Raw genomic sequence first — 56,702 nt, forward strand, 5'->3', positions numbered from 1 at the left:
GGTCAGGTCGATCAGGCGCATGCCGCATTCGGTGGCCAGTTTGCGTGCCGCTTGCCGAGCGAGCACCACGTCCTGTTCGATGTTGATCGGTTGAGTGCCGCTGCTGCGCACGGTCATGAATGGCGTACTCGTTCCTGCAGCAGTTTCATTCCGCGCTCGACGTTCAGCGCAGTGCTGACGCCGGGCAGCGTCAGGCCGAGTTCGACCAGGGTGATCGCCACGGCCGGTTGCATGCCCACCAGCATGGTCTCGGCGTCCATGATTTTCGACAGGCCGGAAATGGTCGCGATCATCCGGCCGATGAACGAATCGACCATGTCCAGTGCGGAAATGTCGATCAACACCCCGCGGGCCGACGTCTTGCTGATGCGCTCGGACAGATCGTCCTGCAGGGTCAGGGCCAGTTGGTCATGCATGTCGACCTGGATCGTGACCAGCAGAAAGTCGCCCATCTGTAGAATCGGGATACGTTCCATCGGCTCAGACCGTCTTGCCAAGGCTGACGCCCAGGCGGGTCAAGGCCAGTTTCAGTGCGTCGGCCAGGTTGGCCTTGGTGACCACGCCTTGCAGGTCGAGGCCCAGGTGCACGATGGTCTGGGCGATTTGCGGACGCACGCCGCTGATGATGCAGTCGGCGCCCATCAGGCGAATGGCGGTCACGGTCTTGAGCAGGTGCTGGGCGACCAGCGTATCAACGGTCGGCACACCGGTGATGTCGATGATGGCGATTTCCGAACCGGTGTCGACGATACGCTGCAACAGCGACTCCATCACCACCTGGGTGCGTTGCGAATCGAGGGTGCCGATCATCGGCAGCGCCAGTACGCCGTCCCACAGCTTGACGACCGGGGTGGACAGCTCCAGCAGTTCCTCCTGCTGACGCTTGATCACCGCCTCGCGGGATTTCTGGAAGGTGCGGATGGTGTGCATCCCGAACGCATCGAACAGTTCGGAGATTTCCCACAGTTGCTCGGCCAGCAGCGCCGGTTGCTCACGGTAATGAGCTTGCAGCAAGGCAAACAGCGGCCCCTTGAGGGCGAAAATGAAACTGGCGGTCTGTTGCGAATCCTGCCCGAGTTGGGCACGACTTTGGGAGAGCTTTTCGAGGAACTGGCGCGTGGACTCCCAGCCCGGGGTATTGATGTTGGTGCCGTTGTTGTTTTGCAGGCCATTGATCACCAGTTGCAGGAACTCACTGGTTTGTTGCTGCAGGTCCTGGCTTTTGAGGTTGCGGGTCGCGCCACTGGTTTCCAGTCCGTTGATCCATTCGCCCAGCACCTGCGCCTGTTTGTCTTTCATCGCCTCGAACGTGGTGTTCTGCAGTGCTGCCATGTGTGAGTTGCTCCTGAACGTAGGGGAAACCGGTGACTGAGAACGACCGGCGCGAATGAATGACCTTGGCCATCAGAAATAGTTTGGGTAGTTGTTTCGGGAATTTACAGGGGCTTAGTCCTTGATGCTCGTAATTTTTTTAACTTTGCCTGGATGTCACTTATAGCCGTGCAGATTGCGTGAATGAGTGTTGCTTTTTCGCCCGAACCGGCAGGTGCCGGCGCCGTCCACGTTAGCCCGGCCGACAAGCTAGGCCTGCGCAGGGGCGCCCAGGGTCTTGATCAGAAAGCTGCGCAGTCCATCCACCGCGATCGATCCTTGCGAGGCCCGGCTGCGATAGACCGCCACGCTCATGGATTCCAGCGCGCCCAGGCCATGTTCCTGGCCCAGCACCTGAAGGTTGGCCGGGGTGCAGCAGCGGGTCAGCACCGCCACCGCGACCCCGCTTTCCACCGCGGCGATCTGCCCGGCCAGGCTCGAACTGTTGTAGACGACCTTGTAGCGACGCCCATGGCGGACCAGGGTTTCCACAGCGGTGCGGCGGGCCAGGCTTTCTTCGTCGTAGACCGCGATCGGCAGCGGATCCCGACGCCAGAGCTCGAACTGCGGCGAGCCGACCCAGACCATGGGTTCATGGAACAGAAAGGCGCCGCGACGCGGACTGTCGCGCGAGACCAGGGCCAGGTCCAGTTCACCGCTGGCCACCCGGGGAATCAGTGCGGTGGATTGCTCACAGGTCAACTCGATGTCGACGCTGGCGTAGCGCGCCGAGAACCGTTTCAAGACCGGCGTGAGGTAAGGCGCGGCGTAATCCTCCGCCACGCCGAGGCGGATCCGTCCGCTCAGCTGTTCGCCCCAGAAGGCCCCCAGCGTTTCTGCGTGCAAGGCCAGCATGCGCCGGGCGTAGCCGAGCAGTGCTTCGCCGTCACTGGTGAGCTGGAAGTGTCGCGGGCCGCGGCTCAGGACCTGGCGACCCAAGGCCGACTCGAGTTTCTTGAGCTGCATGCTGACGGCCGACTGCGACTTGTTGATCTCAAGGGCGGCGCTCGACAGCGAGCCGGTATCGACGGCGGCGACGAAGCACTTGAGCCAATCGATCTGAAGATCCCTGGGTGTCATGGTGGAAAACCCTGCATTCGATAATCGAATACCTGAGTGCCACAATATGCGCTTTTCGTCCAGGCCTTCTCGCGTCAACATCGGCGCCTGTCATCGTGCACCGGAGCCCCCATGTCCCTCGACGCCTGGCTGTTCTACCTGCTGACCTGCTGTGGCATCGCCCTGGTGCCCGGCCCCAATGCCCTGTTGGTGCTGACCCACGGGGCGATCCATGGCCACCGCAAGACACTGTTCACCATCACCGGCGGCGTCCTCGGTTTCGTCATCGTGATCGCCTTGTGCGTCCTCGGCCTGGGCGCCTTGTTGCAAGCGTCGCTGCATTGGTTGACCGCGCTGAAGATCATCGGAGGGCTCTACCTGATCTGGCTGGGGCTGAGCCTGTGGCGTTCGGAGGCGATGACCCTGGCGGTCAACGACGTGAGCGGCTCGGCCGACTGGTCGCTGTTTCGCCAGGGGCTGCTGTCGGCGATTTCCAACCCCAAGGCCTTGCTGTTGTTCACCGCATTCATCACGCCGTTCATCGACGCCCAGCGCAATCTGATCCTGCAGGCGACGGTCATGGCGCTGACCTACGCATTCGTCGAATTCGCCGTGGAGTTCGGCGTGGCGAGCGCGGCGAACCGGGTCCGGCCGTGGCTGGCGCGGATGGGCCGGCGTTTCAACCGCATCTGCGGCGGTTTTTTCGTGGCGTTTGGGGCGTTGTTGCCGATCCGCTAGGCAGGTGCCTTCGTGGGGGGCGGCGTGAGCGACGGACGCCTGCCGCAGCCGCCATTGTGCAACGCAATGGCGGCGCATGTTCCGTGGCGGGCTCCCCCCACGAGGCTCAAGCTTGGGCCTTGCATGCCGATCAACTTCCCAGTTCGCCCTCGCCTTCAGGCAAGATAGGCCCTTTCAGATTCAGGGAAGATCCCCATGTCCGCTTCGCTCGACCTCGCCGCCACCCAGATCCGTCAGGCAGTACGCGCCGCCACCGAAGGCCTGGTCGGCCGTGAGCAACTGGCCGAGTTGATCGTGCTGGCGGCGGTTGCCCAGGAGCACATCCTGGTCGTGGGCCCGCCCGGCACGGCGAAAAGCGCGGTGGTGCGTCGGGTCGCCCAGTCCATGGGCGGGCGTTATTTCGAATACCTGCTGGGACGCTTCACCGAGCCTTCGGAGCTGTTTGGCACGGTGGACCTGAAGAAACTGCGCGAAGGCACGGTGGAAACCGACACCAGCGGCATGCTGCCCGAAGCCGACATCGTGTTCCTGGATGAAGTGTTCCTGGGCTCGACGGCCATTCTCAACACCCTGCTCGGCGTGCTCAATGAGCGACGGTTCCGCCGAGGCCACACCCAGGTCCAGTGCCCCTTGCGCGTCTGCGTCGCTGCGGCGAACGGCCTGCCCGACGACGAATCGCTGGCGGCCTTCGGCGACCGATTCCTGCTGCACCTGTTCGTGGATGCCGTCCCCGACAACCAGCTCGAAGCGATGCTGGCCGGCGGCTGGCAGTCCGAACAACGCCCGGTCCCGCAACTGCTGGGGCTGACGCCGCTCGACACGCTGGGCCAGGCGCTCAAGGACGTCGACCTGTCCCGGGTGCGCCCAGCGCTGGCCCAGGCTATTCGCCGGTTGCGCGAGGCCGGAATCCAACTGTCCGACCGCCGTATCGTCAAATCCCAGCGCCTGATCGCCGCCGCCGCGTTGCTGCGGGGCCACCGCGAAGCCAGCGAAGCCGACCTCTGGCCGCTGCTCTATGTGCTGCCGACCCGCGAGACCCAGCAGCACGGTCGCGAGGTGCTGAAAGACCTTTTGGCCCAGTGCAACAACAGCCATCTGTTCAGTGCCGTCGAAGAAGCGACGCTGCAACCGATGGCTCGCCTGCATCGCCTGCTGGAAACGGCCGAGGATTACCTGGGGCGCAGCGAGCCGCCGGCCAGCCCCTTGCTGGAAGCGCTGCTGCGTGAGATCGACGCCAACTTCAACAGCCAGACCATCCCCCAGCGGCTGCATGAGGTGCGCGGAAAAGTGGCTCACCTGCTAAGCGCCCAGGCATGACGAACAGGGTCCCACCGGCCCTCGACTGGCATTGGCGAGCGCGGCGTGAGGCCGGTCAACCCCAGGCGGCCGTGGCCTGGGGTGATGTCGCAGCGCGTCTGCACGCACGCCTGCTGCGCATGCCCGAGGATCAAACCGCTCGCCTGCAAGCCACGGCCAACCGGGACGTGCTGATCGTCACCGGCCATGTGGATGACCTGCCGTGGGTCGAGGGTGTCGACTACGCCTGTAGCGAGCCCGCCGCTCCCGGCCTCTGGCTGCCCACCAGTTGGGAACCCGATATGCCGGTGGACCTGATGGGCCAGGCGCTGCTCGACAGATTCGCCCGCGCGCCGTTGCTGTTGTGGCACGCGCCCAGGGCGGTGCTGCCCCTGGACCGCTGCCTGCCCGTCACGGCCCGGCATCTGCAACGTATTCAGGATGAGTGGGCAGGTCACTGATGCAATTACCCAAATCCCTGCAACCCTGGCGGGACTGGCTGCAATGGTTTGCCCCCGAACAACTGCCGGTGCTGACCGACCTGTTCACCCGTCTCAACCCGTTGTTGGGTCCGTTACGCGGCATGCAGCCGGGCGGCGACCCCGAACCCGACGGCCTGGGCGACCTGCAACGCCGCGGCCCCTATGAACGACTGCTGACCAGCGAATGGTTGCTGGCCGATGAGTTGCCCGACGAGTTTCTACGCAGGGCGGTGGTGGGCGAGCATCTGTTTTTGGCGCCGCGCTACCGCACGCATTACGCCACCCGCATGATTGTCGTGCTCTTTGACGCCGGCCCCTTGCAACTGGGCGGCCCGCGACTGGTGCACCTGGCCCTGCTGATCCTGCTTGCCCGCCGTGCCAGCGAAGCCGGGGCCGAATTGCGCTGGGGCATTTTGCAGGACGCGCCTCGACTGAACGAATTCAAGGGCGCCGCGCATTTGAAGCAGTTGCTCAGCGCCCGTACCTATCAGACCGTCAGTGACGAGCACTGGCGCACCTGGTGCGCCTGGCTGTCGGAACAGGCGTACGACAGCGGCGAACGCTGGCTCGTCGGTCAGCGCCTGCCGCCCACCGATAGCCGTTCGTGCACCCACCGGGTGCAGATTCAAGACAGCCTCGATGGCCGCAGCCTGATGTTCTCGCTACAGGCCGCAACCACCCGGCAAATCGCCCTGCCCTTTCCCGACAAACGCCAGGCCCTGCAACTGATCAAAGGCGAGTTCGACACCGCTCGACAGTTGGCGCGCACGCCGGTCAAGACCCCCATTGCCCGGGTGGTCCTGACCCTGGCGCCGATCATCGCCAGCAGCGGCTCCCATGTCGCTCTGAAAATGCTCGACGAGCCCGGGCTCATGGTGATCAAGCTCCCGGCGCCACGGCAGAAAAAACCGCTCGAGGTTCGCAAGACTCTCTGGAACAGCCGTGGCACGCCGCTGGCGATCACATTCCCAGGGCGCATGCCCGGTGCGATCCTGAGCTTCGACGAGCAGTTGGTCTTCTGGAACATGGACTTCGTCAAGGCGGCCGCCCGGCCTGAACGTAATCAACTGCAGATCCCCGTGGGCACGGCCACGCTGCTGCCCATGGTCTGGTTGCACAACGGCACCCACGGCGCAGTTTTCCTGCTCGACAACAAGGGACACCTGGCCTTCTGGGTGACCGACAACGGCAAGCTGCCGCCGCAGCGCGCGTCGGGGATGACGCATTCGATGGCCGATAACGTGGTGGGCATGGCGCAGGTCAGTCGCGACATGCTGGTCTATCTGCGCCAGGAAGCCGGTCGGCTGTATGTCCATCGGCTCAATGCCTGGCTCAGCCAGCCCGCGAGCGATCTGGTGGGCACGGCGAACGACGTCGCTCAGGTATTGTTCCCGGCCAGTGCATGCTGGAACCGGGCCTTTCACGGCTGTGCCTGGATGCGCCTGGTCGACGGCCACCAGCAGTGGCAGCTGGTCGCCCCCAACCTTCAGGCCGAGCAGGTCGACCTGGCGCCTGGCTGGAAAGGCCTGGGATTGCTGATCGGTGACGACGAAGTCTTTTCCATGGTCCTGCTCAGCCCTCACCAGCAAACGGTCGCCCTGTACTGCCAGGGTGAGCAGCAGGCGCTGTTCACCACCCAGGACCCCATTACCAGGATTACCTTCTGCCCGATGAGCGGGCTGGTCGCTGCACTGACCAAGGCTCGCGAGTTGGTGGTGTATGCGGTCCGAGAGGAACGCAGGGTCCTGCAGGTCATGTGCAATCCGCCGCAGCCATATTCGGAGCTAAGCACCTATGTCCGGTCCTGATATCGTCATGATCCGCCGGCCGGTGCTGAGCGGCTATCAACCGATCGAGGCATTGTGGTTTCCCGCCGAGCGCTTCAGTGAGCATGAACGGGCTCGGCTGATCCTGTCCCACTGGCAAACCGACGCCAAGGCCTATCGCTTTGCCGACGGCGACCTGCTGCGTTTTCCCAAGGCTTGTGCACGGCTGTGCGAGGGGCTGGCCGGCTGGCCGTTGATTCGCCAGGGGCGAACGCTGTGCTCGGCGCGGCTGAGCAACGAGGAAATGCAGCACCTGGCACCCGCCGATGTCTGGCTGGTACGCGGCACCCAGGTCAGTGCGCTGCACCTGCGCGAGGCCACGGCATTGGCCCCCGGCCAATGGATCGACGTCAGTCAGTACGCCCTGCTCGCCACTTATGACTGCCGCGATGCATTGCCAGAACCCCACGCCGAGCCGCTGGTTGTGCAAACCGATATCCGGGAGATCCTCGGCGATTCACTGGCGCCGGTCAGCCCCGAGCGCGAGGGGGTGATGCGGGCCCTGTTGGAGCGCCAGCGTCAGGCTGCCGTCGACAAGGCAACGGCAGCCCACCGCCCGCCCGCCTCCGCGTCTCACTCGCAGGGCCGAGGCCCGTTGAAAGATGGCCTGCCAGGCTTCATTGGGGTGGCCGTGGGCACCGGTATCTTCGCCATCAATGCCCTCAACGGTACGCGGTCCCCGACCACCGCGCCGCCTGCTGAAACCGTCAAGCCACCGCGAGCGGTGGATCCTTCCGGGTTCGACCTGGACAATGCCCTGGCGTGGGCGCTGATCGGGACTGTGTTTTTCGTACTCTTCATGTTGGCATTGATGGCCGGGCGTGCCTGGGTGCGGCGCGACGGCGTGAGGACGACGACTGGAAAAGCCACCCATGTCGCCGATGCCGCCCGCCCCGTGCAGCCGAGCGTGCCACCGCGGGCCTCGGGCCGGCCGCGAGGCCCGGCCAGGTGGCGACGCTGGTTGACCCAACTGACTCGTCACTCGCGACTGTCAGCGCTGTATGGCAAACGACAGGCCGCCTACATGCAACGCATGCTGGACATGTTCGAGAACGGCAACCTGGAAGAAGCCTTGCGCCATGCCATTCCGCTGGGCGGCGGCCAGGGCGATGCCGGCCAGGCATTCGGCACCCCCACCCGGCGCCAGGACCTGACGCTCAGCCAGCACTCAGCGCCCGGCACCCGCTTGCTGTTCGAGGCCGATCTGGAAAGCCACCTCAAGCAGGTCTACCGGCAGTCCTTCGAGCGACTGGATCGCGAGGGGCGGATCGAGGAAGCCGTGTTCGTGCTGGCCGAACTGTTGAGGGCGCGACAGGAAGCGCTCGATTACCTGGAAAAGCACCAACGCCATCAACAGGCCGCCGACCTGGCCCTGGCCTGGGACATGTCCGCCTCGACCATCGTGCGCCTGCTATGTCTGGCCGGGGATTGGCAGCGAGCGCTACAAGTCGCCCGGCGCGACAATGCGTTCGCCGATGCCGTTATCCTGCTCGAAAAGAAATGGCCCGAAGCCGCTGCGCGCCTGCGCCTGGAATGGGCGCTGGCCCTGACTGAAAAAGGCCTGTGGCTGCAGGCGGTGGACGTCATCTGGAGCCTGCCGGCAGAGCGCGAACGCGCCGCACAATGGTTGCTCGCCGCCGAGGCCGCAGGCGGCAGCCTGGCCATTGGCGCCTTGGTCAAACGCGCAATCCTGCTCCCCGACACGCTCACGGCCTATGAAACCTGGGTCGAGACACTGCGCAGCGATCCGGCGCGGGTCATGGAGCGTGCCACCCTGGCCCAGGCGCTGCTGGCGCACAAGGCCTACAGCCCCGCGCTGGCCTGGCTGGCAGCCGCGACCGTGCGGGCAATCATTTGTGACCAGGCCGGGCCACAGGCCCACCTGACCCAGAACCAGCTCCAGGCGCTGGTTAAAATGAGCAAGGACAAATTGCTCCAGGCAGACCTGCCCGGCAACGGCCTGCCTCGAAACAAACGCCTCAACCAAGGCCTTGAGCGGGTCAGCGACCCGTTGTCATTCACCGCGCCAGACAGGGGCGTTCGGGCGATCTGCGATGCCGTGCCGTTGACGGATGGACGCTACCTGCTGGCGCTGGGCGAAGCCGGTGCGTCGGTCGTCGAAGCCAACGGCAAGTGCGCCTTCCACTTCCCGGTGCCGACCCAGGTCATTGTGCTGGGCCACAGCCGCCAGGTCGCGCTGGCGCTGGCACGGCGCGGCGACGTCTGGCGCATCTGCAAGCTGGACCTGGTCAATCGCAGCGCCAGCGACTTGGGCGTGCTGATGCTGGACGCCTTCGCCAGGACGTTCGACGGCACGGCCTGGACCGTTGGCCGCGGCACGCAGTTGCGCGTCGTGGACGTGGGTCGCCGACTCGAAACCCTGTGGCACGTCGGTGACCTGCCTGGGCAGATCACGTCGATTCGGGATGACGAGCACAATGAATCGGTCTTCCTGCAGACCCCGCAGCAAGCGCTGCTCTGGCACTACCGCTTGCCCGAGCGCCGATTGCTGCGCCGTGAACCGCTGCCCGTCCGGCGTCGGGCGCACAGCTGGCAAGTGTTCGACGCGGTGGGCCGAACCGTCGAATTGTGGATCGAAGACGGCGTCGACGACGATCCCGCGCTGATGGTGTACGAGGGCGTCACGAGCAAGCGCTATCGCCTGCCCGGCTTCAATACGGAGTCCGCCGACCCGTTGCACGTCTACCCCTTCGCGCAGTGGCTGGTGATAGGTTTCAGGGTCGGCGAGGATGAGGCCCGCTGGCACTTCATACACCGCAGCAGCGACCGGCTCTGCGCCGTCATGGACTGGCCGCTGGAGCATGCGCAACTGCGTTTCGTGGGCAGCGAATGCGTGCTGTTCGATCATCAGGGGCGGTTATGGCAAATCGACGTCGCCCGCTCCACGACCGCGGCCCTTTCGGTACAGTGATCTGCCGGGCGCGTGCCCTCTATTTCGCGAAGATCTGGCTCATGTCCTTGAATGCCTTGAATTCAAGGGCGTTGCCGCATGGGTCGAACAGGAACATGGTGGCTTGCTCGCCGACCTGGCCCTTGAAGCGAACGTAGGGTTCGATCACGAAGGAGACGCCAAACGACTTCAAGCGCTCGGCCAACGCCTCCCATTGCTCCCACCCCAGGATGATGCCGAAGTGTGGGACAGGCACATCGTGACCATCGACCGGGTTGCTGTGAACACTGTCCTGGGCGGCGGTTTTCGGCTGCTGGTGGATCACCAGTTGGTGACCATAGAAATTGAAATCGACCCACTGGCTGCTGGAACGTCCTTCTTCAAGACCAAAGACTTCTCCATAGAAACGTCGCGCGCCGGGCAAGTCGTAAACAGGGATGGCGAGGTGAAAGGGCGAGAGGCTCATCAGGGCTCCAATACTGTTGTTGTGATGGGCGAACACCGCCATCGTCATGGCGCCTGGCAGCGGTTGTCGGGGGAACAAACGCATCGTAGCGGGTAAAACCAACCAGAAAAATCAATATATATTTCTTAGAAGCACAATTAATATTTGTGAATGATCAAAGAACTCAAGACGCTCATTGCGGTGGCGCGCGAAGGCACCTTTGCCGCTGCCGGGAACAGAATCGGCCTCACGCAGGCCGCTGTCAGCGCACAGGTCCAGCGCCTGGAGGCCGAGCTCGGCTTCGAGCTGTTCGACAGAAAAGGCCGCACGGCCCATCTCAACCCCATGGGCCAGCAGGTACTCCTGCAGGCCCAGGAATTGCTCAAGCTCTACGACAACCTGGGCTCCGCGGCGGTGGGGCAACCAGCGAGCGTGCGGGTGAACATCGGTGCGATCGCGTCCGTGCAGCGCTCCTACCTGCCGGATGCCCTGGCCCGGTTTCACCAGCAAAGCCCACTGTGCCGCACGCGTGTCATCCCGGGACTGTCGATGGAGCTGGTAAACCTGGTCGACGCTGGCGAGATCGACCTGGCCGTGATCATTCGACCGCCCTTTTCGCTGCACAGCGATCTGCGCTGGACGACCCTGGCGCTTGAGCCCTACCGCCTGATCGTGCCGCGCCAGGTGCCAGGGGACGATTGGGCGGCGCTGCTTTCCACCCACCCTTTCATTCGCTACGACCGATCCTCCTTCGGTGGCAGGCAGGTCGATCGCTTCCTGCGCCAGATGCACGTCACCCCGCACGAAGTCTTCGAACTGGATGAGCTGGAGGCCATCGTCAAACTGGTCGAAAACGGCGTCGGGGTTGCGCTGGTACCGCAAACGACGCAGAACCCGCCCTGGCCGGCGGGCGTGCGAGCACTGGACCTCGGCGTGCACACCTTTCACCGTGATATCGGGTTGATCCATCGTTCTGGCCAGGGTTTGACCGAACCGGCACGGCTACTGGCCGAGCTCATTCGTGAGCACCTCCAGGGCGAGCGCCTCTAACGGCACCCAGACTACAGGGCCGGCACCGGACGCCCGTCCAACTCATCCGAGCGCAACGTCAGCACCGACACCCCAGATGACGTCACCGCCACGGTGTGTTCGAACTGCGCGGAGAGTGCGCCGTCCCGGGTCACCACCGTCCAGCCATCGGCCAGGGTCCTGACGTGGCTGCTGCCCTGATTGAGCATGGGCTCGATGGTGAACACCATCCCCTCGCGCAGCACCAGGCCGGTGCCTGGCTTGCCGAAGTGCAGCACCTGGGGTTCTTCGTGCATTTGCTGGCCGATGCCATGGCCGCAGTATTCACGCACCACCGAGTAACCATTGCGCCTGGCGTGTTGCTCGATCGCCGCGCCAATGTCGCCCAGCCGCCCGCCTGGACGTACCGCGCGGATGCCGAGCCACATCGCCTCGTACGTGACCTGGACCAGTTGCCGCGCAGCGGCACTGACATTGCCGATCAGGTAGGTCTTGCTGGAGTCGGCGATATAGCCGTTCTTTTCCAGAGTGATGTCGAGATTGACGATATCGCCATCGAGCAGAATCCTGGAGGGCGATGGCACGCCGTGGCAAACCTGCTCGTTGACCGAGCAATTGAGCACGAACCCAAAGCCATACTGGCCCTTGCTCGCCGGTCGGGCCTTGAGATCGTCGACGATGAACCGTTCCACCATGGCATCGACCTGGAGGGTCGACATTCCTGCGAGCGGGGTTTGGTCCAGCCGCTCGAACACCAACGCCAGCAGTCGCCCTGACTCCGCCATCAGCGCGATCTGCTGCGGATTCTTGATCATGCTCAACTCATCACCAGTGGCTGGGCCCGCACGCCGGCGCTGCCGAGCTCACGGCGCATGACCTCGTTGAAGCTCAGATCGGGGTTCATTTCGCATAGCAGTCCGACCTTGATCCAGAAAGCCGCCTGCGCGTTGATGGAACGGCAAGACACTTTGGTAGCGCGGCGCAGTTGATCATGCAGTTCGTCGTCGATGTTCACGATGCCCATTGGTTTCACTCCATACGTTTCGTATATGAAGAGCATATGCTTTGTATGTATTAAAACCAAGGGCAATGGTCGGGCGCCCGCGTTGGCAATCCTGATTCATCAGGGCCGGAGTTGTGATCAGCTCGCCAAGGACGGTTTCTGTTTCTGTGCCTTGGCCGCTCGGGCCGTTGAGTCCTCGTTGCCCGCCGGGCGCGTCTGCTCTTGCTTGAGGGCCTGCTGGCGACGCTCCAGCGCATCAGCGCCGTCCGAAGCCTGGACGCTCCATGGAACAGACATGATCAAACCGAACAGGATTGGAACAAGAAGTGGCTTCATTTCATTTCACCTGGGTTGTGTTAACGAAAGCGTTTGCGCTTATCCGCGCTGACGAGGTGTGCGTACGTTTCGAGCAGCCTCGCCAGCTCCCGATAATCGGCAGCCAGGTCGTGGGCGCCGAGGCGGGTCAGTGAGCTTGCGGTTCGACGGGCCTGGGCCGCGCTGATCGCCGGGTCGGAGGCAGAGGTCGAAATACGTCGATCGCCCCGTCGCGCGCATTGACGAGTCGATGACTCAGGAGCCAGGTCGCGGGTTTTGCGTTGCAGCCGAATCAGTTGCCGGCTCAGTTGCAGGGCCATGGCGTCGGCCTGGGCAGTCTGCGGTTCATCGGCCGCTGCCAACGCCTGCAAGGTCACCCATCGGTGTTGCTGCCTGGCCTGCCATTTGAACGGGTCAATCCGGTGCCCATGACGAAGCAGTCGGTGGGTGTCCTGGTGAATCGCCTTCCTCAACACGTGTGGGTGGCGGTGGGGTTTTCCCGGCACCAGTTGGAAGGCCAGCACGCATAGGGCAAGCGCCACGAGCCACGCGAGCGCCTGGTTGGCAAAGTCGGCAAAATCGTACTGGGCAGCCAGGCCTGTGCTGACGAGCGTGTTGAAGCCAATCAGGTAGGCGATGCCTTGCAGGGCGTGACGCGGGCGGGTCGTGGCTTGAATGCCCACGGCCCAGAACGCGATCATCACCACCGTGAGCAGCGCCAGGCCGCTGAGGTGTGGCAGCACCAGGAATTTGCACGCCGCTGCCGCCAATATTCCGTAGACAGTGCCCTCGAAGAAGCGCGCCAGGCCTTGGGTGGGCGCCGGGCTGGTGGCCAGTAACGTGCAGCACGGCCCTAACACCGCCAACAGCGTCGGCCCTTGGTCCCAGGCAGACAGGTACCAGAACGCTGCGGTTGCCAACGTCGCCAGCAGCGCTCGCAAGCCGTTACGCAACGCGTCTGCATAGTGACGATGGAAACCCACCGCGCGAGCAGGCGCCTGGGGCGCATGCTCAAGGCTGGCGAAGCTCACCAAGGCGCTGGACAGGTCAGCCAGTTGGTCCTCCAAGCGCTGCTGGCTCGTCGTGTGGTCAGGTGCTTGCGCCAGGCGAGTTTGCAGCGCCCGGACACGATCGGCCGCTGCGCGAAAGCCGGGTAGCGCGTCGGCCAGTTGTTGCAACGCCATGCCCGTTTGGGTGAAGGCAGGTGAGACACACCGATCGGTCGTGCATTCGTCCAGGACCACGGCGTGCAGGTACGCCAGCCCCGCCTGCAGGTTCGCCTGCCTGGCGCGAATCACAAAGGACTCGCCTCGACCGACCCCGAGCAGCTCATCCACCTTGTTGATGTCGAGGGCGAGCTGGCGTTGCGTAATCGCCGGGTGCGCACCCTGCTCCGCCTTGAGCTGCATGGCCAGCCACTGCAGCGTGCGGGAACAGATGTCCTGGAGGGCCAGGCGCAGTTTCGGCTCGACGGTCTTGCGGCTGAACAAGGTGGCCACCAGGCTCAGGCTCAACACCCCCACTACGACCGCCGTGCACCGCGCCACGATATGATCGAAACCCAACTGCGGCGCGACGATGGCCGGCCCCAGGGCAAGGCAGACGGTGTAGCCGGCAACCACGGCTGCCGTGGCCTGGTAGTGCCGCAGCAGGGTCATTGCGCCGACGCAGAGCCCCAGCCATACCCCGATCCCGAGGATGAACAGCAGCATTTTCTGGGCGAACAGACCGGTCAGGAGCAACGCGACAACGAGTCCCACCACGGTTCCCAGCACCCGATTGAAGCCTTTGCCGACCACCGCGCCCTGGAGCGGATGGATCAGCAACAACACCGTCGAAGCCGCCGAGAACGGCGCCTCCAGGTGCAGTTGGAAGCCCAGCCATAGCGCCAGAGTGGCCGCCGCGAGGCTGCGCAGCAGGTAGCCCGAAGGCTGGAGGTTCCATGCGCCGAGCCGTGCCCCGAGCATTTGCAACCCGCGGGCCATCACAGGAAAGCCTGAAGCCACTGCGTCAGCCTCCAACGTGGCGCGGCCCCTGCCTCGGCGACCTCGATGCTGGCAGTCATCCCGGCGGCCAATTCCACATCCGCCGGCACCTTGTCCAGTTCAATCCGCACCGGCACCCGTTGGGCCAGGCGTATCCAGCTGAACGTTGGCGCCACTTGAGGCAAGCCGTTGCTACTGCGCAGCTCATTGCCGTCAGCGATGCCCCTGCCCATGCTCGCCACATGCCCTTCAAGCGGCGTCGCAAACCCCATGAGCTTGATCGATGCCGTGGCACCGACCCGAATCCCCGACAACTTGGTTTCCTCGAAGTACCCGGTGACCCAGAAGCTATGGCTATCGACCACAAAGATGTTGGTCTGGCCCGCCGACGCGTAGTCACCGGGCTGGAGCCGCAGTTGGGTCACGTAGCCGTCCACCGGCGAGCGAATGGTCGTGCGGTCCAGGTCAAGGCGCGCCTGGGCCAACTGGCTTTGGGCCGCGTCCAGGCGCGACTTGGCCACTGCCAGGTCACGGGCGGCGTTGTCGATCTCCTCCTGCGCGATGGCATCGCCCAACTGATGACGACGCTTGAACTGCGTGCTGCGCTGTTCGAAGACACTGCGCGCCTCGCCCAACTCGGCCGTGCGCTGTTGCTCGGCGAGCAAATAGGCGCTGCGGTCGATCTGATACAGCAGATCACCCTTGGCCACCCATTGGTTGTCGCCCACCCGCAGCCGCTCCACCTGGCCGGACACCTCAGGGGCGATACGGATGACGTGTGCGCTGACCCGCCCGTCCCGCGTCCAGGGCGCCAACTCATAGGCACGCCACAACTGCGAGCAAAACAGCAGGGCAATCAGCCCGAGTCCAAGGGTGACGAGCACCTTGAGCACTTGTTTGATGATCATTGCGCCGCCCTCACCCCTTCAAGACCAGCAGCGAGAGGACGATCAGCGACACGAAAAAGCGCGCCATCTCCGGGTGCCAGGTCCAGTCCAGCCAGCGCCGCATGATTCGTTCCAGCGCCCCGTACACCAGGGCTGCAACCCCCACGTACAGCAAGAAGGGAGGCAGGTAGAGGTGGGCAATTGTGATTTCACTCAGCATCGGTTGCGTCTCGCAGTCGGCAATCACCTTGATGGCCTTGGTGACGATGCTAAGCACTGCAGGGACGTGCCGATATTGAGTATGCTGCCAACCTATAATCAAATTCAGACAACTTGAGTGAGACGGCATGGACCAGACGCATCTCTCGGCGATGGAACAATTTGAACTGGACAGCTTCGAACAGCCCGCCGTCGCGCTGATGCTGGGGAGCCAGCGACACGACACCGAATTCCCCGTGCATACGCACCGCAAAGGCCAGTTGGTGGTGGCTTATCGCGGGGGCATCGTGTGTACCGTGGAGGATGGGGTCTGGATGGTGCCGTCGGGGTTCGGCGTGTGGATTGCGGGTGGTATCGCCCACAGCAACCGGGTGACCGCCAACGGCAAGATCGGCTACCTGTTCGTGGAACCCGGTGCCGCCGCGCTACCGCAAAAATGCTGCACGCTGGTGCTTTCCCCGCTGATCCTGGAGTTGATCCTGCACCTGAGCGCCCAGCCCCAGGACTATCCGCCGGCCAGTACCCAGGCGCGGTTGGCCAGCGTGCTCCTCGAACAATTGGAACTGGCGCCCACCGAACAGCTGTACCTGCCGCTTCCCGCCTCGACGCAACTGCGTTTCATCGCCCGTAGCCTGGCGCAAGACCCGTCGAATCGCTGCACCATGGCCCAGTGGGCCCATCAGGTCGCCATGAGCGAACGGTCCCTGGCGCGCCTGATCAAGCGCGAAACCGGGCTGACATTCGGCCAATGGCGCAAGCAATGGCAAATCATCGTGGCCCTGCAGAACCTGGCCGAGGGCGAGTCGGTACAACGCACCGCCGAGGCGCTCGGCTACGAGTCAGTGAGTTCGTTCATCAGCATGTTTCGCAAGACGCTGGGCTCGTCGCCGGCGCGGTATATCCGCAATACCGTGACGCGCTAGTCGAAGGCACAGACTACGAGGTGACATGCTTACTTGACGAACTTGAGGCAGGCGAACCCGGTCTTGATCTTCAGTTGTTGAATGGGTTCTACGCCCTCTTGATCGCCGACTTTTTTGATGACGCCTACCCCGCAGAAATGCTCGTCGCGGTTGAAGATAGGAAGAATGCCTGCCTTAGGTTCGCTCCAGGAGCCCTGGACCAGGGTGTAGGTGGCTCCATCCTGTGGCGTGAAGGAGAACGGGATCTTACAAGCGCTGCTTCCTGTGATTTTCCAGTAGGTCAGGATCAGCTCCTTGTTCGCAGCCACTCGGGATTCGATGTGGTCGCCGTTTGAAGGCAGGGTCGTGTAACCGGCATAGCAACCGTTGTCGCTAAACGTCATGGCATCGAGCCTCGCACCACCGCCTGTTTTAAGGCGAACGGTTGCGGCGGGGTCATCGGCCCCGGGAACGACGTATTGCTTGCCCTGCAAAAACGAAGTGCAACCGCTCACCACCAACACGCAGGCCAGCAAGATAAACCTGCCGGATTTTTGATTGACGTACATCCATCTCTCCCTGATTCCATTGCCCCAGCCATTTCAGCGACTTGGGATTGCCGAAAAGCGGCCTGATGGTAATGGATTCAAGGTTGTTCTAACCAGTTCCCAGGGAATACGCCTGGGTTCGCCTTCTTCCATGACCCTATCCGGCCCAACGCCCAAGCCCCATCATTGACAGCGCCAGCCTTCAGGACTACTAATGACTCAAAGGTCATTAATAGTCGTGAGGCCAGCTCATGCCACAGACTGATGTGCTCATTGTGGGAGCCGGCCCCACTGGATTGACGCTTGCGCTCTGGCTCCACCGGCAAGGCGTTGCCGTCCGGATCGTGGACAAGAGCAGCGCCCCGGGTGAAACGTCTCGCGCCATGGCGGTGCAGGCACGCACCCTGGAGTTATATCGCCAGCTCGACATGGCCGATGCAGTGGTGGATGCCGGTTACAAGACACCCGCCATGAACATGTGGGCCCGTGGTGATCGCAAAGCACGCTTGCCACTGATCGATGCGGGCGCACGGATCTCGCCCTACCCGTTTGTCCTGATTTACCCGCAGGACCGTCACGAGCGCCTGCTGATCGAACAGCTCCAGGGCGTTGGTATCGACGTCGAACGCCAGACCGAACTGTTGTCTTTCGAGGAAGAGCCAGGCCAGGTCACGGCCCTCCTGCGACATGCCGACGGGCACGAGGAAACGTTCACGGCGTCTTACCTGGCCGGCTGCGACGGCGCCCGTTCCCTCGTTCGTCATGCGACCGGCAGCGGTTTCGATGGCGGCACCTACAAGCAGCTTTTTTACGTCGCCGATGTCACCGCCAGCGGCGTTGAGCCTGCCGGGGAAGCCCATGTGGCTTTCAACCAGTCCGAGTTCGTGCTGGTCCTGTCTTACGGTGAAGCGGATCGTTATCGCCTGATTGGCACCGCCCGGGACGAACGTGCCGAGCCTCCGCAAACACTGACATTTGCAGATGTCAGCCACGACGCGATCGATGGCCTGAACATCCAGATCAGCGCCGTGAATTGGTTTTCCACCTATCGCGTCCACCATCGCGTCACGGATCGGTTCCGCCATGGCAGAGCGTTTCTGCTGGGCGACGCCGCCCACGTCCACAGCCCAGCAGGTGGCCAAGGCATGAACACGGGGATTCTCGATGCGATCAATCTGGCGTGGAAACTGGCCGCGGTGTTGAACGGCAAGGCTGGCGAGACCTTGCTCGACAGTTATCAGACCGAGCGCCAGGCCTTTGCCCACAAGCTCGTCGAGACCACCGACAAAGTGTTCACGTTCGCAACCGCCCAAGGCGGGTTCGCCGACTTCGTGCGCACCCGCATAGTCCCCGTGTTCGCGAGTGTCGCGTACAAGCGCGAAAACGTGCGTGAGTACCTGTTTCGTGTCATTTCGCAAACCACCCTCAACTACCACGAGAGTCCGTTGAGCCAGGGGCAGGCAGGTGACGTCCAGGGCGGTGATCGGCTGCCGTGGGTGCCCACGCCCGGTGCGGACAATTACGAGTCCCTGCGTGCCATTGGCTGGCAGGTGCATGTCTACGGTGAGGCCAGGCCCGACCTGGTGCAATGGTGCCAGGCCTGCGGCATGGCGCTGCACGTCTTCGCCTGGCAGCCTGAGCACCAAAAGGCCGGGATGGCGCGAGACGCCGTGTATCTGTTGCGTCCGGACACCTACGTGGCACTGGCTGACCCCAATGCGGACATCGCCGCGTTAAACCGCTATTTCAGTGAGCGCGGCTTTATACTGCCGGTTTGAAGCACTCAGGCCAGGCGATGGACGTTACGGATACCAAACCCAAATGGAACCGGCGCAAGGACGCACGCCCCGCCGAGATCATCGACGCGGCGCTGGATGTGTTTGCCGAATGTGGTTTCGCCGCGGCCAAGCTGGGCGACGTGGCGAAGCGCGCCGGCGTGGTCAAAGGCACGCTCTATCGCTACTTCGACACCAAGCAAGACCTGTTTCGTGCCGTTGTGCAGCACGCCGTTTCGATCAACCTGCAAGACATCGAGCAGGTGTCGACAGGCTATCGAGGACCACTGCGCGACCTGGTGCCCCTGATACTCAGCGGTGCGGCCGGACGCCTGGGTGACAGCCGCGTTCCTGCCCTGGCCCGGCTGGTGATCGCTGAAAGCAGAACGTTCCCTGACCTGGCGACGATCTGGCACGACAACGTCGTGGCCCACCTGCTGAAACTGATGACGGGGATCATTGGCGAGGCGCAACAACGCGGTGAAGTTCGTCCTGGCGACCCGACTCTTTATGCGTTTTCCGTGCTAGGCCCGATGATCGCGGGGGCCTTGTTCAAAGAGATATTCGGCCTGTTCAGTCCCTACGCGCCCGACCTTCAAGCGCTTGCCCGGCAGCATGCCGAGACGGTGATTAGGGGGATGATGGTTCACGGGCGCCCATAGTTGGTCTTGCGTCAACGCATCTTCAACTAGAGATCATCCGGCCAGTTCTGCCATTTAACCCCATTGATAAGATGCCCCCTGCGAATGAACAAACCACTGTTGAAAGCCCTGAGCAGCCGGTTGTCACCAGGCTCGACGAACTGGCGCTCGTAGGCGTTCGCAACTTTTTTGACATTCCGATCGGAAACCTTGGAAGACACATACTCGATCCCCGCACGTTGGTGGGTACGTTTGTCAAATCGGTAGTTCAAACACCAATTCAAGAGCGGATACGTCCCGCGCTGCGCATCGTCCATTAGAAACCTGTTCAAGTTGCTGGGCGCACGGAAGTCGAGCTTGTCCGTGCATCTGAACGCAACCGATGCGGCATTCGACGGGTCTCCCTCTCTGTCGAACAAATACTCCCAGAGGTATCGCCTGACAGTGTTGGATTGGTCGATGGACGTGATGGGCTGGCGGCTGATCCAGCGTTTGACATTCCTGAACATGGCGCCAGCCTTGGGGCCGAGTTTCAGCCCGATGCCGATCAGGTACCACTGGATTCTGTGGGTATGTTCGCCGTGCTGTGGGCCGGCGCCGAGGTCCTTGAAGGGGCGTCCCGATGCCAGTTGATCGTTGAACAGCGACAGCACGTTACCCACCAGCAAGTCCGCCGGTAAATGCTTGCTGGAAAAGAATTCCTTGTCGACAGCGAAGCCGTTATCGGCTTCCCAGCGCGATAACACGGTGGTCAGCAGCTTGCTGGTGGTTTTCTTCGCGATCTCGGCCAGTTCATTAAACTCAGCGGGTGTCCCCCTGTTCCATTGTTTCCTCATGCCGCTCAAATGATTGAACAGGTCCAGCAAGGTGTCCGGCGTAATGTCGATGTTCTTGGCGCGTAACGCCCCCTGGGCAGCCATTACGCGCTCTGAGAACAGGATAAATAACTGTTGTTCCAAATACGCCAGCGGGCCCCGACAATTTTCTTCCGCTGACAGAAGCGCTCCTACATCGCAGAAGTCCTGGTAATAGTCGCTGTTTTGAAACGCCTGAGAAAAGTGTTGGGTGAAATCCACCGCTACACTGGCTTCGCTCTGAGCGGGCATCGCGTCATCCTCCATGAGTGGCCTCTTGAGCTTAGCCCGCGGCCACAAAGGTGCACGGTATACGCAAATCACGTCGTCCCCCTCGGCTGGTGCATTTGAAATAACCCCTATAGCTAACGAGCCTAACCAACCCTGTCGTGTCACCTATCTTGAAACACAGTTCAGCGCTGTCTCGGGTCAATGACGAGGCGATATGGAGATCACGCAAAACAACCGCCTGGTGCAAGTCGACAGTCCACTCGGCGGCAATGTCCTGGTGTTGCAGGGTATGGAAGGCAGTGAAGAGCTGGGGCGGTGTTTTCACTATGAGCTGGACCTGACGTCCGAAAACCGCGCGATCACGTTCGATCAGTTGCTGGGCAAGCCGATGGGCCTGGCGCTGGAGCTGCACGACGGAGGCAAGCGGCACTTCCATGGCGTCGTCTGCGGCTGCCGCCAGTTGACCGGCCACGGCCAGTTCGCCGGTTACCGTGTCAGCCTGCGGCCCTGGTTCTGGTTGCTCACACGTACGTCCGACTGCCGGATTTTCCAGAACAAGACCGTCCCGGACATCATCAAGCAGGTGTTTCGCGACCTCGGGTTTTCCGATTTCGAAGACAGCCTGAGCGCCAGCTACCGCGAGTGGGAATACTGCGTGCAGTACCGCGAAACCAGCTTCGACTTCGTCAGTCGACTGATGGAGCAGGAAGGCATCTACTATTACTTCCGGCACGAACAGGCGCGCCATGTGCTGGTGCTGGCCGATGCCTACGGCGCCCATTCCACGGTGCCGGACTACGCCTCGGTGCCCTTCTATCCACCCGACCGGCAAATGCGCGAGCGCGATCACTTCTACGACTGGCAACTGGCGCGGGAAGTGCAGCCCGGTTCGCTGGCGTTGAACGACTACGACTTCCAGCGTCCCCGCGCCAGCCTCGAGGTACGCTCAAGTGTCGGCCGCAGCCACAGCAACGGCGACTATCCGCTCTACGACTACCCCGGTGAATACCTGCAAAGCAACGACGGTGAGCACTACGCCCGTACGCGTATCGAAGCCATTCACAGCCAGTTCGAGCGGGTGCAGTTGCGCGGTCTCGCCCGTGGGTTGGGTGCCGGCCATTTGTTCAAGCTGACGGGGTACGACCGGGCGGACCAGAATCGCGAGTACCTGGTGGTGGTCGCACGCTACCAGATCCGCCAGGACCCCTACGAGAGCGGACAATCGGACCTGGCCGAACAGTTCGTCAGCGAGCTGGATTGCATGGACGCCCACCAGGCCTTCCGCCCGCTCCCGCTGACCCCCATGCCTATTGTTCGCGGGCCGCAGACTGCCGTGGTGGTAGGCCCCAGCGGCGAGGAGATCTGGACCGACCAATACGGCCGGGTCAAGGTGCACTTCCATTGGGACCGTCACGACCAGTCCAACGAGAACAGCTCCTGCTGGATTCGCGTGTCCCAGGCCTGGGCCGGCAAGAACTGGGGCGCCATGCACCTGCCGCGGATCGGCCAGGAAGTGATCGTCAGTTTCCTGGAAGGTGACCCCGACCGGCCGATTATCACCGGCCGTGTCTACAACGCCGAACAGACCGTGCCCTATGCCCTCCCCGCCAATGCCACCCAGAGCGGTGTGAAAAGCCGTTCCAGCAAGGGCGGCTCGCCGGCCAACTTCAATGAAATCCGCATGGAGGACAAGAAAGGCTCGGAACAGTTGTTCATCCACGCCGAGAAGAACCAGGACATCGAGGTCGAGAACGACGAAACCCACTGGGTCGGTCATGACCGCCGCAAGACCATCGACAACGACGAGACCGTGCACGTCAAGCACGACCGCACGGAAACGGTGGACAACAACGAGACCATCACCATCGGTGTGAACCGCACCGAGGAGGTCGGCAACCATGAAAAAATCACCATCGGGGTCAATCGTACCGAGAAAGTCGGCAGCAACGAGCACATCACCATCGGAGCGAACCGCACGGAAAAAGTCGGCGCCAACGAGGCCATCACGATTGTGGGCAATCGCACCGAGGATGTCGGCGGCAATGAAACGATCGGGATTGCGGGCAACCGAAACGAAACGGTCAAGGGCAATGAAGGTATCGAGATAAGCGGCAACCAGAGCACCGACATCACCGGCAACCACAGCACCCACGTCGGCCAGAACGAATCCCGCGATGTCGACCAGAGCCGTACCACCAACATCAAGCAGAACGACAGCCTGGACGTCGGCAAGCACTTTTCGCTCACCGCCGGTGACTCGATCACCCTGACCACCGGGGCGGCCAGCATCACTCTGAAGAAGGACGGCACCATCATGATCAGCGGCAAGAACATTACTGTCGACGGTTCCGGTGCCATCAAGATCAAGGCCGACAGGAATGTGGTCGTCAAAGGCCAGAAAGTCCTGCAGAACTAACCCTGGAGCGTGCGCCATGACCGTTTCACAGCCTCTTCCCGCCTGCAAGGACACGCGCCTGGACGGTGTCGTCATCGGTGTGCTGCTGGACGTGCCCAGCGCCGACGCCCCGGTGGTGGGCTTTCCCGGTTGCCCCAATGACGCAGGCCTCGCCGCGCGCAGCACCACACCGCTGCGTCGCGAAGACATTGGCGTGCAGCTCGCGCTGATGTTCGAGGCCGGCGACCCGGCGCGGCCACTGGTGATCGGTCGCATCCAGCGTTCGTCGCCAACCAGCGTGCCGGCGGTGGCCCAACTGGACGGCGAGCGCATGGAGTTCATCGCCGAACGGGAAATCGTCCTGCGCTGTGGCAAGGCCAGCATCACCCTCACCCGCGAAGGCAAGGTGCTGATCCGAGGAGCCTACCTGTCCAGCCGCTCCACCGGTGTGAACCGTATCAAGGGCGGTTCCGTCCAGATCAACTGAGACCGTCATGCCATGGAATGGATAAACAAGACCCGCCTGGCCAGCGGCTACACGAGCGCAACCGACAAGACCGGCCGCGAGTGGCTGGTCATGGTCGCGAAAGGCACCTATGGCATCCCCGTGCATCCCGTGCACGAGCCCCGGCTGCTGGACGACCAGGTGCCGCTGGTCACGGCCGATGTGTTCCCCGGCGACCCCGGGGAATCAGCGGCGTCTTACGAAAATGACTTTGCCCTTTACAAGCCACGCTGCGATGTCTTGCTCAATGGGCATTGCCACGCCCCTGATGGCGTGCCGGCCACCGATGTGAACGTTGCCATGAAGATCGGCTCGCTGGTCAAGGCCTTCAAAGTGGTCGGGCCACGCATTTATGAAGCGGGCGCCTTCTCCTACGCGGTCGGCAGGCCGCTTCCATTCACCAGGATGCCGATCACCTATGCCCAGGCCTTTGGCGGCGTGGACCGGACGGCGGTAGACCCGACGAAGCACTCGTGGTACCCGTGGAACCCGGTGGGGGTCGGCTACCACCCCGGCGCCGATCCCACGCAGCTCAATGGCCTGCCGCTGCCCACTACCGAAGAGCTGGACCAGCCCGTGACTGCGCCCGACGGTCATTACAAACCGATGGCGTTGGGGCCCGTGGGACGGGCCTGGCGGCAGCGGGTCCAATGGGCCGGCACGTACGATCAGAAATGGCTCGATCAGCAGTTTCCGTTTCTGCCGGAGGATTTTGACGTGCGCTACTTCCAGAGTGCGCCGCAAGACCAGCAAATGGACTACCCGCAAGGGGGTGAGCAGGTGGCGCTGCTCAACCTTGACGACCAGGGCCGCTCGGCATTCAGGCTTCCGGCCCATTTGAAACTGCCGATGCTGATCCTCCTGCACGATGGCAGCACCCGGGAAAGCGCAGCCGTCGTCGACACAGTCATTCTCGAACCTGACGCCAGGCGATTCACCCTGACGTGGCGAGCGTCATCGCCGCTTGGGCGCAACATCAGGGAGGTCGCCCGCGTCATCGTCGGGCAGACAGCCCGTCAGTTCGAACAGGCCAAGGCCTACGAAGAACGCATGCGGGGCAAGCAACACTTCGAGTCACTGGATCAGCTCATTGCCTGGACGAAAGAAGCCTATCCGCCTTCGGAACACACCCTATGACGCCGCCCCTGTTCATCACCGGCACGGGCATGGTCAGCCCGGTGGGCCTGTGCGTTGCCAGTGCCTGTGCCGCCAGGCGCGCAGGCCTTTCAGCGCTTTCGGAACTGCCGTTCCTGGACAACGACGGCGAACCCATCATCGGCGCGGCGGTGCCCACCCTGGACCTGGATTTGCCGGCCTCGCCGCGCCTGTCCAAACTCTTTATGCAGGCGCTCGCCGAACTGATACAGAACGCGCCAACACAGGACTTCAAGGAGGTGCCCTTACTCCTGTGCCTGGCTGAACCCGAACGTCCGGGTGTCGATATCAGGGCATTGGCCCAGACCATTCTTCAGGATCTCGCCACGCGGCTGGGCATACAGTTGCACCCCGGCCTGTCGAAAGTCATCCCGTGCGGCCATGTGGCCGGCCTGCGCGCCCTGCATGAAGCCAGTCGCTTGATCTTCGAAGCGGGCGTCCCCGCTTGCGTGGTGGGCGGAGTCGACTCGCTGCTCAACGCATCGACACTGCAGTGGCTGGACCAACATCGCCGGTTGAAGACCAGCACTCACGTGGACGGGCTGTTTCCAGGCGAAGCCGCCGCGGCCGTGCTGGTCCAGGCCCGCCGGCAAGCGGACACCTGCCTGCAAATCTGTGGCCTGGGATTTGGCCAGGAACAGGCACCTTTGCTGTCGTGCAAGCCCTTTCGGGCAGAGGGCCTGGCCGAGGCCGCGCGGGCTGCGCTGGCACAGTCGAACCTGGGACTGCACCAGATTGACCTGCGCCTGTCCGATGCCACGGGGGAGCAATACGGGTTCAAGGAAATCCCCCTGATGGAAGCCCGGCTGTGGCGCACGGTGAGAAAAGAGAACCAGCCTCTCTGGCACTGGGCGCAGGCCATGGGCGACACCGGAGCGGTGGCCGGCATCGCCCAGTTGATCCTCGCCGACCAAGCGTTGCGCAAGGGCTATGCACCAGGCAGCACCGCGATCTGCTTGACCAGCGCCTTGCAAGGCGCACGGGCCGTTGCAGTCGTGCGTGACCCACGTCAATCAGGGGGTGCCTCATGAGCTGCGAGGTCTACGCAAACGGCGATGAGATTGCCTGCAAGGCAGGCGATGGCAAAGTCATCGCGGCATTTCCGGATGTCTGCCTGACCCCTCCGCCGCCGCCGGCAGGCCCCATTCCGGTCCCCTACCCGGACACTTCATTTTCCAAGGACATGAAGAAAGGCAGCCGCACGGTCAAGATCAAGAACAAGGAGGTGATGCTGAAAAACCTTTCGTTCTACAAAACTTCACCGCTGGGTGACGAACCGGCGACAAGAAGCCAGGGCGCCGGTGTCATCACCCACGTCATCACCGGCAAGACCTACTTTATTTCATGGTCGATGGACGTGCTGTTCGAAGGCCAGAACGTCGACCGGCACACCGACCTCACCACCTCGAACCACGCCAGCCCGGCGGCCAATGCGGCAGTGCCGATGGTCAATACCGCCAAGTACGCCCCGGTCCAGCAAGACGCCAAGGTGGCGGGCAAACACAAATGTGAATGCTGCGGCGGCACGGCGCATTCCAAGGCCCAAGCGAATGGTGAATTCATGTCGGAGGAACAATTCTATGGCACGGCCCAGAACCCCGGGAACGCCGCCCTCCTCGCCAAGGTCCGGGCCAACCCCCAGTGCCGGCACCTGCTGCCTCCTGCCGGGAAAAAACCCAGTGGATGCAACAAGTACTACGTCACCAGCAAGCGGGAGAAAAGTAACATCGAGACGGACTGGACGATAAACCGGCCAGCCTACATGGAGTGGAAAGGCGTGGGCCAGGGAGAGCCTGTGGCGCACAGGGTGCCCAAGGCCGCCGGGGGGTGTCCGGCGGGGCAAGGAAACCTTGCGCCCACGGGCAAGAAGTGCGAGAAACTCGAAGGCGAGTTGAGTACGCTCCAAGAGGCGCGCATCAACAGTTTCCCAAGGCCCGCATGATGAATACCAGCATCTACACGTACACCCAGAGACCGGACTTCCTTCAGGACTGCTTCTATTGGAAGGGGCGCGGATACCACTACGCCGGCCCCGTCCCGGCGCAAGTATTGTCACCTGAGGGGTGGCGCAGCGATGACCCGTGGCTGGCGCTGGCTTCGATCCTGGAGAGTGCCAAGCGTGGCGATTACAGCCATGTGTCACACCTGCGCCAATGGATCCTGGACAAGGATTGCGCGCCAACACTGGTCTCGGCCTGCCTTGGCCTGACCGCCGATGCCGGCCTGGACAGCGACCTGGAGTTCCTCGCCGAACTCATGCTCGAAGCCCCACCGTACCTTCGCATCGAGGCGTGCCTGGCGGCCCAGTGGTCGGGAGTGCTGTGGCTGATCCCGTTCATGGTCGAGGCGTGGCGAACGCTGCCGCGGCGGGCCGACCGGGCGGCCGTGGAGGCCAACCTGACCAACCTGCTGGACCCTGTCGAAAACGAACCCGAATTCTTTGACAGCGGCTTGAGCGACAGCCAATACAAAGATGCGGTCGACGCACGCCTGCGCGAACTGCAGAACGCTTATGGCAGCGACCGGTGTTCGATTTCCGGCGGCGAGCCCATCGACCTGAACAAACAAGCCTGGCTGATGCGAAAGGCGCTGATGCCTGGTGACACCGAGACGTGGATCGACTGGAGCAACTTCCTCGTCTGGAGACGCAAGTTCGAAGTGTACAGCGGTGTCGACTGTTCCAGCTTCTACGCCAGGAACGGCGACTTTCAGCCGCTCAATGCCGCGGCCATCCTGGATCGCTACCTTGCATCGCCCCAGCCCTTTGAGGTGGGTAAGCGCTATTTCTTTGGCCACCCGCTGCCCTAGCAGGCTCCCAAGCGGCTGGCTGACGTCTACGCTGGAAGCAGACACGCGCAAGACAGAGACGTCATGGCCTCCATCTCAACAATGATCGAACAACACGCCGAAGAGGCCTGCTTTCTCATTCTCCTGCACGACTACGCCGTGCGTGCGCCCCACTACGATCTCGATGACCTCGGCAACCTGGACGAACGGATCGACGCCCATCTCGATGGGCTGCGCATCGCCGGTCCGGAGGGACTGGAGGTGTTGCTGGCCCAGTTGGGTCCACACTCGGTCGGTGAACTGTTCGCCTGTGTGGTGCTGGCCTTCCAGTCGGCCAATGCGAAGGTGTTGTCACGACTCAGCGAGCAGGTGCGAGGCGCCGCGGAAACGGAGCGTGGCTACCTGATGGCTTTGGGCTGGCTGGACTGGGCGTGTGTCTCGCCCTGGATCGACCGCATGCTCGCCTCCTCCGAACCGTTGTTCCGACGCCTCGGCCTGGCTGCCTGCGGAATGCATCGTCGCGACCCTGGCCAGGCCCTGCCAAGCGAGCTGGCCCAGGCTGAACCCAGTGTCCTGGCGCGCGCCGCTCGAACGGCCGGCGAGTTGCGTCGGCGTGACCTGCTGCCAATGCTTCAGGCCCATCGCCGGCATCCGGATGCAGGCGTGCGTTTCTGGAGCCAGTGGGCCTGCGCGCAGATGGGCGATGAACAAGCCTTGGAAAGCCTGCGCCCGTTCGCCGAGCAACCGGGGGAGTACCAGTACCGCGCGCTGTGTGTGTTGTTGGTCTGGCAGCCGCGCGACCTCAGCATTGCCTGGATCCGCCAGGTGCTGCAGAACCCTGCACAACAGCGCATCGGCCTCCAGGCCCTGGGCTTGCTGGGTGACCCGGTCAGCGTGCCGTGGCTGATCCAGCAAATGAGCGAGCCGCCCTGCGCCCGCCTGGCTGGCGAGGCTTTCAGCCTGATCACCGGCGCTGATCTGGGGCTGCTCGATCTGGAGCGGCGGGACCCGCCGGATTTCGATGCAGGCCCCAACGACGACCCGGCAGACCCACAGGTCGCCATGGACCCCGACGAAGACTTGCCGTGGCCCGATCCGCCGTCAGTCGCCGCCTGGTGGCAGGCCCATGAAAGCGAGTTCCAACCGGGCATCGGCTACACGCTGGGCTTGCCCCAGAGCGAAAACAGTTACCGCAAAGCCCTTGTCCACGGCCAGCAACGCCAGCGCCTGGCGGCGGCCTGTGGCATCGCCCGCTATCGACCGACCGAGGTGCTGTTCCCCACCAGTGCACCGGCGCGACGACAACGGCAGTTATTGCGCTAACGCCCAAGGCATGGCTGCGCGGGCCGCTTTCACGCCGCGGCCAGAATCTCCTGGAGAAACCCGATGAACACGTTGATGCGGCTCGAACCACGATGATTGGGCAGGTACAACGCGTTGATGCAGGTGCTGGCACTGCCCGGATTGACCTCGTATTGCTCCAGCAGCCGGATCAATCGGCCTTGGGCGACATCCTCGCGCACCAGCCAGTCGGCCAGCAGCGTCACGCCGCCGCCGGCAATAGCGGCCTCGCGCAGGATATCGGCGTTGTTGCTGTGCAAGCGTCCCCGCACATTCAGCGAGAGGGTTTCACCGCTGGCCCGGAACGTCCATTGCGGGTGGGTGCCGCCATAATCGAAGCGCAGGCATTGATGTTCAAGCAAGTCGTGGGGATGAGCGGGTACGCCATGGCGCTGCAGGTAACTGGGGCTTGCCAGCACCCAGCGTTGGAAGCCGCCGAGCCGTTTGCTGACGATCTCTTCGCTGACAACCGTCGACCCCAAGCGCACCGACACGTCGATCTGCTCGCTCAACAGATCGCCCACCTGGTCGTTCAGCGACAGGCTGATCTCCAGGCCTGGATGGCGCTCCAGCAAACGGCTCAAGTGCGGTGCGATGATGCGACGACCGAATTCCACCGGCACGCTGACTCGCAGCGCCCCCTTGGCCTCGTTTCCCCGGTCGGCGACGAAGGCATCGGCTTCATCCATGGCTTCCAGAATCGCCACGGCTTTTTCGAAATAGGCCTGCCCGGCAGTCGTGACGCTGATGTGGCGGGTCGTCCGGTTGAGCAGGCTGGCCCCCAGCGCCTGTTCCAACCCCGCGACCTGGCGGGTGACCGACGAAGTGGCGATGCCAAGTTTGCGCGCCGCCGAGGAGTAACCGCCGCAGCGCACGGTCTCGACAAACATCTTCAGGGCCAGCAACTTGTCCATGAATGGCTTCCGATCAAGAACGAACGGTGCCGATTGTGCATCACCGTTGGCCCGCCGTCTTGCCGCACGGTGCGTCACCACACTATTGGCCGTGGGCCACTGGCGCCGCGCGGACTCCGCGCGCCAAGAACAGCACCAGCGCCAGAGCTGGAATCACGGCCACCGCGAGGGCCGAGACGGTCCAGCCAAATTGCTCGTAGAGTGGACTGGCGACCAGCGAGCCCAAGGCACCCCCCACGAAGATGCTGGTCATGTACACCGCATTGAGCCGCGCCCGGCTGTGGGGGTCGAGGGCGTATACCTCGCGTTGCCCCAGTACCATGCTCAGTTGCACGGCGAAATCCAGCAGCACGGCGCACGCCACCAAGCCAACATAGCCGTGGCCGGGCAATGCTGCGATCAGCAAGGAAATCGGTGCCAGTAACAGCGCCACCCGCGTGCCCTTGCGACCGTGGCCGGCATCGGCCAGGCGCCCGGCGATGGGCGCTGCGATCGCGCCCACTGCGCCCACCAGGGCAAACAGCGCGACCTGGGTCTGGTCGAAGCCGTGGTTGCGCATCAATTCGATGGGGGCGATGGTCCAGAACAGGCTGAAGCTGGCGAACAACAACCCTTGGTACAGCGAGCGCTCACGCAAGACCGCATGCCGCCGCGCCAAAGCCAGTACCGAACCGATCAACGCCGCATAACTGGCCCGATGGGTGGGTTCCCGGCGTGGCAAAGCCACGGCCGTGACCGATGCGATAAGCGCCATCAAGGCCGCCGCGCTGAAAAATACCCCGCGCCAGCCGAACGCTTCGACCAGCAGGCTCGACAGCGGCCGCGACAGGAGGATCCCCAGCAGCAGGCCGCTCATGATGTTGCCCACCACGCGACCACGGCTGGCCTCCGGCGCCAGATGCGCCGCCAATGGCACGAGAATCTGCACGGCCACCGAGGTCAGGCCGATCAACAGCGAAAAAACCAGGAACATCGAGGGCGTCTGGGACAAACCGGCCAACAACAGGCTGACACCCGCCGCCAGTGTAAGCCCCACCACCAGACGCCGGTTTTCCAGAAGGTCGGCCAGCGGCACCAGGAACAACAGTCCCAGGGCGTAGCCGAACTGCGTGAGCGACACGATCAGGCTCGCCTTGGCACTGGACAGGCCGATCTGCGGCGCGATCAGCTCGACGATCGGCTGCGCATAGTAAAGATTGGCCACGACCGCGCCGCAGCAGAATGCCAGGAACGCGACCATCAGGCCGGACAGCGAAGCACTCGTTTTGGCAGGGGCCGTAGCCGCTGGATTGCCCGTGAGCATGATGACACCTCGTCAAGATAAGGAAGTGTCATCCAGGCTAAAGATCGGCGTGCATCAGGAGAATCCGTGCTTCGGGCAACACAGTGATGCGCCGCGCGCAACGACGGGCTTGTGGTGGCGGGCAGGTGCAAAGGGGTTGGATCAGGGGCCGCTTTCGCGAGCAAGCTCGCTCCCACAAAGAGGAGTGGTGTCCTGTGGGAGCGAGCTTGCTCGCGAAGGCGCCATCGAGGCCACGCACACATCCGACAGCGAGTGAATCCTCACCCCCGCTCAGAACACAAAGCCATGCCCCAGCTCACTCTCCATCCACTCCAGGAAGCGCCTGACCCTGGGAAACCCCGAGTGCGCCTTGGGAAACACCAGGTGATGCGCCGCCACCGGCGCGCTCAGGGTCTGCGGCGCGACCTCGACCAGTGACCCGCTGGCCAGGTACTTCTGGGCCAGCAGCGTGCTTTCCAGGGCAAAGCCCAGGCCATGGCTCGCGGCTTCCAACGTCATGTACGACCGGTCGAAGCTCAACGCGTAGGGCTTTTCCGGGCGTGACAGACCGTGCTGGGCGAACCACTCCGGCCACTTGAGCAGTGTGGCCTCGGAAAGGATCAAGTCTTTTTCCAGCAGGTCCGTCGCGCTGACGATGCGGTGCCGGGCGAGCAACGCGGGAGACGCCAGGACCGCAAAAGTCTCGTTGCGCACGGTGCGAACTTCGTAGCTCGGCCAATTGGGCTGGCCATGGCGGATATCGACGTCGATCTTGTCCCGGCTGAAGTGCAGCGACTCGTACGAGCAGGACAGGTTGATCTGGATATCCGGATGGCTCAGGCGAAACGCCTCCAGGCGCGGCATCAGCCAGAGCAAGCCGAAACTGGGTGCGGAATGCAGCCTGAGGCAGTCGAGGCTGATGTCGCTGGAGGCCCGTTCTGTCGCAACTTCCAGGCTGTGCAACAGCCCAGAGATGTCTTTGAGGTACTGCTCGCCCACCGGGGTCAGCGTGACGCCACGGGCGGCGCGAACGAAGAGCTGGCGGCCTATCATCGCCTCCAGTTTCGCCAACTGGTGACTGATGGCCGAGGGCGTCAGGTCCAGCACTTCGGCCGCCCTGGCCAGGTTGCCAAAGCGAGCAGTTTGCTCGAAGGCCTGAATAGCTCTCAACGGTGGCAGGTTCGCTGGCGCATTATCGTCATCGCGCATAGAGGCTCCGCGCATATTTATTGTGGTTTCAGGGGCCACCTGCATTCAAACATCCACGGCGCGGTTTGACGAGAGGTGAATTTTCTTCACCTACCAGTGAAGTTTGCGTTATTGCTCGTGGCCCTGGGTCGGAACACTCTGAATCATCGATCACCTATCGAACCATAAAAACAATCAGAGGAACCGCTCATGCTGCTTCAAGGCAAAATCGCAATCATCACCGGCGCCGCATCGGAACGTGGCATCGGTCGGGCCACCGCCGTGACCTTCGCCCGACAAGGGGCGCGCGTGGTGATCCTGGACCTGGATGAGTCCGCCGCACGTGACGCCGCGGCGTCCCTGGGCGAAGGTCATCTGGGCCTGGCTGCCAACGTCGCCGACGAAACCCAGGTCAAGCAGGCCGTCGCCCAGGTTCTCGAACATTTCGGCCGCATCGACGTGCTGGTCAACAACGCAGGCATCACCCAACCCATCAAGACACTGGACATTCGCCCCGGCGACTACGACAAAGTGCTCGACGTCAGCCTGCGTGGCACGCTGTTGATGTCCCAGGCAGTCATTCCAGGCATGCGGGCGCGATCGTCGGGCAGCATCGTGTGCATGTCCTCGGTATCGGCGCAGCGCGGGGGCGGCATTTTCGGCGGCCCTCATTACAGCGCCGCCAAGGCCGGCGTATTGGGCCTGGGCAAAGCCATGGCCCGGGAATTCGGGCCGGACGGGATCCGGGTGAACTCGATTGCCCCCGGCCTGATCCACACCGACATCACCGGTGGCCTGATGCAGGATGAGCGGCGTCACGCGATCATCGAAGGTATCCCGCTGGGACGCCTGGGTGCCGCCCAGGATGTGGCCAACGCCGCGCTGTTCCTCGCCAGCGACCTCTCCTCCTACCTCACAGGCATTACGCTGGATGTCAACGGCGGCATGCTGATTCACTGATGACACGTGAGCAGGTCGGCAACGGCCTGCGCTGTTCTGGATCGATGACACGCCGGCGATCACGCCCGGCGGTCTATAAAAACAAGAGATCGGACCATCATGATCACCACCCTGACGCTCGACGCGGTCTCGACCGTGCGCTCCACTGCCTACCGCAAGACGGCCTGGCGCCTGATGCCGTTCCTGATGCTGTGCTATCTGTGCGCCTACCTGGACCGGGTCAATGTGGGGTTCGCCAAACTCCAGATGATGAATGACCTGGCCCTCAGTGAAACCGTGTATGGCCTGGGCGCCGGCATGTTCTTCCTGGGCTATTTTCTCTGCGAAGTGCCCAGCAACCTGATTCTCCACAAGGTCGGCGCCCGCCGCTGGATCGCCCGGATCATGATCTCCTGGGGGATCATCTCCGCCCTCTTCGCCTTCGTCGAGACCGCCTGGCAGTTCTATGCCTTGCGCTTTCTGCTGGGGGTGGCCGAAGCAGGCCTGGCGCCGGGTCTGTTGCTGTACCTGACCTATTGGTTTCCGTCCTATCGGCGCGCCAGGATGACGGTCCTGTGGTTCATCGCCATTCCGCTGTCAGGCATGATCGGCGGCCCGCTGTCCGGCTGGATCATGAACCAGTTCGCCGGTTTCCATGGCTGGAGCGGCTGGCAATGGATGTTTGTCATCGAAGCCATTCCGACCGTCGTCGTCGGCTTGCTGGTGCTGTCCTACCTGAAAGATGGGGTGCATCAGGCCACCTGGCTGACCGATGATGAAAAAGCGCTGGTCACTCAGGAGCTCGCCGAGGACAACCGCTGCAAGGTCACCCATGCCTCGCCACGGGAATTCATCCGCGATCGGCGCCTGTGGTTGCTCGCCGGGATCTACTTCTGCGTCGTCATGGGGCAGTACGCGATCACCTTCTGGCTACCGACGCTGGTCCGCAACGCCGGGGTCTCCGATCCCTTGCACATCGGCCTGCTGACCAGCCTGCCCTACCTGTGCGCAATCGTCGCCATGCTGCTGATGGGCCGCAGCGGCGACAAGCACCGCGAGCGTCGCTGGCACCTGGTGGCCCCCATGATCGCCGGCGCCATAGGCCTGGCGCTGGCCGCCCTGCTCGGCACCAACCTAGTGCTCTCGATCCTGAGCCTGTGCCTCGCGGCAGCCGGCGTGCTATCGGCCTCGTCACTGTTCTGGATGCTGCCGACCACGCTGCTCGGCGGGGTGTCCGCCGCGGCCGGCATCGCCGGCATCAACAGCTTCGCCAACCTGGCGGGTTTCTGCTCGCCGTACCTGATCGGCTGGATCACCACCACAACGGGCTCCAGCGCCATCGGCATGTACCTGATCACCGGGGTGTTGTGCCTCGGCGCCTGCCTGGTCCTGCGCATCCCCGCCGCCTCGGTCAATCGTTAAGTTATCGGAGTCGTCATCATGACTGTAACCGCACCGTCCACATCGTTATCGGCCCTGGCTGATCGCGCCCACAACATCCGCCGTCATGCGCTGCGCATGGGCCAGGTCCAAGGCCAGGGCTATGTCGGCCAGGCGCTGGGGGCGGCCGACCTGCTGGCCGTGTCCTACTTCCATGCCCTGCGTTACCAGCCGCAGAACCCTGAATGGGAGCAGCGCGACCGTTTCTACCTGTCGATCGGGCACTACGCGATTGCGTTGTACGCGGCCCTGATCGAGGCTGGCGTGATCCCCCTCGACGAGCTGGAAACCTACGGCTCGGACGACAGCCGCCTGCCGATGTCGGGCATGGCGGCGTACACCCCGGGCATGGAAATCACCGGCGGCTCCCTCGGCCATGGCCTGGGCATCGCCGTGGGCGCCTGTCTTGGGCTCAAGCGCAAGGTATCCGACGCGTTCGTCTACAACTTGCTGTCCGACGGCGAACTCAATGAAGGCTCGACCTGGGAAGCCGCGATGTCGGCCTCGCACTGGAAGCTCGACAACCTGATCGCGATCATCGATGTCAACAACCAGCAGGCTGACGGTCATTCCAGCGAAGTGCTGGCGTTCGAACCGATCGTCGACCGCTGGCAGGCATTTGGCTGGTTCACCCAACGGGTGGATGGCAACGACATCGCCGCGCTGGTCACTGCTTTCGACGCCGCCCGCCGACATCCAGGGGCCCAACCCCGGGTGATCATCTGTGACACCAAGATGGGCAAGGGCGTGGACTTCCTCGAAACACGTGAAAAGACCCACTTCATCCGTGTCGACGAAAACGAATGGGATCTGGCATTGAACAATCTGAAGGTCGGGAGAACCGTATGAGCAGTGTGAACACCCCCGCGAACGGCAAGAAGCGCCTGACGACATCGGCCATGATCGCCTCGATCGCCGCCGAAGGCCAGGCGACCCGCTCCGCCCCCTTCGGCCATGCCCTGGCCGCACTGGCCGAGCAGCGTTCGGACATCGTCGGGCTGTCGGCCGACCTGTCGAAGTACACCGACCTGCACATCTTCGCCAAGGCCCATCCGGAGCGGTTCTACCAGATGGGCATGGCCGAACAGCTGCTGATGAGCGCCGCCGCCGGCATGGCCCGTGAAGGTTGCGTGCCGTTCGCCACCACCTACGCCGTGTTCGCCTCACGCCGTGCCTATGACTTCATTTGCATGGCCATCGCCGAAGAAAACCTCAACGTCAAGATCGTCTGCGGCTTGCCCGGGCTGACCACCGGCTACGGGCCAAGCCACCAGGCCACCGATGACCTGGCGATCTTTCGCGCCATGCCGAACCTGATGGTCATCGACCCTTGCGACGCGCTCGAAATCGAACAGGCGGTGCCGGCCATCGCCGCGCACAACGGGCCGGTGTACATGCGCCTGTTGCGCGGAAACGTGCCACTGGTGCTCGACGAGTACGGCTACACCTTCGAGATCGGCAAGGCCAAGACCCTGCGCACCGGCAAGGACGTGCTGATCATTTCCACCGGCCTGATGACCATGCGCTCGCTGGAAGCGGCGCAGAAGCTCCAGGCCGACGGTGTCGACGTCGCCGTGCTTCACGTCCCGACCATCAAGCCGCTGGACGAGCAGACCCTGCTCGCCGAGGCTCGTAAGCCGGGGCGCCTGGTGGTCACGGCCGAGAACCACTCGGTGATCGGCGGCCTGGGCGAGGCGGTGGCGACCGTACTGCTGCGCAACGGTGTCACGCCAACGTTCAGACAGATCGCGCTGCCCGATGCGTTCCTCGATGCCGGCGCGCTTCCAACACTCCACGACCGCTACGGCATCTCGACCCAGGCAGTCTGCGCACAGATCAAAAGCTGGCTGTAGACGCTCAAATCGCAGGGGCTACGGCCCCTGCTTCGCCAGGAGACACGAATGGATGCGGCAGCATTGCTTGACCCAGCGTATCGAGTGTTTCTCGAAGAAACGCCCAGTGACTGGACGCTCGCCACCCTGCCCGACATCCGGCGCCGGGTTGGCAGCGGTTACAAATCGCCCCACGATGCCCGCGGTGAAGTCCGGTGGACAATGGACACGCCAGCGACGCCAGGCGTCCGCTTGCGCCTGTACCGGCCCGACGCAGCGCCTGAAGGTCAGCCGCTGGCAAGCCTTCTTTACTTGCATGGCGGCGGCTTCGTACTGGGCTGCCCCGAGATGGCGGACGATTACCTGGCCGACCTCGCCAACGCACAGCAGGTAGTGATCGTGGCGGTGGATTATCGGCTCGCGCCGGAGCATCCGTTCCCGGCCGCTCTGCAGGACGGACACACAGCCCTCGACTGGATGGCTCGCAACAGTGAACCCCTGGGCCTGGACATCAATAGAGTGCTCATCATGGGCCACAGTGCCGGCGGCGGCCTGGCCGCTGCCCTGGCCATCTCCGCGCGGGACAGCGGCCTGCTCGCCATTGCCGGCCTGGTGCTCGTCTACCCGATGCTCGACCACCGAACAGGCTCACCCTGCGCCCCTGTCGCCAACCCCACCACCGGGCAATTGAGCTGGCGGCCGGAGGCCAACCAGTTCTGCTGGCAATGCCTGCGCGGCGCCTATGCCCTGGACGATGAACGCGTGCCGCTGTTCTCTCCCGCCCTGGCGCGGGACCTGACGGGGTTGCCACCGACGTTCATCTGCGTCGGCGCGCTGGACCTGTTCCTGGAGGAAGACGTAGCGTTCGCGCTGAAGCTGTCGCGCGACGGCGTAGCCGTGGAACTCCATGTGTACCCCGGCGTGCCGCATATGTTCGATCAACACCCCGGTGCGCTCAGCGAGCGGTGCCACAGGGATGTTGCGTGGGCAATCGAGAAGTTCTGCCGCTGACGGCGCCAAGGAACGTTACGGTGAATCCGGCAGTCGGAGCAATCAGGCCCCTTCCCAAGGAAAATCACCCCATGCCCCTGCGTTCCGCCGCCCTCGCGGCCTTGTTTGTCCTAGCGAGCCACTGCGCGAGCGCGGCACAGGAGCCGCTGCGCCTGGAGGGCCTCAAGCGCTGCGGCGACCTGCTGAACGATCAGCGCCAGGATTGGTGCCTGACCGTGCGAGGGCTGGGCGAAGCCGTTCCGACACTGCATCTGGGGGCAAAGGCACTCCCTACGGACGTGGTCCGGCGTGAGGGCAACGCCCTGCGGCTAAGCTTGGCCAGCCGCGGATACCAGAGCGGCCCGCTGTGGCTGGAAGACGGTTCGCGCCGCAGCAACGCCGCCTGGCTGAGCCTGCGCGACAGCCATGTGCTGGCCGCCGGACCGGGTGAAGTGGCGAAGAATATGGATGGCTTGACCACCTACGTCGACCTGGTCAGCGTGCTGATCGAAGAAGATCACGATGGCCGCCAGGAAGCCGAGCGCCTGGCCCGCAAGTACGGGGCGACGGTGGTCGGGCGCATCGCCCCACTGAACCTGTACCAGCTTCGCCTGCCGGCCAAGGACCTGGTCCAGCGTGATGCCCTGGTGCTGCGCCTGGGCGGCGAGACCAGTGTCGATGCGGTGGTCGTCGAGGAGTCCGCCGCCGAAGAGGCCGAGCAGGCACCGGCTCGCCCCGAGGAACCCGACAAGCCCTCGCCGGACTCCGATGAATGGGCCGCCAATCGCTTCCTCGACGCGGTGAACTACTACCTGCGACGCATCCCCGGGCGCCAGGCTCCCATCCCGGTGCAACCGGTGCGCATTGGCCTGATCGAGCGCGACGTCGACTTCGACACCGCCGATTTCGCCGACTACGTCGGGCCGTGCACGCTGCCGCGCACCTGCGTCTACGCGCGTGACGCAGACAAGCCGGACAACCATGGCACCACCGTCGCCGGCATCCTCGCGGCGCGCTGGAACGACGGCGGCAACAGCGGTTTCCTGCGCGGCCTGGACAAGGCCAGTGGGGGCTTCGAGGTCATCGTCGAGCGCAACTCCGATGCCGGGATCACCGCCAACATCGCCGCCTCGGTCAACCTGGTGGAAGACGGCGTGCGCGTGCTCAACTGGAGCTGGGGCATCCACCGCGTCGGCGCCAAGGACGTCAAGGGCGATGACGTGGATTCCCTGCTGCGCTCGGGCATTGCCATGGGCGGCTACGAGGAACTGTTGGAAGAGTTCTTCCTGTGGCTGCGCAAGGAACACCCCGACGTGGTGGTGGTGAACTCCGCCGGCAACGGCTCGTCGTTCTCGGGCACCGATGAATATCGCCTGCCCTCCTCCTTCATCACCGAACAACTGCTGGTGGTCGGCGGGCATCAACGCAGCGAGCGCGAGGACGTGGCCGTGGACGACCCCGGCTACGCGGTCAAGCGCAGCTCTTCGAACATCGACATGCGCGTCGACATCACCGCGGCCGCCTGCGCCCACGCCTCGACCGCCCGCGCTGGCGAGGAAGGCGCCGTGCATTGCGGCACCTCCTACGCCACGCCGATGGTCGCCAGCCTGCTGGCGGCGATGCTGTCCATCAATCCGCAGTTGCAGCCCGAGCAATTGCGCATGCTGCTGCGCCGCAGCGCCATGACCATCGGTGACAATCACGACTTCGAAAGGATGGACGCGGAAGACCTCACCGCCCCCATCCTGCCATCGGAGCGCCGCTACCAGCTCAACGACCGGGACGTCGGCCGTTCAGCGCGGCTGGACATGCAGAAGGCGCTGGACCTGGCGGTGCAAAGCCGCGAGCGGGTGCGCTGAAGCGGCCGTCATCACCAGACCGCAATATGCGAATCCGCCCGAGGCTCGGTCCCGCCACACAACACGCCACTGACCGGGTCGCGAAGGATGATCTGGCCGCGCCCATAGTGGGTCAGGTCGCTGCTGACCTGCACCTGATGACCCCGCCGGGCCAGGGCGTTGACCAGATCCGCTGACGCGCCGTGCTCGATGCCCACGTTCATCCCGCCCAGCCATTGCCAGCGTGGCGCGTCCAGGGCCGCCTGCGGGTTCAAGCCGAAATCCACCAGGTTCATGACCATCTGCACATGCCCCTGGGGTTGCATGTAGCCGCCCATGACGCCAAAGGGGCCAAGGGCCTGGCCATTGTGGGTGAGGAAGCCGGGGATGATGGTATGGAAGGTTTTCTTGCCTGGGACCAGGCAGTTGGCATGCGCCGGATCGAGGCTGAATTCCTGCCCGCGATTCTGCAGGGCAATGCCACTGTCGGGCAGCACCACCCCGGAGCCGAAGCCGTGGTAGTTGCTCTGGATGAACGAGACCATGTTGCCTTCGGCATCGGCGGTTGCCAGGTACACCGTGCCGCTGGCGTGGGGATCGCCCGGCGCGGGTGGCTGCGCCTGTTCGCCGATCTGCGCGCGGCGTCGGGCGCTGTAGTCATCGCTGAGCAAGTCTGCCACGGCCACGCGCATGTGCGCAGGGTCAGTGATGTAGTGCAAACCATCGCTGTAGGCCAACTTCATCGCTTCGAGCTGGCGGTGCCAGGTCTGTTGGCTGTCACGGTGATCGAAACGGAACCCTTCGAGCAACTTCAGCGCCATCAAGGCCACCAGGCCCTGCCCGCTCGGTGGGATTTCCCAGACATCGACGCCTCGATAATTGACGTGGATCGGCTCGACCCACTGGGCGCGATAGTCCTTGAGGTCCGCGCTGCGCAAGTAGCCACCGCTGGCACGGGAATGGGCATCCAGGCGCTCGGCCAGGGCACCGCGATAGAGGCTTTCGCAGCGGGTGGCGGCGAGTTCTTCAAGGGTCCGGGCCTGGGCCGGGTTGCAGAACACCTCCCCGGCCCGCGGCGCGCGGCCGTCGATCAGGAACGTTTCGAACCATGCCTGCAGCACCGGGTCGCGATGGGGCGTGAACTCGTCCAGAGCCGCCTGCCATTGATGGGCAACCACCGGCGACAGCGCAAAGCCGCCTCGCGCCAAGCTGATCGCCGGTTGTAGCAACTCGGCAAAAGGCAATTTGCCGAAACGCTGCGACAGCTCGGCCCAGGCCGATGGGCATCCCGGCACGGTCACGGGCGTCCAGCCATAGAGCGGCATCTTCCCATGGCCGGCGGCCTTGACCGCTTCGATGCTCAGGGCCGCCGGCGCGTGGCCGTTGCCATTGAGGCCGTGCAGTTGGCCCTGGCTCCAGACCAGGGCGAAGGCGTCGCCGCCGATTCCGCAGCCGGTGGGTTCGACCACCGTCAGCGCCGCCGCCGTGGCGATGGCGGCATCGATGGCATTGCCGCCTTTTTGCATGATCTCGATACCCGCTTGTGCGGCCAGGGGCTGGGAAGCCGCCACCATGCCGCGACGGGCAAAGACACTCTGGCGTTGCGAGGGATACGGGTGCTCGTGAGCCGAAAATTTCAACATGACAAAGTCTCTTCACCGACGAAATGAATCAAAGCACGCGACTGAGAAAAGCCCGGGTACGCGGATGGCTGGGATGACTGAAGATCTGCTCCGGCGGACCTTGCTCGATGAGCTCGCCCTGGTCCAGCACCACCACGCGGTCCGCCACTTCGCGGGCGAAGCCCATTTCGTGGGTGACCACCACCATGGTCATGCCGTCCTCCGCCAATTCCTTCATCACCTGCAAGACCTCCCCGACGGTTTCCGGATCGAGGGCGCTGGTGGGTTCGTCGAACAGCATCGCCTGGGGCTTCATCGCCAAGGCGCGGGCAATCGCCACGCGCTGCTGCTGGCCGCCGGAAAGCATCGAGGGGTAATGGTCGGCCTTGTCCGCCAGGCCAACCCGTTCCAGCAGACTGCGGGCCTGCTCCAGAGCAGCGCCGCGCGGCGTCCCAAGCACCTGGATCGGCGCTTCGATGATGTTTTCCAGGGCCGTCATGTGGGGGAACAGGTTGAAGCGTTGGAACACCATGCCGATGTCCCGGCGCTGGCGGGCGATGTTGCGCTCCGAATCACGCACCAGGCTGCCATCGGCGCGCTCGCGGTAACCCATGGCCCGGCCGTTGACACGAATGCGCCCGGCCTGGATGTCCTCCAGCAAGTTGATGCAGCGGATGAACGTGGTCTTGCCGGAGCCGGACGCGCCGATCAGCACCACCACCTCGCCACGGCGCACCTGTAGGGAAATGCCCTTGAGGATCTGCAAGTCGCCAAAGGACTTGTGCACGTCCAGCGCCTCGATGATCAGTTCTTCGCTCTTGTGCGCCATGGTCAACGCTCCCTCAACAGTTTAAGGCTGCTGCGCCCGAACATCCGGGTAGCGGCCGGCGGCGGCGACGATGGTCGGTCCGATTGCCCGAAACGGGCTTCCAGCCAGCGCTGGAAAAAGCCCCAGAGGGTGGTCAGCAACAGGAAATAGATCGCCACCACCAGGTACAACTCGAACACCCGGAACGTCGCGGACGTAACCATTTGCGTGCTGAGCAGCAGCTCCTGCACACCGATCACACTGACCAGCGTGGTGTTCTTGAGCATGACGTTGAACTCGTTGCCCAGCGGCGGCACGATGAACCGAAAGGCCTGGGGCAGGATGATCCGGCGCATCAGCTTGGCGAAGGTCATGCCCAGGGAGCGCCCGGCTTCATACTGGCCCTTGTCGACCGCGCCGATGCCGGCCCGGATGATCTCGGCCATGTAGGCGCCTTCGTTGAGACCCAGGGCAATGATCGCCGCCTGGATATTGCCGGGGATCACCAGGCCGAATAGCTCAATGTCCTCGAAGCGGAACACCCCTCCGGCCGCCAGCGCGGTGTAGAGGAAGACAATCTGCACCAGCAATGGCGTGCCGCGCATCAACCACACGTAAAAGCGCACGGGCATGTGCAGCAATGGGTTCTTCGACAACCGTAGCAAGGCTGCGGCCAACCCGAGCACACAGCCCAGCAGCATCGCCAGCACGCTGATCACGCAGGTCAGCCACAGGCCGGTGAGGTAGACCCCACTGGGCTGTAGCAGGTACTGCCAAAACACATCCCAATTGAAATTCATCGACGCCTTCCCTCAATCGAGCGTATCGCTGGCGACGTGCCAGTTGCTGAGCAATTGGCGGTAGCTGCCGTCGCTGCGCATGTCGTTGATGATTTGCTGCACCGCAGCGCTGAGTTGCGGATCGTCCTTGCGAATGCCGATGCCGGTGAGGATTCGGCTGAAGGCCGGTACGCCTTCCTCGAACAGATCGGGGGCCATGGCGGCGTAGTAGCCGGCGGTTTCCACGGTGGTGCCGTAAGCATCGACCTGGCTGATGCGCAGTGCCTGGAACGCATCGGTGTCGGTGTTGTAGACCACCAGTTTCATCGGCGGCTTGCCGGCCTTGGCCAGCGTGTCATTCTCGGCGTCGAGCAGGGTCTTGATGGTGGAACCGTTGAGCACCGCGACCTTGCGGGTGGACAAGTCTGTCAGTGTCTTGATGCCCTTCGGATTGCCCTTGGGCACCACCACCGCCTGGCTGGAATACATGTAGTTGACGATGTCGATGACTTCCCGGCGCTCGGGCTTGTCGAACAGTTGGTCGACGATCATGTCGCACTGCTTGGCCAACAGCGCCGGGACCAGACCGGAGAACGGAATGACCCGCCATTGCACCTTCTTGTCCCCCAGGCGCTTGGCGATCTCCAGGCCCAGGTCGACCGTCAGCCCCTTGGGCTTCTGCGCCTCATCGAAGGCCACCAGCGGCGGCGAGTCCATGCCGGAGCAGTAGACCAGTGTGTCGACCTTGAGCAAACGCTCCGGTACGACGGGGGCGGCCTGCGCCCACTGAGTACACAATCCCAAGGTTATTGCAGCGATCAACAAGCGAGGCTTATGCATGACCAGACACTCCAGTTCGGTGGGTAACGGGCAGTACTCAGCGTCAAAACAAGGCAGGCTCGTGCCTGCTCTGGCTATTTTTTCGATTGCAGGAAACGGATCAGTTCAGGGACGGTGCCTTCGATATGGGTGCGTATGACTGCCTCGGCCTTCTCGGCATCGCCGGCCCGTATGGCCTCGAGGATCACCGCATGCTCCTGGCGTGCGCTCAACGGCTTGTCGACATGCTGCAACCACAGGCGCATAGGCGCTTCCACCAGCGCGTAGAGGGCGCTGATCTGCTTGAGCAATCGCGGGCGACCGCTGAGGCTGCACAGGTATTCATGAAAGGCCCGATGCCGGCTGACCCACTCGGCGCTCTCGTCGCGGTAGTCGTCCATCTCATCCAGCAGGCGTTCAAGCGCGGCCAGTTGCCGGGCGCCGATGCGCCCCACCGCGACGCGCATCGCCAGGCCTTCGAGGGCGCTGCGCATTTCGAAGACTTCCTGCAATTCATCGATGTCCAGGCCACTGACCACCGCCCCGCGATTGGGCCGCAACGTCACCAGACCCTGGGCGTCCAGGCGGCGAAACGCCTCGCGCACCGGCATCCGGCTCATGCCGATCTCACTGGCGATGTCCTCGGCGATCAGCCGGTCGCCCTTGTGAAATCGTCCGCCACAAATAGCCTCCAGCAGGAAGTTGTAGGCCTCTTCCTCGGCCGTCATCGGAGGGCGTTCAGCAAACGTAGGAGCGAATTGCATGGCAGCACCTTCTGCATTTTTGTATCCAATTATCCATAGATTCAAAAGAGCAGGATGCATGCCAGCTTCGAGCATGACCGGACAAGTAACTGATTTATTGAAAAATATCTTCGGTAGGAGCCATTTCGTACGGTGATGGTGGTCAGTAAGTGTGCTACCGAACGGCTCACCGGCGCCCCTTGAATGTGCAAGACGGTAGCCCGGTAACACCGGCGTCGTATCTGGCGTCGGCAGCACGACGGCGCACTGTCCATTCTCCACTACACTGGGTGAATTCGAGCTGCTCACCCCCTGAGGATACTCAGATGCCCTCTGTGCCAGTTTCCCAAACCCCGTGGTCCCGCAGCATGCTCGATGTTTTGATTCGCGCCGGCCTACTTGCCGTCATGGTGTTCTTCTGTTACCGGATCTTCAGCCCCTTTCTCGATTTGATGCTGTGGGCGGTGATCCTGGCGATCACCCTCTATCCCGTGCAAATAAAGCTGAAAGACAGGCTGGGTTTGAGCGACGGGTACACCGCGACGCTGCTGGTATTGATCACATTGGGTATCCTGGCGATTCCGACCCTGTTGCTGGGCAACTCGCTGGTGACCTCGATCCAGGGCGTGATGACCGACATCAAGGGCGACAATCTCCAGGTTCCGCTACCGCCCGATACCGTCGCTAACTGGCCGCTGGTGGGCAAGCCACTGCAACAGCTGTGGATGCGCGCCGCCACCGACCTCCCGGCTCTGGTGCAGAGCTACATTCCCCAGATCAAGCACTTCAGTCTTTCCCTGTTGAGTAAAGTCGCCGGTTTTGGCTTGGGCTTCCTCATCTTCGTCGGTTCGCTGATTGTTGCGGGTTGCTTCATGGCCTATGGTGAACGTGGGCACGCCAGCGCCATCCAGATTGTCTCGCGTATCTGCGGCGCGACCAAAGCCCACAGGATCACCCAACTGTGCACCTCGACCATTCGCGCGGTAGCGCTGGGGGTGATTGGCATCGCCTTTATCCAGATGCTGCTGGTAGGCCTGGGCTTCGTGTTCATGGGAGTGCCCGGCGCTGGTCTACTGGCGCTCGCCGTCCTGCTGATCGGCATTATGCAATTGCCGGCGACGCTGATTACCCTCCCAGTCATCATCTTCGTGTTTTCCACCGAGGGCGCGAGCACCACGACCATCGTCTTCGCCGTGTATGTGTTTGTCGCCGGTCTGGTGGACAACGTGCTCAAGCCGCTGTTGCTCGGCCGTGGGGTCAACGTGCCGATGCCGGTGATCCTGATCGGCGCCCTGGGCGGCATGGTCACCGGTGGCGTAATCGGCCTGTTCGTCGGCCCGGTGGTGCTTGCCGTCGGCTATCAGTTGTTCTGGCAATGGGTTGCCGCCCGGCCGCCGGAAGTCGCCGTCGAGGATGAGCTTCCGCCCGGCGCGCAGTAGCCCGGCCATGCGCGCCTCTCTGCATGGCGTCGCGCTTTGGCTGGCTGTCTTGTTCCTCGTCGCCTGCACCCGCCTGGGCCCGGACTTCCAATCGCCCGGCGAACCCTGGACAAAGACCTGGAACAGCCCAGCCATCGAGCACGCCAGCCATCGCCAGCACAGCCCGGACCTGCGCCAGTGGTGGCAGGTGTTCAGCGACCCGACGCTCGAACGCCTGATCGCTGAATCCGACGTCCATAACTCAAGCCTGAAGATTGCCGGTCTAAGGGTGATGGAAGCGCGAGCACAGTTGGGCATCGCGCAAAGCCAACGCTATCCGCAACTGCAACAAGCCAGCGCCGACACGCTGTACGCCAAGCGGTATCAGTCCGGGGGCAGTAACCCTCGGGACAGTCGATTCTGGCAGTACAGCGCCGGTTACGACATCGGCTGGGAGCTGGATTTCTGGGGCCGTTTTGCCCGCGCCATCGAGTCCGCGGACGCCGCTTACTTTGCGGCCCAGGCCAACTATGAAGACGCATTGGTGCTGCTGCGCGCCCAGGTCGCCATGACTTACTTCGCCTTGCGCACTACTGAAGCTAGACTGCGGGTGGCCCGGGAAAACGCGGCTCAACAACTGCGCAACCTTGAGATCACGGAAAAGCTCTACGCCAGCGGCCAGATCGCCGAACTCGACGTGCAACAGGCCAAGACTCAGTACCTGGGCACCTCCAGCAGCATTCCGAGCCTGGAAGACCAGGCCGCTCGCACGCGCAACGCATTGGCAGGGCTGATCGGTCAACCGCCAGGGGCCCTGTCGCTGCGGGATGAAAGCACTGGCTTGATCCCACTGGTGGACCGGGCCGTGTTGCAGGACGTGCCGGCCGAGCTGTTGCTGCGACGCCCGGATGTGCGAGCCGCTGAGCTCAATGTCGCCGCACAATCGGCCTTGATTGGCGTGGCCGAGTCCGAGCTTTATCCATCGCTGACGCTGCTGGGCAGCATCGTCTGGTCCACCGACTCGCTGAGTGGCACCTCCAACAACCTGGACCTGGTGGGCGGCCCCAGCTTGCGCTGGAACCTGTTCGACCATGGCCGGATCCGCAATAACGTGCGCGTCCAGGACGCCCGCCTGCAACAACTGATCGAGGCCTATCGCGAACAGGTCCGTCAGGCGGCGCGCGAAGCCGACGACGCCGCCACTGGACTGATCAAGGCGCTCGAACGCGAGCGCATTCTGCGCCAAGCCGCGCAGGCGGCCCAACGTTCGCTGGTGTTGGCCAACACCTGGTATCGCGAGGGCTACTCGGATTTCCAGCGGGTCCTGGACGCCCAGAGCGCGCTGTTGCAACAGCAGGACAACTACCTGATCAGCCGCAGCGACGCCGTAAACAACCTGGTCGCACTGTACAAGGCGCTGGGCGGAGGCTGGCAGAGTGACCAGCCTCTCGTGGACCCGCAGACCCGGCAATCTATGGAGCAACGCTCTGACTGGGGCAACCTGCTCACCCCTCCGACCGCCGCGCCGCCATCCGCCGCGGCAGCGCTCAAGGTGACCGACCATGACTGAAGCGCCGTCCCCCGCTCCGGCTCCAGTGCCCGAGGCCGACCCGGTGAACAGAGGCATCAAGTGGGTACTGCTGCTGATCGTGCTGAGCCTGGTCTGGTATTTATTGTCAGACCGCTTTACACCCTATACGCAGCAGGCGCGTGTCGGGGCCTTCGTCATTCCGGTGGCGTCCGAGGTCGCCGGTCGGGTAACCCGGGTCAACGTGCGCAACAACCAGGACATCGACGCCGGTGAGCTGCTCTTCGAGGTGGACCCATTGCCGTACCGGATTGCTGTCGACCGGGCCCGCGCCGAATTGGAAGCCACCCGTCGCCAGATCGGCGCCAACACCGCCGGCATCGCTTCGGCGCAGGCTTCGTTGCGTGCAGCACAAGCCAACGAGCTCAAGGCACGCCAGGACAATCAGCGCCTGGAGGGGTTGTACCGGGCCGATCCGGGAACCATTTCCGTGCGCGTGCTTGAGATCTCCCGCGCGACTCGCGAGCAGGCAACCAGCCAGGTCGCCGCCGCGCGCGCCGAGGTGCAACGGGCGCGCGAGCAGGAAGGCGGCAGCGACGAAGCCAACGCTTTGCTGCGCAGTGCCACCAGTGCCGTGCAGAAGGCTGAACTGGACTTGGCCAACAGCCAGGTACGCGCGCGCTCAGCCGGCCTGGTCACCGACCTGCGCACAGATGTCGGCCACTTTGCGGCGGCGGGCACGCCGGTGATGACCCTGATCGCCATCCACGATGTCTGGATCAGCGCGGACATGACCGAGAACAACCTTGGGTTGATAACCGTCGGTACACCGGTCGCCATTGTGCTCGATGCGTTGCCCGGCGAGGTATTGCAAGGGCGCGTGCGCAGTATCGGCTACGGCGTTGAAGTGAGCCAGGGCACCGCGCCCGGCACCCTGCCCACGGTGCGCAACAGCCGTGACTGGCTGCGTCCCGCGCAACGCTTCCCGGTGACGATCGAATTTTCTGCCGACGCCCGGGAGCGCCTGCGCACCCTGGGCGCGGTGCGGGCCGGTGGGCAAGCCGAGATAATGGCGTTTCCCTCGGAGGACAACCTGTTGAACCCGCTGGGCCGTGTGTTTCTGTGGTTGATGAGTTGGCTGTCCTATGCCTATTGAGCGAAGCGTGCGTGCCCAACGAGCGTTGCGACTGGCGAGCGGCACGGCGTCGAGTCTGGCGATCGGTTTCGGCCTGGACCTGCCGATTCCATTCCTTGCCCCTGTTCTTGCCATGATCCTGGCAATGACTCACCGGCCATTGTCCGCCGAGGACTGCCTGAAGCTGATGCTGGCGGCAATACTGACCACAGGTTGCGGACTGTTACTGATCCCTGTCCTGCGCTATTACCCGTTGTGCGGCGTCCTGCTGGTGGGGCTCGGTCTGTTCGTGGCATTCCGCTACGGCTTGTCGGGTGGCAATGTCCTGGTGATGACGTTCCTGGTCATCGGCCTGACCATGATCCCGGCTGCCGGTACCGCTGACTTCGGCGCTTCGGTCATGGTCATAGCGGCGCTGGTCCAGGGATTGCTCCTGGCGGTCGTCGCGCTGTTCTTCAGTCATTGTCTGTTTCCCGAGCCCAGCCAGGCGCCGACGCCGCCCATGCCGACAAGCCCATCCCCCAGCGACACGGGCCGACTGGCGCTGCGGGCCACCTTGATCGTGCTCCCCACGTTCCTGCTCGCCTTGATCGAACCCACCAAGTACCTGCCCATCATCCTCAAGGCCGTCGGCCTGGGCCAGCAAAGCTCCAGCACTGCCGCCAGCCAGGCCGGACGCGAGCTGCTAGGCTCGACGTTGCTGGGCGGATGGCTGGCGGTCGCGTTCTGGTGCGTCCTGAGCCTGTTCGTGCACCTCTGGATGTTTTTCCTGTGGACACTGCTGGTTGCCTTGTTGCTGGGCCGTAAGTTGTATGGCCTGGACCACACGCGGCTAAGCCCCGGTTTCTGGCTCAACACACTGATGACGATGATCATTCTGCTCGGCCAGTCAGTCCAGGACAGCGCAGCGGGCAAGGATGTCTACACCGCGTTCGCCGTACGCATGAGCCTATTCATTGCCGTCACGCTGTACGCGTGGCTGATCGTTCACTGGCTTGACCGTCATCGATCAAACCTGCCTGCCCCGGGGTAAAACGCGTAGCAACGCGAGCAGGTTTGCTCCACAGGAACGGCGCCGCTGATAGGAGAACATCCAATGCCTCATGACGGAAGCCTGCTCAAAGCCACGGTGATGTTCCTGCTGGCGGTGGTCCTGCTGGTGCCACTTGCCCAGCGTCTGCGGCTCGGCGCTGTGCCTGGCTATCTATTGGCCGGAGTACTCATCGGACCTTCGGTACTGGGCCTGGTGAACAATGCCCAGAACGTCAGCCGGCTCTCGGAAATCGGCGTGGTCATGCTGCTGTTCATCATCGGCCTGGAGTTGTCGCCGCGACGCCTCTGGATGATGCGCCGAGCGCTGTTCGGCGTCGGGTTGCTGCAGGTATTGCTCAGCGGCGTGGCCATCGGCGGGGCGGCGCTGCTGCTTGGGCAGGGCCATCAGGTGTCGGTGGTGATCGGGTTGGGCCTGGCACTGTCCTCCACCGCCTTTGGCCTGCAGATGCTGGCCGAACGCAAGGAACTGGGGAGCCCCCATGGCCGCCTGGCGGTAGCCATCCTGTTGTTCCAGGACATTGCCGCCATCCCACTGATTGCCTTGGTGCCTTTGCTCGGTACCCTGGACAGCGGCGCAGCCGCCGAAACCGGGCTCAGGCCAGTGCTGGCGGTGATCGTTGGGATCGGCGTGATCATCGTTGGCGGGCGCTTGCTGCTGCGACCGGCTTTTGCCTGGGCAGTGGGTTCGAGACTGCGGGAAGTCTCCACTGCCACCGCGTTGCTGCTGGTGCTGGGCACCGCCTGGATCATGGAGCACGTCGGGGTATCGATGGCATTGGGGGCCTTCCTGGCCGGCATGTTGATGGCCGAATCCGAGTACCGGCACGAAATGGAGACCCAGATCGAGCCGTTCAAAGGTTTGTTGCTCGGTTTGTTTTTCGTCGGCGTGGGCATGTCCATGGACTTGCGCTTGTTGAGTGCCGAACCTTGGGTGGTGCTCGGGCTGACGCTACTGCTGGTTGGCCTGAAGCTACCGATCCTGATGGGCCTTGGGCGCTGGGCCGGTGGCCTCGATCGGGCCGGGGCGATAGGGCTTGGGGTGGTCCTGGCCTCAGGTGGCGAGTTCGCCTTCGTGGTGTTCAAGCTGGCACTTGAGCAGCACCTGGTCGATCAGCGCCTGCACGATCTGCTGGTGTTGGCCATCGCGCTATCGATGGCTCTGGTACCGCTGTTGATGCTGGGCCTGGCACGCCGGCTGCCGGCGCGCGCAACTGATAGCCTTCCCTCCCAGGACCAAGACCAGCAATGAGGTGTCGTCTGTGCACTGCAAACCCATGGCCCGAGGTGGACAATGGCGTGCACATCTGCAATTCATGACGTGTTTTGATCCGTATGACTGCTGGGAAGCGAGCGTAAACAATTGGGGTGAGTAAGCGCCGAACTTAACGGGGTTTCAAGATAGCTACCGGGATAAGTGGCTGGCTGAAGGGATTCGTCACTTTGTTATTGGCACGAGCATAGAGGTTAATCGCCAACATCAGAAACTACAGCCTCTGTCACACGTTCAATGGAGTTTGGAAGGTCGAATGCGCTGTGGGATTCGCCGCCAATACTTGAACTTTCAGATCAAGGCGCCACTTCTTGCTCGCTGAGCGGGCTGTCTGTTCAGGCTTGCAACGGCCATGGGCTTCATATTGATTTGGTATAGACGCGATTACGAACCGCGTTATAACGCCAATCGCCGAAGATCATCGGCCGCCTGTCAAAGGTGGAGCGAGCGCCCACCAGGGGAAATATAAGCCTGTCGAATTATAAAAAATCAACGGCGCATTAGCGTGAACTTTCTTGCAGCTTTCCAATACTTAGCTATAGCTAGTTTTCCTTCCCCCGCATGAAGTGAGGCACGGAATGACCGCCGCGAAGAAAATGACGGTAGTGCAGTTGACCATGTTGACTGCCGTCAACATGCTGGGCTCAGGCATCGTTTTATTGCCGAGCAAACTGGCCGAGGTGGGCGCTATTTCCATCCTGTCATGGCTGGTCACTGCCACCGGCTCCCTGGCACTGGCCTATGCGTTCGCCCGCTGCGGAATGCTCAGTCGCAAGACCGGCGGCATGGGTGGCTATGCCGAATACACCTTTGGCAAGGCCGGCAACTACATCACCAACTACACCTACGGCCTGTCGCTGTTGATTGCCAACGTAGCGATCAGCATCACCGCCGTCGGCTACATCCAGGAACTGTTCCAGCTCAAGCTCGATTCATTGCAAGTGGGGCTGGCAACCATCGCTTTGTTATGGATCACCACCTTCGCCAACTTCGGCGGTGCGCGGATCACCGGCCGGATCGGTGCGGTCACTGTGTGGGGTGTCATTGCGCCAGTGGTGCTGGTGTCGACCCTGGGTTGGTTCTGGTTCGACAGCAGTGTCTACGCGGCGGGTTGGAACCCCCACGACAAGAGCTGGTATGAAGCGGCCGGTGCTTCGGTGGCAATCACCTTGTGGGCGTTCCTGGGGCTGGAGTCCGCTTGCGCCAACACCGATGCGGTGGAAAATCCCGAGAAGAATGTACCGATCGCCGTACTGGGCGGAACCCTCGGTGCGGCCGTGCTCTACATCGTGTCAACGAACGTCATCGCTGGCATCGTCGACAACGCCGAGCTGGCAGCCTCCACGGCGCCGTTCGGGTTGGCATTCGCCAAGATGTTCAGCCCGGCGGTGGGCGACCTGGTGATGGGGCTGATGGTGCTGGCGTGCATCGGCTCGCTGCTCGGTTGGCAGTTCACCATTGCCCAGGTCTACAAGAGTTCGGCGGACACCGGCTACTTCCTGGCGATCTTCGCCAAGGCCAACAAGGCTGGCACGCCAATCATCGGCATGCTGGTATTGCTGGCGGCACAGACGGCATTGGGCCTGCTCACCATCAGCCCGGACCTGAGCAAGCAATTCGATACCCTCGTCAACCTGGCAGTGGTCACCAACCTGGTGCCCTACATTCTCTCGATGGCCGCCCTGATGACCCTGCAGAAAGTCTCCAACGTGCCCGCCAGCAAGGCCCTGGTCACCAACATCATCGCCTGGGTGGCGGCCGCCTACAGCTACCTGGCGCTGTACAGCTCCGGCGAGCAGGCGCTGATGCTCGGCGGCGTGGCGACGATCTTCGGCTACACCTTGTTCGGCTTCGTCAACAACCGGCTGATTCGCCTTGAAGCGCTGAACAACAGCGTACCGACGCAAACCGTCAGCGCGCAGCACCTGACGGGTGACCCCGTACCGGTGAACCACTTGAACAAAGGCAGCCTGGAGGCTCAATCATGACGGAAAATACCCAGACGCTCGGGATGCTCACTCTGCTGGTCAGCAGCCCGCCCGACAAGCGCACGGTGTTTGGCCGCGCTCTGAATCAACTGATCAGCGACGTCGAGCAACGCGCCATCAGCGTGCTGGTGTCCGAATCCCTCGGCGACGCAACGTCGATCCTCAATTCCGACCCGGCCATCCAATGCGTCCTGCTCAGTTGGGAAATGGACGCCAGCGAAGGCCACGAAGAATGCATCAAGCTGCTGGCCAACCTGCGCGAGCGCAACACCCGGGTGCCGGTGTTCCTGATCAGTGATCGCAGCACCGCCTCCAGCATCCCGCTGGTGGTGATGCAACACGCCGACGACTTCATCTGGTTACCGGAAGACACCAGCCGGTTCCTCAGCGGCCGAATCCTGGCGGCCATCGAGCGCTATCGCAAGGCCGCCCTGCCACCGATGTTCGGTGCGCTGGTCAAATTTGCCCGCTCTTATGAATATTCCTGGCACACACCTGGCCATGCCGGCGGTACGGCCTTCCTGAAAAGCACTGCTGGTCGGGCGTTCTACGAGTTTTTCGGGGAAAACCTCTTGCGCTCGGACCTGTCCATTTCCGTCGGCGAGCTGGGCTCGCTGCTGGACCACAGCGGGCCCATTGGCCAGGGTGAACGCTACGCGGCCAAGGTATTCGGTGCCCATCGCACCTACTACGTCACCAACGGCTCGTCGATGTCCAACCGCGTGATCCTGATGGCCAGCGTCACGCGCAACCAGATTGCCCTGTGCGACCGCAACTGTCACAAATCCGCCGAGCATGCGATGACCCTCTCCGGCGCCCTGCCCACCTACCTGGTGCCGACCCGCAACCGCTACGGCATCATCGGACCGATCCTGCCGCAGACGCTGAGCGCCGAAGGGGTGAAAGCAGCCATCGCGAATAACCCGATGGTCAAGGCCGGCATCGACCCGACACCGGTGCACGCGATCATCACCAACTCCACCTACGACGGCCTGACCTACAACGTCACCCGCGTCGAGGAACTGTTGGGGCAAAGCGTCGATCGCCTGCACTTCGACGAAGCCTGGTACGGCTATGCACGGTTCAACCCGCTGTATCGCGAACGCTTCGCCATGCACGGCAGCCCTGACGATCACGATGATTCCAAGCCCACCGTGTTCGCCACCCAATCGACCCACAAGTTGCTGGCCGCGCTGTCCCAGGCTTCGATGATTCATGTGCGTAATGGCCGCAACCCGATCGAGCATGGGCGCTTCAACGAGTCGTTCATGATGCATGCCTCCACCTCGCCCAACTACGCGATCATGGCGTCCTGCGATGTCAGCTCGGCCATGATGGAGGCGCCGAACGGGCAGATCCTGACCAGTGAATCCATCGAGGAAGCCGTCGCCTTCCGCCAGGTCCTCTCGCGCATGCACAACGAGATGCAAGGCAAGGACGAGTGGTTCTTCACCTGTTGGCAGCCGCCGTCGGTGCAGGTTGACGGCGCCCCGATGCCCTTCCACGCCGCCGACCCGGTGATGTTGCGCACGGAGCCGGACTGTTGGGTGCTGCATCCGAACGAAACATGGCACGGCTTCGGTGACATCGAAGACGGCTACTGCATGCTCGACCCGATCAAGGTCTCGGTGCTGAGCCCGGGCATGGGTGACGATGGCCACCTGCAGGACTTCGGCATCCCTGCCTGTGTTGTCACCGCTTACCTGGAGCACCAGGGCATCGTGGTGGAGAAAACCACCGACTTCACGATCCTGTTCCTGTTCTCCATCGGCATCACCAAAGGCAAATGGGGCACGCTGGTCAACGCCCTGCTCGACTTCAAGCGTGACTATGACGAAAACCTCGAACTGGAGTTGTGCCTGCCGGACCTGCTGACCGCCAACCAGCAGCGCTACGCCGGCATGGGCCTCAAGGACCTGGCCGATGACATCTTCGCCGCCATGAAACAGCACAAGACCACCGCGTCCATGGCCCAGGCGTTCGGCATGCTGCCGCAAGCGGTGTGCAGCCCGGTGGAAGCCTACGAAAAACTGGTGCGCAACCACATCGAGAAGGTCACGCTGGACAACGCCGCCGGACGCATCGCGGCCACCGGCATCGTGCCCTACCCACCAGGGATTCCCCTACTCATGCCCGGCGAAAATGCCGGCCCCGCGGATGGCCCGCTACTGGCTTACCTGAGGGCGCTGGAAGCCTTCGACAGATCCTTCCCAGGCTTCACCCATGACACCCATGGAATCGAGGTCGAGGACGGCGTCTATCACCTGTTGGTACTGAAGGCCGCTGGCGGGGTTGCGGATTGACCAAGGCCGGGCCATGTAGTCTCTATGGCTTCTGTAGCTTCTGTAGCTTCTGTAGCTTCTGTAGCTTCTGTAGCTTCTGTAGCTTCTGTAGCCTCTGTGGCCTCTGTGGCGAGGGAGCTTGCTCCCGCTGGGGCGCGAAGCGGCCCCTTTTTGCCCGACCCGAGCGCCTGCGGCGGGAGCGGACTCTCTCACCACGCGAGCCCTGTGTTCGCGGTGTTCGCGCCTGGCATTTGAATTTTGCTGAATTCGTGAACATCGGCGCGGTCGGAACAAATAAGCCTGTGGCATGATGCCCATCGGATTTTCCCTGATATCCAACCCTCGGCGAGCGTCTTCTGTGTCAGTGATTCCCCTAGTGGTATGCGATGACTCCAACATGGCCCGTAAACAGGTATTACGGGCGCTGCCGGCGGACTGGCCGGTTTCGATCACCGAAGCCACCAATGGCCGCCAGGCCATGGATGCCATACGCCAGGGCCTGGGACAGGTGGTGCTGCTGGACCTGACCATGCCGGAAATGGACGGTTACCAGGTCTTGAGCGCCTTGCGCGCCGAAGGACTGAAGGCCCAGGTCATTGTGATCTCCGGCGACGTTCAGGAAGAAGCGGTGCGCCGTGTGCACGAACTGGGCGCGCTGGCCTTCCTGAAAAAACCGTTCGACGAAGCCGAGTTGCGCCAGACCCTCGGCAAGCTGGGATTGCTGGCACACCCCGGACAAACCCCACAACCACGCGCGGTACAAAACACCGCGATCAGTTTCCACGACGCTTTCCGCGAGACCGTCAATGTCGCCATCGGCCGCGCCGCTGCCTTGATCGCCAAGGTGCTTGGGGTGTTCGTGCAGTTGCCCGTGCCGAACGTGAACATCCTTGAAGTCGGCGAACTGCACATGGCCCTGGCCGATGCCAGCAATTCCCAGCAACTGACCGCGATCTGCCAGGGTTTCATCGGCGGGGGCATTGCCGGCGAAGCGCTGCTGATGTTCCACGATTCGGAAATCACCGACATCGCCCTCCTGATGCAGCGGGAAAGCGCCGATTATTCCGACCTCGAAATGTTGCTGGACCTCTCCAGCGTGCTGATCGGCGCCTGCCTGAGCAGCATCGCCGAGCAGGTCGACGTGGTGTTTTCCCAGGGCCATCCGCAGATTCTGGGCCAGCATGCGGCCATCGACGAGCTGATCCGGGTCAACCGCAAGCGCTGGAAAAAGACCCTGGCCGTGGAAATCAGCTACAGCCTGGAGGGCCAGGACATCAGTTTCGACCTGTTGTTGCTGTTCACCGAGGACTCCATTCCCCGCCTGACCCACAAACTCGCCTACTTGATGAACTGAGCCATGAACGATTCTATCGACCTGAACGAATTCCACTGGTTGCTGGCCGTGGTTCAGAGCATCGACGTCGGGGTGGTAGTGCTCGACCGCGACTACCGCGTGCAAGTCTGGAACACCTTTATGGAGAACCGCTCCGGCATACAGCCCAAGGACGCCCAGAACCAGCACTTCTTCAGCCTGTTTCCGGAAATCGACCGCCAATGGTTCAGCCGCAAGGTGGAGAGCGTTGCCACCTTGGGCACGCCGGCGTTCACCATCTGGGAGCAGCGTCCGTACCTGGTGCGGTTCATGAACTACCAGCCGATCACCGGCGAAGAAGAGTTCATGTACCAGAACACCACGCTGCTGCCGCTGCACTCCCCCGACAGCAAGATCAACCATATCTGCCTGGTGATCTACGACGTCACCGACGTCGCCACCAACCGTCATCAGTTGCAGGCCGCCAATGCGCAGTTGCAACAGTTGTCGAGCATCGACCGGCTGACCGGCCTGTACAACCGCGGTCACTGGGAAGAAAACCTCAAGGCCGCCTACGCCCGGCACCTGCGCTATGGCAATGAGCTGAGCCTGGTGATGTTTGACATCGATCACTTCAAGCGGGTCAACGACACCTACGGGCACCAGGCCGGCGACAAGGTGATCGAGCAGGTGGCGCGGGTCCTGCGCGAGCATGTGCGCGACTCCGATGCCGCCGGGCGCTACGGCGGCGAAGAGTTCGGTGTAGTGCTCTCCGACACCGACAAGGAAGGCGCCCAAGTATTTGCCGAACGCCTGCGCAAG

General features: G+C 63.1%; 52 protein-coding genes (2 of these 52 cut by a window edge). 31 read left to right on the top strand and 21 right to left on the bottom strand.

Annotation, left to right across the window (positions count from 1 at the left end; translation table 11 throughout):
* The 4 genes from V3H56_RS13575 to V3H56_RS13590 form a co-directional block, all read right to left on the bottom strand.
* On the bottom strand, positions 1–117 hold the start of the coding sequence (locus V3H56_RS13575; protein WP_047738555.1) for an anti-sigma regulatory factor. It extends 288 nt beyond the left edge of the window; 117 of the gene's 405 nt are visible here — the first part of the coding sequence; the start codon lies at positions 115–117; its stop codon lies beyond the left edge, outside the window.
* Positions 114–476: an STAS domain-containing protein gene (locus tag V3H56_RS13580; RefSeq protein ID WP_042732012.1), complete on the bottom strand. Its 363-nt coding sequence runs from the start codon at positions 474–476 to the stop codon at positions 114–116. Before V3H56_RS13580 ends, V3H56_RS13575 begins: the two co-directional genes overlap by 4 nt.
* 4 nt (positions 477–480) lie before the next feature.
* Entirely contained in the window at positions 481–1,332 is an 852-nt protein-coding gene (locus tag V3H56_RS13585; protein WP_042732011.1) for an STAS domain-containing protein, read from the bottom strand.
* A gap of 249 nt (positions 1,333–1,581) precedes the next feature.
* The gene (locus tag V3H56_RS13590; protein WP_042732010.1) at positions 1,582–2,451 is read right to left on the bottom strand and encodes a LysR family transcriptional regulator; all 870 of its coding nucleotides are present in this window, start codon (positions 2,449–2,451) and stop codon (positions 1,582–1,584) included.
* A 111-nt stretch (positions 2,452–2,562) separates the two neighbouring features.
* Between V3H56_RS13590 and V3H56_RS13595 the strand changes: the two genes are divergently transcribed.
* The 5 genes from V3H56_RS13595 (at position 2,563) to V3H56_RS13615 (ending at position 9,704) form a co-directional block, all read left to right on the top strand.
* Positions 2,563–3,168, top strand: a complete 606-nt coding sequence (locus V3H56_RS13595) for a LysE family translocator (protein ID WP_053144547.1) — start codon at positions 2,563–2,565, stop codon at positions 3,166–3,168.
* 195 nt (positions 3,169–3,363) lie between these two features.
* Positions 3,364–4,485, top strand: coding sequence for an AAA family ATPase (locus V3H56_RS13600; RefSeq protein WP_047738561.1), 1,122 nt, complete (start codon positions 3,364–3,366; stop codon positions 4,483–4,485).
* Positions 4,482–4,925: a hypothetical protein gene (locus tag V3H56_RS13605; protein ID WP_338474754.1), complete on the top strand. Its 444-nt coding sequence runs from the start codon at positions 4,482–4,484 to the stop codon at positions 4,923–4,925. Before V3H56_RS13600 ends, V3H56_RS13605 begins: the two co-directional genes overlap by 4 nt.
* Positions 4,925–6,754, top strand: coding sequence for a hypothetical protein (locus tag V3H56_RS13610; RefSeq protein ID WP_338474755.1), 1,830 nt, complete (start codon positions 4,925–4,927; stop codon positions 6,752–6,754). The genes V3H56_RS13605 and V3H56_RS13610 overlap by 1 nt, the downstream gene beginning before the upstream one ends.
* A complete protein-coding gene (locus V3H56_RS13615; RefSeq protein ID WP_338474756.1) occupies positions 6,741–9,704 on the top strand; it encodes a bpX6 domain-containing protein in 2,964 nt (987 codons plus the stop codon). Before V3H56_RS13610 ends, V3H56_RS13615 begins: the two co-directional genes overlap by 14 nt.
* Positions 9,705–9,723: 19 nt before the next feature.
* Here V3H56_RS13615 and V3H56_RS13620 read toward each other — a convergent pair whose 3' ends face one another.
* On the bottom strand, positions 9,724–10,149 hold the full coding sequence (locus V3H56_RS13620; RefSeq protein ID WP_047738567.1) for a VOC family protein: 426 nt from the start codon (positions 10,147–10,149) through the stop codon (positions 9,724–9,726).
* A 150-nt stretch (positions 10,150–10,299) separates the two neighbouring features.
* Here V3H56_RS13620 and V3H56_RS13625 point away from each other — a divergent pair, with 150 nt between their 5' ends.
* Entirely contained in the window at positions 10,300–11,178 is an 879-nt protein-coding gene (locus V3H56_RS13625; RefSeq protein ID WP_047738569.1) for a LysR family transcriptional regulator, read from the top strand.
* An 11-nt stretch (positions 11,179–11,189) separates the two neighbouring features.
* Here the strand turns inward: V3H56_RS13625 and map are convergent, their stop codons facing one another.
* From map to V3H56_RS13655, 6 genes are all read right to left on the bottom strand, one after another.
* Positions 11,190–11,972, bottom strand: a complete 783-nt coding sequence (gene map / locus V3H56_RS13630; RefSeq protein ID WP_338474757.1) for a type I methionyl aminopeptidase — start codon at positions 11,970–11,972, stop codon at positions 11,190–11,192.
* A 2-nt stretch (positions 11,973–11,974) separates the two neighbouring features.
* A complete protein-coding gene (locus V3H56_RS13635; RefSeq protein ID WP_042728600.1) occupies positions 11,975–12,181 on the bottom strand; it encodes a ParD-like family protein in 207 nt (68 codons plus the stop codon).
* 117 nt (positions 12,182–12,298) lie between these two features.
* Positions 12,299–12,496, bottom strand: a complete 198-nt coding sequence (locus V3H56_RS13640) for a hypothetical protein (RefSeq protein ID WP_338474758.1) — start codon at positions 12,494–12,496, stop codon at positions 12,299–12,301.
* Positions 12,497–12,516: 20 nt separating this feature from the next.
* Positions 12,517–14,460, bottom strand: a complete 1,944-nt coding sequence (locus V3H56_RS13645; protein ID WP_338474759.1) for an FUSC family protein — start codon at positions 14,458–14,460, stop codon at positions 12,517–12,519.
* Positions 14,460–15,368 carry an HlyD family secretion protein gene (locus tag V3H56_RS13650; RefSeq protein WP_212803816.1) on the bottom strand — a complete coding sequence of 303 codons (909 nt, stop codon included), beginning with the start codon at positions 15,366–15,368 and terminating at the stop codon, positions 14,460–14,462. The genes V3H56_RS13645 and V3H56_RS13650 overlap by 1 nt, the downstream gene beginning before the upstream one ends.
* A gap of 10 nt (positions 15,369–15,378) precedes the next feature.
* Positions 15,379–15,567 (bottom strand): DUF1656 domain-containing protein, encoded by a 189-nt coding sequence (locus tag V3H56_RS13655; RefSeq protein ID WP_047739556.1) that lies wholly within the window; start codon positions 15,565–15,567, stop codon positions 15,379–15,381.
* A 127-nt stretch (positions 15,568–15,694) separates the two neighbouring features.
* Between V3H56_RS13655 and V3H56_RS13660 the strand changes: the two genes are divergently transcribed.
* Positions 15,695–16,489, top strand: a complete 795-nt coding sequence (locus tag V3H56_RS13660; RefSeq protein ID WP_042728597.1) for a helix-turn-helix transcriptional regulator — start codon at positions 15,695–15,697, stop codon at positions 16,487–16,489.
* Positions 16,490–16,518: 29 nt separating this feature from the next.
* Here the strand turns inward: V3H56_RS13660 and V3H56_RS13665 are convergent, their stop codons facing one another.
* Positions 16,519–17,037 carry a hypothetical protein gene (locus tag V3H56_RS13665; RefSeq protein WP_123579044.1) on the bottom strand — a complete coding sequence of 173 codons (519 nt, stop codon included), beginning with the start codon at positions 17,035–17,037 and terminating at the stop codon, positions 16,519–16,521.
* 230 nt (positions 17,038–17,267) lie between these two features.
* On the opposite strand from V3H56_RS13665, the gene V3H56_RS13670 reads away from it, so the two are divergent.
* Both V3H56_RS13670 and V3H56_RS13675 read left to right on the top strand, forming a co-directional pair.
* A complete protein-coding gene (locus V3H56_RS13670) occupies positions 17,268–18,794 on the top strand; it encodes an FAD-dependent oxidoreductase (RefSeq protein WP_123579045.1) in 1,527 nt (508 codons plus the stop codon).
* A gap of 17 nt (positions 18,795–18,811) precedes the next feature.
* Positions 18,812–19,453, top strand: a complete 642-nt coding sequence (locus V3H56_RS13675; protein ID WP_338474760.1) for a TetR/AcrR family transcriptional regulator — start codon at positions 18,812–18,814, stop codon at positions 19,451–19,453.
* Between the two features lie 26 nt (positions 19,454–19,479).
* On the opposite strand, the gene V3H56_RS13680 is transcribed toward V3H56_RS13675, so the two are convergent.
* The gene (locus V3H56_RS13680; RefSeq protein WP_047738578.1) at positions 19,480–20,553 is read right to left on the bottom strand and encodes a LirA/MavJ family T4SS effector; all 1,074 of its coding nucleotides are present in this window, start codon (positions 20,551–20,553) and stop codon (positions 19,480–19,482) included.
* A gap of 178 nt (positions 20,554–20,731) precedes the next feature.
* Here V3H56_RS13680 and tssI point away from each other — a divergent pair, with 178 nt between their 5' ends.
* From tssI to V3H56_RS13715, 7 genes are all read left to right on the top strand, one after another.
* A complete protein-coding gene (gene tssI / locus V3H56_RS13685) occupies positions 20,732–22,933 on the top strand; it encodes a type VI secretion system tip protein TssI/VgrG (protein ID WP_338474761.1) in 2,202 nt (733 codons plus the stop codon).
* A gap of 16 nt (positions 22,934–22,949) precedes the next feature.
* Positions 22,950–23,399 carry a DUF6484 domain-containing protein gene (locus V3H56_RS13690; RefSeq protein WP_042728589.1) on the top strand — a complete coding sequence of 150 codons (450 nt, stop codon included), beginning with the start codon at positions 22,950–22,952 and terminating at the stop codon, positions 23,397–23,399.
* 12 nt (positions 23,400–23,411) lie between these two features.
* Positions 23,412–24,554: a DUF2169 domain-containing protein gene (locus V3H56_RS13695; RefSeq protein ID WP_338474762.1), complete on the top strand. Its 1,143-nt coding sequence runs from the start codon at positions 23,412–23,414 to the stop codon at positions 24,552–24,554.
* A complete protein-coding gene (locus V3H56_RS13700) occupies positions 24,551–25,603 on the top strand; it encodes a 3-oxoacyl-ACP synthase (protein WP_047738583.1) in 1,053 nt (350 codons plus the stop codon). The genes V3H56_RS13695 and V3H56_RS13700 overlap by 4 nt, the downstream gene beginning before the upstream one ends.
* Positions 25,600–26,514 (top strand): DUF4150 domain-containing protein, encoded by a 915-nt coding sequence (locus tag V3H56_RS13705; protein ID WP_047738585.1) that lies wholly within the window; start codon positions 25,600–25,602, stop codon positions 26,512–26,514. Before V3H56_RS13700 ends, V3H56_RS13705 begins: the two co-directional genes overlap by 4 nt.
* Entirely contained in the window at positions 26,514–27,380 is an 867-nt protein-coding gene (locus V3H56_RS13710; RefSeq protein ID WP_338474763.1) for a hypothetical protein, read from the top strand. Before V3H56_RS13705 ends, V3H56_RS13710 begins: the two co-directional genes overlap by 1 nt.
* A gap of 63 nt (positions 27,381–27,443) precedes the next feature.
* Positions 27,444–28,682, top strand: coding sequence for a TIGR02270 family protein (locus V3H56_RS13715; RefSeq protein WP_047738586.1), 1,239 nt, complete (start codon positions 27,444–27,446; stop codon positions 28,680–28,682).
* Positions 28,683–28,711: 29 nt separating this feature from the next.
* Here V3H56_RS13715 and V3H56_RS13720 read toward each other — a convergent pair whose 3' ends face one another.
* The 3 genes from V3H56_RS13720 to V3H56_RS13730 form a co-directional block, all read right to left on the bottom strand.
* Positions 28,712–29,614, bottom strand: a complete 903-nt coding sequence (locus V3H56_RS13720) for a LysR family transcriptional regulator (protein ID WP_047738588.1) — start codon at positions 29,612–29,614, stop codon at positions 28,712–28,714.
* An 82-nt stretch (positions 29,615–29,696) separates the two neighbouring features.
* The gene (locus V3H56_RS13725) at positions 29,697–30,917 is read right to left on the bottom strand and encodes an MFS transporter (RefSeq protein WP_338474764.1); all 1,221 of its coding nucleotides are present in this window, start codon (positions 30,915–30,917) and stop codon (positions 29,697–29,699) included.
* 270 nt (positions 30,918–31,187) lie between these two features.
* Entirely contained in the window at positions 31,188–32,105 is a 918-nt protein-coding gene (locus V3H56_RS13730) for a LysR substrate-binding domain-containing protein (protein WP_042728582.1), read from the bottom strand.
* 189 nt (positions 32,106–32,294) lie between these two features.
* On the opposite strand from V3H56_RS13730, the gene V3H56_RS13735 reads away from it, so the two are divergent.
* From V3H56_RS13735 to V3H56_RS13760, 6 genes are all read left to right on the top strand, one after another.
* Positions 32,295–33,044: an SDR family NAD(P)-dependent oxidoreductase gene (locus V3H56_RS13735; RefSeq protein WP_047738590.1), complete on the top strand. Its 750-nt coding sequence runs from the start codon at positions 32,295–32,297 to the stop codon at positions 33,042–33,044.
* Between the two features lie 99 nt (positions 33,045–33,143).
* On the top strand, positions 33,144–34,445 hold the full coding sequence (locus tag V3H56_RS13740; RefSeq protein WP_047738593.1) for an MFS transporter: 1,302 nt from the start codon (positions 33,144–33,146) through the stop codon (positions 34,443–34,445).
* 18 nt (positions 34,446–34,463) lie between these two features.
* Positions 34,464–35,312: a transketolase gene (locus tag V3H56_RS13745; RefSeq protein WP_042732247.1), complete on the top strand. Its 849-nt coding sequence runs from the start codon at positions 34,464–34,466 to the stop codon at positions 35,310–35,312.
* Positions 35,309–36,316 (top strand): transketolase family protein, encoded by a 1,008-nt coding sequence (locus tag V3H56_RS13750; protein WP_042732248.1) that lies wholly within the window; start codon positions 35,309–35,311, stop codon positions 36,314–36,316. The genes V3H56_RS13745 and V3H56_RS13750 overlap by 4 nt, the downstream gene beginning before the upstream one ends.
* 48 nt (positions 36,317–36,364) lie before the next feature.
* Positions 36,365–37,306 (top strand): alpha/beta hydrolase, encoded by a 942-nt coding sequence (locus V3H56_RS13755; protein ID WP_123579051.1) that lies wholly within the window; start codon positions 36,365–36,367, stop codon positions 37,304–37,306.
* Between the two features lie 71 nt (positions 37,307–37,377).
* Positions 37,378–39,144, top strand: coding sequence for a S8/S53 family peptidase (locus tag V3H56_RS13760; RefSeq protein WP_338474765.1), 1,767 nt, complete (start codon positions 37,378–37,380; stop codon positions 39,142–39,144).
* 11 nt (positions 39,145–39,155) lie between these two features.
* On the opposite strand, the gene V3H56_RS13765 is transcribed toward V3H56_RS13760, so the two are convergent.
* From V3H56_RS13765 to V3H56_RS13785, 5 genes are all read right to left on the bottom strand, one after another.
* The gene (locus V3H56_RS13765; RefSeq protein ID WP_338474766.1) at positions 39,156–40,766 is read right to left on the bottom strand and encodes a gamma-glutamyltransferase family protein; all 1,611 of its coding nucleotides are present in this window, start codon (positions 40,764–40,766) and stop codon (positions 39,156–39,158) included.
* 28 nt (positions 40,767–40,794) lie between these two features.
* Positions 40,795–41,574, bottom strand: a complete 780-nt coding sequence (locus V3H56_RS13770; RefSeq protein ID WP_042731709.1) for an amino acid ABC transporter ATP-binding protein — start codon at positions 41,572–41,574, stop codon at positions 40,795–40,797.
* Positions 41,575–41,576: 2 nt separating this feature from the next.
* Positions 41,577–42,353: an amino acid ABC transporter permease gene (locus V3H56_RS13775; RefSeq protein WP_047738600.1), complete on the bottom strand. Its 777-nt coding sequence runs from the start codon at positions 42,351–42,353 to the stop codon at positions 41,577–41,579.
* Positions 42,354–42,365: 12 nt separating this feature from the next.
* Complete coding sequence (locus tag V3H56_RS13780) at positions 42,366–43,172, bottom strand: ABC transporter substrate-binding protein (protein ID WP_047738603.1); 807 nt, start codon at positions 43,170–43,172, stop codon at positions 42,366–42,368.
* 74 nt (positions 43,173–43,246) lie between these two features.
* A complete protein-coding gene (locus V3H56_RS13785) occupies positions 43,247–43,915 on the bottom strand; it encodes a GntR family transcriptional regulator (RefSeq protein ID WP_047738605.1) in 669 nt (222 codons plus the stop codon).
* A gap of 305 nt (positions 43,916–44,220) precedes the next feature.
* Here V3H56_RS13785 and V3H56_RS13790 point away from each other — a divergent pair, with 305 nt between their 5' ends.
* The 9 genes from V3H56_RS13790 to V3H56_RS13830 form a co-directional block, all read left to right on the top strand.
* Entirely contained in the window at positions 44,221–45,333 is a 1,113-nt protein-coding gene (locus V3H56_RS13790; RefSeq protein ID WP_047738606.1) for an AI-2E family transporter, read from the top strand.
* 7 nt (positions 45,334–45,340) lie between these two features.
* Positions 45,341–46,882, top strand: a complete 1,542-nt coding sequence (locus tag V3H56_RS13795; RefSeq protein ID WP_047739557.1) for an efflux transporter outer membrane subunit — start codon at positions 45,341–45,343, stop codon at positions 46,880–46,882.
* On the top strand, positions 46,875–47,996 hold the full coding sequence (locus tag V3H56_RS13800) for an HlyD family secretion protein (RefSeq protein WP_042731704.1): 1,122 nt from the start codon (positions 46,875–46,877) through the stop codon (positions 47,994–47,996). Before V3H56_RS13795 ends, V3H56_RS13800 begins: the two co-directional genes overlap by 8 nt.
* The gene (locus V3H56_RS13805; protein ID WP_042731703.1) at positions 47,986–49,008 is read left to right on the top strand and encodes a DUF2955 domain-containing protein; all 1,023 of its coding nucleotides are present in this window, start codon (positions 47,986–47,988) and stop codon (positions 49,006–49,008) included. Before V3H56_RS13800 ends, V3H56_RS13805 begins: the two co-directional genes overlap by 11 nt.
* Before the next feature lie 63 nt (positions 49,009–49,071).
* Positions 49,072–50,277: a monovalent cation:proton antiporter-2 (CPA2) family protein gene (locus V3H56_RS13810; protein WP_047738608.1), complete on the top strand. Its 1,206-nt coding sequence runs from the start codon at positions 49,072–49,074 to the stop codon at positions 50,275–50,277.
* Between the two features lie 599 nt (positions 50,278–50,876).
* Positions 50,877–52,286: a putrescine-ornithine antiporter gene (gene potE / locus V3H56_RS13815; RefSeq protein ID WP_047738610.1), complete on the top strand. Its 1,410-nt coding sequence runs from the start codon at positions 50,877–50,879 to the stop codon at positions 52,284–52,286.
* A complete protein-coding gene (locus tag V3H56_RS13820) occupies positions 52,283–54,589 on the top strand; it encodes an Orn/Lys/Arg decarboxylase N-terminal domain-containing protein (RefSeq protein ID WP_047738612.1) in 2,307 nt (768 codons plus the stop codon). The genes potE and V3H56_RS13820 overlap by 4 nt, the downstream gene beginning before the upstream one ends.
* Before the next feature lie 376 nt (positions 54,590–54,965).
* A complete protein-coding gene (locus tag V3H56_RS13825; protein ID WP_338473453.1) occupies positions 54,966–55,922 on the top strand; it encodes a response regulator in 957 nt (318 codons plus the stop codon).
* 3 nt (positions 55,923–55,925) lie between these two features.
* Positions 55,926–56,702: the 5' portion of a sensor domain-containing diguanylate cyclase gene (locus V3H56_RS13830; protein ID WP_047738615.1), read on the top strand. 177 nt of this gene lie beyond the right edge of the window; the window shows 777 of its 954 coding nt (coding positions 1–777); it begins with the start codon at positions 55,926–55,928; its stop codon lies beyond the right edge, outside the window.

Source organism: Pseudomonas sp. MS646 (assembly GCF_036693845.1).
Classification (GTDB): domain Bacteria; phylum Pseudomonadota; class Gammaproteobacteria; order Pseudomonadales; family Pseudomonadaceae; genus Aquipseudomonas; species Aquipseudomonas chlororaphis_E.

Coding starts and splice junctions, on each gene's coding strand:
- V3H56_RS13735 (WP_047738590.1), top strand. CDS start 32,295: ATGCTGCTTCAAGGCAAAATCGCAATCATCACCGGCGCCGCATCGGAA.
- V3H56_RS13695 (WP_338474762.1), top strand. CDS start 23,412: ATGGAATGGATAAACAAGACCCGCCTGGCCAGCGGCTACACGAGCGCA.
- V3H56_RS13780 (WP_047738603.1), bottom strand. CDS start 43,172: ATGCATAAGCCTCGCTTGTTGATCGCTGCAATAACCTTGGGATTGTGT.
- V3H56_RS13790 (WP_047738606.1), top strand. CDS start 44,221: ATGCCCTCTGTGCCAGTTTCCCAAACCCCGTGGTCCCGCAGCATGCTC.
- V3H56_RS13640 (WP_338474758.1), bottom strand. CDS start 12,496: ATGAAGCCACTTCTTGTTCCAATCCTGTTCGGTTTGATCATGTCTGTT.
- V3H56_RS13615 (WP_338474756.1), top strand. CDS start 6,741: ATGTCCGGTCCTGATATCGTCATGATCCGCCGGCCGGTGCTGAGCGGC.
- V3H56_RS13820 (WP_047738612.1), top strand. CDS start 52,283: ATGACGGAAAATACCCAGACGCTCGGGATGCTCACTCTGCTGGTCAGC.
- V3H56_RS13800 (WP_042731704.1), top strand. CDS start 46,875: ATGACTGAAGCGCCGTCCCCCGCTCCGGCTCCAGTGCCCGAGGCCGAC.
- V3H56_RS13805 (WP_042731703.1), top strand. CDS start 47,986: ATGCCTATTGAGCGAAGCGTGCGTGCCCAACGAGCGTTGCGACTGGCG.
- V3H56_RS13655 (WP_047739556.1), bottom strand. CDS start 15,567: ATGCTGAGTGAAATCACAATTGCCCACCTCTACCTGCCTCCCTTCTTG.
- V3H56_RS13590 (WP_042732010.1), bottom strand. CDS start 2,451: ATGACACCCAGGGATCTTCAGATCGATTGGCTCAAGTGCTTCGTCGCC.
- potE (WP_047738610.1), top strand. CDS start 50,877: ATGACCGCCGCGAAGAAAATGACGGTAGTGCAGTTGACCATGTTGACT.
- V3H56_RS13775 (WP_047738600.1), bottom strand. CDS start 42,353: ATGAATTTCAATTGGGATGTGTTTTGGCAGTACCTGCTACAGCCCAGT.
- V3H56_RS13610 (WP_338474755.1), top strand. CDS start 4,925: ATGCAATTACCCAAATCCCTGCAACCCTGGCGGGACTGGCTGCAATGG.
- V3H56_RS13740 (WP_047738593.1), top strand. CDS start 33,144: ATGATCACCACCCTGACGCTCGACGCGGTCTCGACCGTGCGCTCCACT.
- V3H56_RS13755 (WP_123579051.1), top strand. CDS start 36,365: ATGGATGCGGCAGCATTGCTTGACCCAGCGTATCGAGTGTTTCTCGAA.
- V3H56_RS13785 (WP_047738605.1), bottom strand. CDS start 43,915: ATGCAATTCGCTCCTACGTTTGCTGAACGCCCTCCGATGACGGCCGAG.
- V3H56_RS13700 (WP_047738583.1), top strand. CDS start 24,551: ATGACGCCGCCCCTGTTCATCACCGGCACGGGCATGGTCAGCCCGGTG.
- V3H56_RS13650 (WP_212803816.1), bottom strand. CDS start 15,368: ATGATCATCAAACAAGTGCTCAAGGTGCTCGTCACCCTTGGACTCGGG.
- tssI (WP_338474761.1), top strand. CDS start 20,732: ATGGAGATCACGCAAAACAACCGCCTGGTGCAAGTCGACAGTCCACTC.
- V3H56_RS13625 (WP_047738569.1), top strand. CDS start 10,300: ATGATCAAAGAACTCAAGACGCTCATTGCGGTGGCGCGCGAAGGCACC.
- V3H56_RS13595 (WP_053144547.1), top strand. CDS start 2,563: ATGTCCCTCGACGCCTGGCTGTTCTACCTGCTGACCTGCTGTGGCATC.
- V3H56_RS13675 (WP_338474760.1), top strand. CDS start 18,812: ATGGACGTTACGGATACCAAACCCAAATGGAACCGGCGCAAGGACGCA.
- V3H56_RS13715 (WP_047738586.1), top strand. CDS start 27,444: ATGGCCTCCATCTCAACAATGATCGAACAACACGCCGAAGAGGCCTGC.
- V3H56_RS13745 (WP_042732247.1), top strand. CDS start 34,464: ATGACTGTAACCGCACCGTCCACATCGTTATCGGCCCTGGCTGATCGC.
- V3H56_RS13690 (WP_042728589.1), top strand. CDS start 22,950: ATGACCGTTTCACAGCCTCTTCCCGCCTGCAAGGACACGCGCCTGGAC.
- V3H56_RS13605 (WP_338474754.1), top strand. CDS start 4,482: ATGACGAACAGGGTCCCACCGGCCCTCGACTGGCATTGGCGAGCGCGG.
- V3H56_RS13600 (WP_047738561.1), top strand. CDS start 3,364: ATGTCCGCTTCGCTCGACCTCGCCGCCACCCAGATCCGTCAGGCAGTA.
- V3H56_RS13580 (WP_042732012.1), bottom strand. CDS start 476: ATGGAACGTATCCCGATTCTACAGATGGGCGACTTTCTGCTGGTCACG.
- V3H56_RS13645 (WP_338474759.1), bottom strand. CDS start 14,460: ATGGCCCGCGGGTTGCAAATGCTCGGGGCACGGCTCGGCGCATGGAAC.
- V3H56_RS13770 (WP_042731709.1), bottom strand. CDS start 41,574: ATGGCGCACAAGAGCGAAGAACTGATCATCGAGGCGCTGGACGTGCAC.
- V3H56_RS13620 (WP_047738567.1), bottom strand. CDS start 10,149: ATGAGCCTCTCGCCCTTTCACCTCGCCATCCCTGTTTACGACTTGCCC.
- V3H56_RS13795 (WP_047739557.1), top strand. CDS start 45,341: ATGCGCGCCTCTCTGCATGGCGTCGCGCTTTGGCTGGCTGTCTTGTTC.
- map (WP_338474757.1), bottom strand. CDS start 11,972: ATGATCAAGAATCCGCAGCAGATCGCGCTGATGGCGGAGTCAGGGCGA.
- V3H56_RS13710 (WP_338474763.1), top strand. CDS start 26,514: ATGAATACCAGCATCTACACGTACACCCAGAGACCGGACTTCCTTCAG.
- V3H56_RS13825 (WP_338473453.1), top strand. CDS start 54,966: ATGGCCCGTAAACAGGTATTACGGGCGCTGCCGGCGGACTGGCCGGTT.
- V3H56_RS13705 (WP_047738585.1), top strand. CDS start 25,600: ATGAGCTGCGAGGTCTACGCAAACGGCGATGAGATTGCCTGCAAGGCA.
- V3H56_RS13725 (WP_338474764.1), bottom strand. CDS start 30,917: ATGCTCACGGGCAATCCAGCGGCTACGGCCCCTGCCAAAACGAGTGCT.
- V3H56_RS13670 (WP_123579045.1), top strand. CDS start 17,268: ATGCCACAGACTGATGTGCTCATTGTGGGAGCCGGCCCCACTGGATTG.
- V3H56_RS13730 (WP_042728582.1), bottom strand. CDS start 32,105: ATGCGCGATGACGATAATGCGCCAGCGAACCTGCCACCGTTGAGAGCT.
- V3H56_RS13765 (WP_338474766.1), bottom strand. CDS start 40,766: ATGTTGAAATTTTCGGCTCACGAGCACCCGTATCCCTCGCAACGCCAG.
- V3H56_RS13660 (WP_042728597.1), top strand. CDS start 15,695: ATGGACCAGACGCATCTCTCGGCGATGGAACAATTTGAACTGGACAGC.
- V3H56_RS13810 (WP_047738608.1), top strand. CDS start 49,072: ATGCCTCATGACGGAAGCCTGCTCAAAGCCACGGTGATGTTCCTGCTG.
- V3H56_RS13635 (WP_042728600.1), bottom strand. CDS start 12,181: ATGGGCATCGTGAACATCGACGACGAACTGCATGATCAACTGCGCCGC.
- V3H56_RS13665 (WP_123579044.1), bottom strand. CDS start 17,037: ATGTACGTCAATCAAAAATCCGGCAGGTTTATCTTGCTGGCCTGCGTG.
- V3H56_RS13760 (WP_338474765.1), top strand. CDS start 37,378: ATGCCCCTGCGTTCCGCCGCCCTCGCGGCCTTGTTTGTCCTAGCGAGC.
- V3H56_RS13720 (WP_047738588.1), bottom strand. CDS start 29,614: ATGGACAAGTTGCTGGCCCTGAAGATGTTTGTCGAGACCGTGCGCTGC.
- V3H56_RS13585 (WP_042732011.1), bottom strand. CDS start 1,332: ATGGCAGCACTGCAGAACACCACGTTCGAGGCGATGAAAGACAAACAG.
- V3H56_RS13750 (WP_042732248.1), top strand. CDS start 35,309: ATGAGCAGTGTGAACACCCCCGCGAACGGCAAGAAGCGCCTGACGACA.
- V3H56_RS13680 (WP_047738578.1), bottom strand. CDS start 20,553: ATGGAGGATGACGCGATGCCCGCTCAGAGCGAAGCCAGTGTAGCGGTG.